This window comes from Streptomyces abyssomicinicus (assembly GCF_008974245.1).
Lineage (GTDB): Bacteria > Actinomycetota > Actinomycetes > Streptomycetales > Streptomycetaceae > Streptomyces > Streptomyces abyssomicinicus.
The window spans coordinates 792,906-849,031 of sequence record NZ_BBZI01000007.1 but is presented as its reverse complement, the minus strand read 5'-3'; the positions used below and the strand labels follow the sequence as shown (position 1 = coordinate 849,031).

The following is a 56,126-nucleotide window of genomic DNA, read 5'->3' as shown; positions in this document are numbered from 1 at the left end:
GCGGGGGCTCGAGGGAGACGGAGGCGAAGGAGTTGGCGGCCAGTCCGGTGGGCCGGGTGCCGTCCGGTTCGTACGCGGTGACCGCGACGACGCCGGTGGCGAAGCGCCCGAGGACGTCCCGGAGGACGGCCGTGTCGAGGTGGTTCGTCGAGGGCGGCGGAGGCATCTGTCGGTACCTTTCGTGCGGCTCCGGCGAACCGGAGTGGATCCAGCCTCGCCCGGCGGCCTAACGACCGGCTTTCCGCGTTCTAAAGCTGGTCGTCGGCCGGTCGGCGCGGCGGGCGGGCGGGCGGGCGGGTCACCGTGCCGTGGGCCCGGCGGAGGCGGGCAGCACCCGGCGCAGGAGGGCGAGGACGGTGTCCTGCGCATCGCGGATGAAGAGGTGGCCGCCGGGGACGACGTGCACGGCGAACGTCCCGGCGGTGTGCCGGGCCCATTCGGCCGCCTGCCCGGGGGTGAGCAGCGGGTCGTCGGTGCCGGCGAGGACGTGGACGGGGCAGGGGAGTTCCGTCGTGGTGGCGTCGCGGTGACCGTGGCAGATCTTCAGGTCGTCGCGGATGAGCTCGAGTGCCGCCGTCCGCCATTCCGGATACGCGAGCAGCATCGGTGACATGCCTCCGATGTCGACGAGCAGATGGGTCAGGTCCTCGTCGGACATGCCGCGTACGGCGGCGAGCGGCGCGGGCAGGTGCGGGGCCTGGTACGCGCCGACGACCAGGGCCTCGGGGAGCCGGCGGTTCTCGCGGAGCCGGCGCAGGGTGAGTCCGTACGCGACGAGGGCGCCCATGCTGTGCCCGTACAGGGCGTAGGGGGCGTCCTGGTGGGGTCCGAGGTGTTCGTCGAGGGCGTCGAGGAGCGGTTCGAGGGAGGTGATGCGGGGTTCTCGTACGCGGCGCTCCCGGCCCGGCAGTTGCACGGGCACGACGCTGATGCCGGCCGGACGGAGGGCGCGGTCCCAGCCCTTGTAGACGGAGGCGGTGCCGCCGGCGTGGTGGAAGCAGAAGAGCCGGACGGCGGCCGCCGGGTCGGGCGGGCTGACGAGGTATCCGGCGGGTGGTGGGCCCGTGGCGTGGCCGGGGGGTGTGCGCGTCCGGTTCACCGGGTGGCCTCCGGGGCGGGGCCGGGGGTGGCGGCCGCGGGGCCGGTCGTGGCGAGGGTGGGCCCGCCGGTGCCGCCCGAGCCGCCCGAGCCGCCCGAGCCGCCAGCGTCGCCGGTGCCTCCGGTGTCGCCCGTGCCGGTGGTGACGGTGGTGTCCGCTGTCGGGGGGAGGGCGCGGAGCCGGGCGCGTTCCCGCCGGAGTGCCTCGTGCAGCCGGGCGCGGTGCTCGCCGCCCTCGCCGCGCATCCGCTGGACCGTGAGGAAGGTCCACAGGCGGGTCTCGTCGAGGTGGCGGGGCGAGCCGTGCACGTCGTCGTGCGCGATCAGCCGCAGGCTCGGCACGTGGCGCCGCAGCAGCTCCAGGTCCTCGCGGGGGATGATCTCGTCGCGGAGGCTGGCGACCATGCCCACCTGGGCGGTGAGGGCGCCCAGTTGGATGTCGGTGAGGGCCCAGTCGGACAGCAGCCGGGGCAGCTCGTCGGCGGGGGTGCGCGTGAGGTGGGCGAGGGTGTCCACGGTGACCCGTGGAACGCGCCGCTGCCAGGCGCTGTCCGTGAAGAACGCGCGGACGGGCACACCGGCGCCGACGATGCCCTGGAGGCGGCTGTCCTCCAGGGCCGCGCGGAGCGCCAGGTGGCCGCTGAAGCTGAGGGCGACGGCGTAGGCGTGCTCGGTGTCGGCGCTCCCGGAGACGGCGTCGAGGAGTTGGGGGATCATGGACCAGCTCTTGGCGTGGTACGGCAGCGTGTTCTCGCCGACGCCGGGCATCTCCGTGACGAGGCCGGCCATGCCGAGGTCGCGTATCTGGCCCAGGAGCGGAGCCCACTGCTCCTTGACGCTGACGATCCCGCCGAGGAACAGCAGCAGGGGGCGGGGGTTGTCGGGGTCGAGTCCGCTGGTCCAGCACCGGACCTCTCCCTCGGGGAGCCGGACGGTCAGCGGCGTGATGTCGAGGGGGACGGTCCGGCGCCAGCAGTCGAAGGTGGCCACGCACCGCTCCTGCGCGGTACGGCGGCCGGCGGAGTCGACGTACGGGAAGCGCGCCATCGTGTACTGCCGGCAGGCCTCCAGGAGTCTGCCGTGCTCGGCCAGGTGGTCGCCGGCGCGGGTCAGCTCGCCGGACCACGATCCGGGTGTGCCGTCGTCGTCGGTGCGGATCCGGTCGAGGAGGCCCTGGTACTGCTCGGCGGGGATGTTCTGCGCGCGGGCGTGTGCGGCCACGTACTGCTTGAGTTCGGCGATGTCGTTCACGGCGTGTCCGGGACGGCGGCCGGGGCCCGGAGCGCGTCGTGGGCGGCGGCCGGCGTCTCGTCCTCCTCACGGGATTCGGGAAGGTCGGGAAGGTCGGTGCGGAACGTCTCCAGGCCGTCCTTGATGTCGGCGAGGATGTCGGCGGCCTCGGCGCCGTCGATGACGCGGTGGTCGAAGGAGAGGTTGAGCCGCATGACGGGGGCCACGACGACGTGTCCTTCGCGGGCCACCGGCCGGTCCACGACCCGGCCGACGCCGAGGGTGACGGTGGTGCCGCCCACCGAGTGGAATCCGTCGACGGGGCGGTGGCCGAGCGACGTCACCGCGAACGTGCCGGTGATGAAGGGACGGGCGGCGAGGTCGCGGGCGGCGCGGCGGAAGCGCACGAGCCCGGTGAGCCAGGGCGCGCGGTGCAGGGCGCGCACGGGCGCGAACTCCGGCATGGTCTCGGCGTCGCCGTCGCGGTAGTGGTCCAGCCGGTCCTGGATCGTGTCGAGGCCGGCGGTGTCGAGGCCGGGCAGGACGGCGGCGAGGACGACGCGCCGGCCGCCGAGGACCCGGTCCAGCGTGACCTTGCCGACGGCGGTCGGGTAGCGGGTGACGCGGGGGCGGAGCCGTCCGGTAACGGCGGCGTTGGCCTCCGGGTGGGCGACGAGGACACGGGCCGCCGTGTGCAGCACGTAGCTGACGTGGGAGTAGCGCCGGCCGCGGGCGGCGGCGCGGGCGCGGTGTTCCAGCAGGGTCGTCATGTCGACCTCGGTGTCGAGGTGGACGGGGGCGAACGCCCTGACCTGGTCGAGGAAGTGCAGGGTGTGGCGTCGCTCGGGCGCGATCGGCTCGCCCCTGCGAAGGGCGCGGTTCGCGCTCACCGGCCCACCGCCACGGCGTACAGGTGCTCCAGGCTGGGCGCCTCGAGGGCGTCGGGGAGCGAGATACGGCGGCCGGTGGCGTGTTCCAGGGCGGTGAGCAGGTGGAGCAGGTGCACCGAATCCCATCCCTCCACCTGGTCGAAGCTGCGGCCGATGTCCTCCGCGCCGAGGGGGAGGCCCAGCTCGTCGCGGAGGAGGGTGACGAAGTCGTCGATCGTGTTCATCACGCGGATCCTTCGGAGGGGTCGGAGGGGTCGGAGGGGCCGGGGGACGCGGTGGCGTCGGGGCCGGCGGCGAGGTCGAGGGAGGTGTCGAGACGGACGTGACGGGGCTGCGGCAGGATGTCGGCGAGGTCGTGGCGGAACACGCGTGCGCCGGTGGTGCCGTTCCGGTCCGCGGCCTGCGCGTCGGCCCGTCCGGTGGCCGCTCCGGAATCCGGCCGGGGGTCCGCCCCGGCGTCAGGCGCGGGCGCGAAGCCGTGCCGGGTGTAGAACTCGGCGACCTTCGCGTTCTTGGGCGAGGGCCGGTACGAGCCGTACACGGTGTCCGCCCCGGTGGCGGCGGCGTGCCGCAGCAGCGCGGACAGGCAGGTCTGTTCGATGCCGCGGGCGAAGACACGGCAGCTCAGCAGGAAGTTGTCGATGGTGAGGGCGGTGCCGTCACGGTGCGCGAAGACGGCGCCGACCACGCCGTTGTCCCCGAACCGGTCGGCGCTGCGCACGGCGAGGACGAGCGCGCCGGGGTCGTCGAGGAGGGCCTGCACGTCGGCGGGCTGGAGGCGCCGCGTCGTGAGGTTGAACTGGTTGGTGCGCAGGGTGATCTGGGACAGCCGGGGCACGTCGGCCGCCCGGGCGGGCTCCAGGCTGACGCCGACGCCCAGCTCGTCGAGGTAGTCCTGGATCGAGTCGAAGCCGTGCTGGAAGTCCTTGCGCACCAGCTCGTCGCGGTAGCGCAGGGGGCGGGCGACGTCCTCGGCGGTGAGGTCGCGGGTGTCGAACCAGCCGTCGCGCAGCAGCTTCTCGATGTGCAGGGCGGGCTCGTCGTCGAGGGCGACGACGGCGACCTCCGGCAGGTCGTGGCGGACGAGTCCGCACTCGTACGGGCTGTCGTCCGCGAGGACGAAGCCGTCGACGCCGATGTTCAGGTCGGCCGCGAGGTCGGTGAGGTTGCGCGGCTTGGGCTGCCAGTTCGCGGTGATCCGCACGAAGTCGTCGGGGCGCAGCACCATGCCGGGGTGCTCACCGATCACGGCCGCGACGGGCTCCGGGTCGTTCTTGCTGACGGCCGCCAGGAGCACGCCCTGCGAGCCGATCTGCCGGGCGACGCGCTGGAACGCGGCGAACGCCTCTCCCTTGAGTCCCTCGCCGACCTCGACGCCCTCGGCGCCGTCGTCGCCGAGGATGCCGCCCCACAGGGTGCCGTCCAGGTCGAGGGCGAGGGCCTTCTTGGTGCGGCCGACGAGCCCGCGGGCCAGGTGTCCGGCCTCGCGGGCGTACCGGGCGAGGAGCGCGGGCGACAGGTGGGCCTTGGCGTAGGCGCTGAGGCGGGGGTCGTGGGCGGGGACCTCGGCGACGAGCGGGTCGGTGTCGAGGACGACGGCGGCCGCGTGGCGCTCGGCCAGGCCCAGCAGGCGGGCGTTGGCCTCGCGCCACAGCACGCCGAGCCGGGACCGGGAGCGCAGGTCGAGCAGCTGGGCGGTGAGGACGCGCAGCAGCGGCAGGGTGTTGAGGACGAGGGTGCCGTCGCCGTGCGCGGTGAACTGTTCGGCGGCCTTCTCGACGAGGGCCAGCTTGGCGTCCAGTGCGCGCCCGACGTCGTCGACGCCCCACGGCGAGGGCAGTTCGTCGAGGACGGTCATCGGGTCCAGGACGCACAGCACCAGGTCGGGGCGCGCGGCGTGGAGGTCGCTGCCGGGGTCGGTGAGGTCGGTGAGCCACGTGCCGTACGAGGACGGCACCGTGCGGAGCACGATGCCGTGCCGGGCGCCTTCGGCGGCCAGGGCGGGGAGGAGCGGGGCGAGGGTGCCGCTGCCGGTGACGGCGACGGTCAGGGACGGCGCACCGGGGTGCGCGCGCAGTACCTCGCCGGGGTCGAGGCGGGCCAGGATCCGCCCGGCACGGGCCAGTTCGTCGTCGTCCGCCTCGGCGAGCAGGGGGCCGAGGCGGGGGTACTCGACGGCGAGCGTCCCGGCCTGCTGGAGGGTGCGCAGTCGCTGTGCGACGGTCGCGTCGGAGGTCTGCGGCATGGGTCAGTCCCTTTCCAGCGCGAAGCCGGACTTGATCCACTTGCTGGACTCGATGGCGATGCCGATGGCGCGCCCGCCGGGGCCGAGCTTCGCCAGGGCACGTTCGAGCTGGAAGAAGCTGAGGCCGTTGCCGTTGTTGCCGGTCTCGTCGACGCAGCTGACCTCGGCGGCACCGGGCAGGTTCAGATGGCGCACGATGCGCTGGGTCATGCGGCCGGACAGCTGCGGGGGCAGCAGGTGGTCCACCTGCTCCCGCTCCCAGCCGAGTTCGTCGAGCAGCGTGTCGACGACCTCCGCGGCCAGGACGGGCACGTGCTGCTCGATGGCCTTGTAGTCCTCGGCGGCGGGCGCGCGCTCGGAGTGGCGGTCGACGGGGCCGAACCATTCGAGGACGGCGCCCGGTTCGCGTCCGAGGCCGACGAGCCTGGTGTGGACGGCGCGCAGCCGGACGGCGTCGGGGGCGGGGGCGGTGGTCAGCACCGCCGCTCCGGCGCCGTCGCCGAACAGCACGTAGTTGACGAGCTGGGAAGGCGGCAGGGAGGCGAGGCGCGCTCGCAGGTCGTAGAAGCGGGCGACGACGTCGCCGCCGAGGACGAGGGCGGTGCGGTGTCGGCCGGTGAGGAGCATCTGACGGGCCACGTCGAGTGCCTGGACGGCTCCGGAGCAGCCGGACTGGAGCTGGAAACTGGGGACTTGGTCGATGCCGAGGCGGTCGGCCACGACGTTGACGGTGGCCGGCATGAGCTGGTCGGGGGTGGAGGTGCCCATGACGACGAGGTCGATGTCGGCGGGCGCGACGCCCGCCGACTCCAGCGCCGAACGGCCGGCCTGCTCGGCCAGGTCCGCCAGGGAGCACCGGATCCTCCCGGTGTCGATGTCGACGGCGAGGTGGCGTGTGCGGGTGCCGATGAAGGCGTCGACCCACTGCTCCCACAGCGGGTCCATGCCGAACCGCCTCGCCAGCGCGGCATTGTCGACGGCGGGCCCGGGAAGCGCGGTCCCGACCGAGAGGATGCGAGTGTCCAAGGGGTCCGAGGGATCCATGTGGTCATCCTCGAGGGACCGCCTAAAGCGGCTCTAATCCGCTCCTAACCGCGCGTCCGGCCGCGCCCCGGCGGGCACGTCGGCCACGGCGGAGGTGTTCGCCACGGCGGGGCGTGCGCCCGGCGGGGGTGTTCGCCCGGCGGCGGGGCAGGTGTGCGCCCCGGTGCCGGTCCGTGCGTCCGGGGGCACCCGTGCCGGTGCCGGCGGGCTCACGGCCGAGGTACCCGGGCAGAGGAAGACCGCCACCGGTCCGGCGGGGGAGGGCGGACCGATGGCGGTGTCACGGGGTGGGAGGCCCCGGCCGGCGGACCGGGTCGGCCGGCCGGGGCTTCCCGTTCGGTTCAGGCGTGACCGGTGACCGGCTCGTTCGCGTCGGGGCGCGTCGTCTGCGCCGCGGGCTGCGGCTGGGGCCTGCCCGGCAGCAGCAGCCCGGCCAGGAGTACGACGCCCGCCGCGCCGACGACCCACCAGAACGCGTGGTGGAAGCCGGTGACGAGGTCGCTCGCCAGGGTCTGGCTCGCGAGGGCCCAGGCGACCAGGGCGACCGTCATGGAGCCGCCGATCTGGTTGAGGATCATCAGGGCGCTGGAGGCGCCGGCCGCGGAGCTGGGCGGCACGGTGCGGTAGACGGAGGCGAGGGCCGGCGCGCCGACCATGCCGAGGCCGAAGCCGGAGATCACGGAGCACACGGCGAGCAGGACGAGGTTGCTGTCGGCGCCGGCCTGCGTGTATCCGATGGTGCCCAGGCCCACGAGGGCCGCGCCGCCGGGGACGAGGAGCCTCGCGCCGAGCCTGTCGCTGAGCCGTCCGGCCAGCGGCATGCCGACGAGCGCTCCGATGCCCTGCGGGGCGAGGAGGAGGCCGGCGGCCAGCACGCCGTTGCCCCGGACCTGCTGGTAGTAGAGCGGGACGAGGAACAGCAGCGAGTAGAGCATGCCGCCGACGAGGAACATCGCCGCGACGCTCGCGGAGAAGCCCGAGCTGGAGAAGAGCCGCATGTCGATGAGCGGGGCGATCCTGGTACGGAGGGCGTGGACGACGTACCCGACGATCAGCGCCGCGCCGACGACGAGGCCGACGACGACCCTGGTCCGGCCGAATCCGGCGCCGCCGGCGGCCTGCGAGAACGCGAACATCAGGGCGGCGAAGCCGGGGCACAGCAGCAGCACGCCGAGCACGTCGAGGGGCTGGCCCTGGCTCTGGCCCTTCTCCGCGCCGGGCACCACCTTCAGCGCGAGCAGGACGGCGAGGACGCCGATCGGCACCTTGAAGAAGAACAGCCACTGCCAGTTCAGCCACTCGAGGACGACGCCTCCGATGACGGGGCCGATGACCGGGCCGAGCATCAGCGGCAGCGACATCAGGCCCATCACGCGCCCGGTCCGGGCGGGTCCGGCGGCGCGCGCCAGCAGCGTCAGCATGGTCGGTTCGAGCACACCGCCGCCGAAGCCGGTGAGGACCCGGAAGGCGATGAGCGACTCGGTGTTCCACGAGAAGCCCGTGAGCAGGGAGCCGACGAGGAACAGGCCGAGGCCGCTCAGCCAGACGGCGCGCCCGCCGAAGCGGTCGATCGCCCATCCGGCGACCGGGACCATCACGGCCACCGCCAGCAGGTAGCCGGTGGCGACCCACTGGACGGTCGACAGCGGCGAGTCGAACTCCTTGCCCAGGGAGTCGATGCCGACGTTGACGACCGTCGCGTCGAGCAGCGCCAGGACCGCACCCAGCACCAGGACCCAGAGCAGCCGCAGGAGCGCCGGATCGAGCCGGGCCTCCTGGGTTTCACTCATGACACCCTCCTCGTTCGATGAACTCGTCCAGCAGATTAGTTGAACCGACTAGTTCAATTCAATGGAATGGACCGTAGCATGCGCGCCCTCGGAGCCACCAGTCCCACCGGACCGCAGATCCTCGAGCGCGCCCTTGAGCAGCTCGTAGGAGCGCACCCGTTCGGAGTGGCCGCTGATCATCGACAGGGCCATGACCTCGTCCGCGCCGGTCTCCTCGACGAGCGCGGCCAGCCGCCGGCGCACGGTGTCCGGCCCGCCGACCAGCTGCGGATCGAGCCGCTCACGGACGAACGTCTCTTCGGCGGGCCCGTACCGGTGCCGGGCGGCCTCCTCGGCGGTGGGCAGCAGCGTGAACCAGTCGGAGGTCCGCATCACGATCTGCCCCAGCACGAAGGCGCGGCCGAGGTACTCGGCGCGTTCGTCGTCCTCGGCCGCCACGACGGTGGCCGCTATCGCGGCGTAGGGGCGGTCCAGCTGCACGGACGGGCGGAACGCCGCGCGGTACGCCTCCAGGGACGCGGCTCCCGCGCCGGGCCTGATCTGGTGCGCGTACACGTACGGCAGTCCGCGGGCGCCGGCGAACGCGGCGCTCTGCGGACTGGAACCGACCAGCCAGAACGGGGGCCGGCCCTCGGGCGTCGGCACGGCACGCACCGCGGCCTTCTCCCGCCCGGGGCCGAAGTAGCCCTCCAGCTCGGCGAGTCGCGAGGAGAAGTCGTCGCCGGCCGCGGCGCCGTACCCGCGCAACCGCTCCGCGGCGCTCGCGTCGGCGCCCGAGGCGCGCCCGATGCCGATGTCGACGCGCCCCGGGTACAGCGACTCGAGGACGCCGAACTGCTCGGCCACCACCAGCGGGGCGTGATTGGGCAGCAGCACGGCACCCGAGCCGACCCGGATGGTGCTCGTGACCGCCGCGATCTGTCCCGCCAGGACGGCGGGCGCGGACGTGGCGAGACTCGGGGTGTTGTGGTGCTCGGCGACCCAGTACCGCAGGTAGCCGAGGCGTTCGGCGTGCCGGGCGAGGTCGAGGGCGTTGCGCAGCGAGTCGGCCGCGGACGACCCGCGCCAGACGGGAACGGTGTCGAGGACGGACAGGTGGACGCGCGAGAAGTCGGCCATGGAAGAGCAACTCCGTTTCCTGCTTGACACCCCCGCTTGACGCGGGTGTCCAAAGGATTGAACTCGTCAGTTCAACTCGATGGGTCGGACGGTAGCATGGGGCCATGACGCCAGGCGACACGAACAGCGCACCCGACCGCCCGACCGGCCGCGGCCGGATCGACAAGCGCCGCGCGATCCTCGACGCGGCCATCCGCGTCTTCGCGCGGGAGGGGTACGTCCAGGCCGGCCTCGACGCCATCGCCGCGGAGGCGGGCGTCGCGAAGCCGACGATCTACAACCACTTCGGCGGCAAGGAGAACCTCTTCCGCGAGGCCGTGCTGGAGGCCACGCAGCGCTCCAGCGCCAAGACCCTGGCCGCGCTGGAGGGCTTCCCCACCCCCCAGCCCGACGACCTGCGCACCGAGCTCGAAGGCGTCGCCACGCGCCTGGTGGAGTGTTTCCGCGACGAGAACTCCTGGGCGCTCCAGCGTCTCCTGTACGCCGAGACCGTGCGGTTCCCCGCCGTCTTCGACGACTGGAGGGCGACCGGCCCCGCCAAGGTGTCCGACGCCCTCGCCGGCCGGCTCGCCCGGCTGGCCAACTCCGGCCGGCTCAGCATCGCAGAGCCGGACCGCGCCGCGGGCCAGTTCCTCGCACTCATCGCCGACGGCATGCCCATGCTGTCGGCCCTCGGCACCCGCCCCATCGACGACGAGGCCCTGCACGAAGCGGTGACGTCGGGCGTGGAGACCTTCCTGAAGGCCTTCTCCCCGCGCGACGCGGAGGACCAGGAGGAGCAGGAGAAGCAGGACGAGGCCTCCGGCAGGAGCGCGGGCGCCGGCCGCAGGCCCCGCTCCCGCTCCGCCGCGTCCCCCCGTCACTGAGGAGTTCGCCCTCCCGCACAGCACCGGCCAGTCACCGAAGGCCGCCCGCGGGGCGCGCCCGGGAGGCGCGCCGCCCGCGCCGCCCGCCCCGCGTTGAAGCCGGTCTAAAGCCGCTGCAAAGCGGCTCTGAGAGCTGTTTGTCGGCGCCGCGGCAGGTCACTTAGCGTCATCGGCGGACACAGTGCATCGCGCTGTCCGCCCTCGTCGACCGCTGAGGATGCTGACCATGCCCACCGCCCCACCCGGCTCACCCTCGCTCCTCGCCTTCCCGCAGCCACGAACCTGCCCGCACCAGCCCCCGCCCGGCTACGACGCGCTGCGCGGGCAGGGCCCCCTGGCGAAGGTGGCCCTGTACGACGGCCGGGACGTCTGGCTGGTCACCGGTTACGCGGAGGCACGCGCCCTGCTCTCCGACCCCCGGCTGTCGTCCGACCGGACACGGCCCGGATTCCCGGTGCTGGCCCCGCGGTTCCGCGCCTCCGTGGCCCGCAAGCTGCCGCTCATCGCGCAGGACCCGCCGGTCCACGACGTGCACCGGCGGCTGCTCAACCCCGAGTTCAGCCTGAAGCACGTGCGGGCGATGCGCCCCCAGGTGCAGGAGATCGTCGACCGCTTCATCGACCGGATGCTGGAGAAGGGCCCGCCGAGCGACCTCGTCGCCGACTTCGCGGTACCCGTCACCTCACTGGTCGTCTCCCGCCTGCTCGGCGTGCCGGTCGAGGACCAGTCGTTCTTCCAGGACGCCACCAGCCGGCTCATGCGGGCCACCGAGGCGGGCCCGTCGCAGCAGGCGGGCGGTGAACTCGCCGCGTACCTGGACCGTCTGGTCACCCGGCTGCGCACCGAGCCGGGCGACGGCGTCCTCGGCCGGCTGGCCTCCCAGGAGGTCGAGGAGGGTCGGCTCCCCCATGACGAGCTCGTCCAGATCGCCCTGGTGCTGCTGGTCGCCGGCCACGAGACGACCGCCTCGATGATCGCCCTGGGCACCATCGCCCTCCTGGAACACCCCGAGCGGCTGGCCGAGCTGCGCGCCGACCCGGACGTGCTCCCCGGGGTCGTCGAGGAGCTGCTGCGCCTGCTCGCGGTCACCGACCTCGCCGGCTCGCGCGTGGCGGTCGAGGACATCGCGATCGCCGGACACACCATCCGCGCCGGCGACGGCGTGCTCGTCTCCGGCACGCTCGCCAACCGCGACCCCGACGTGCACGCCGACCCCGACGTTTTCGACCCGAAACGCGCCGGCCGCAGCCACCTCACCTTCGGATACGGCATCCACCAGTGCCTGGGCCAGAACCTCGCCCGCCTCGAACTGGAGCTGGCCTTCCGGTCCCTGTTCACCCGTATCCCCACGCTCCGGCTCACCGTGCCCGCCGCCGAGCTGCCCGTACGCGGCACCGACACCGGGACCATCCAGAGCGCCGACCACCTTCCCGTCACCTGGTGAGGGAACGACCGATGCCGCGCGTCACCGCCGACCGCGAGCGCTGTCTGGGCGCCGGTCAGTGCGCCTACAGCGCACCCGACGTGTTCGACCAGGACGACGACGGACTCGTCACCGTCCTCGACCCCGCCCCGCCGCGCCATCGCCTGGCGTCCCTGCGGCAGGCCGCCGACCTGTGCCCCTCGGGCGCCGTGCGGCTCGAGGAAGCCGCCGAGACCCCGTAGCCCCAGCCGGTCAGGCCGCGCCCCGGCCCGGCTCCACCCCGGGCCGGTCCGCCGCGAGGACGAGCGGCCCGCCCGCCCCGGCCGGTCCGCCGCGAGACGACCGGCCCGATCCCGACACGACCGGTCGCGCCGCCCCGGCCCGCCCGTCCCCCTCTGGAGGCCCAGTGTGATTCCGATCCCCCGCAAGACACTCGGTGCGCTCACCGTCGGCGCCCAGGGCCTCGGCTGTCTCGGCATGAGCGAGTTCTACGGCCCCACCGACGAGGCGGAGGCGATCGCGACCGTGCACCGGGCCCTGGAGCTGGGCGTCACCGTGCTGGACACGGCCGACGTCTACGGCCTGGGCGCGAACGAGGAACTGCTCGGACGCGCCCTGTCCGGGGCACGCCGGGACCAGGCCGTGATCGTCACCAAGGGCGGGGTCGTGCGCCCCGACGGACGGGTCGGCCGCGGCGTGCGGGGCGACGCCCCGTACCTGCGGGCCGCCTGCGAGGCGTCCCTGCGGCGGCTCGGCACCGACCGCATCGACCTGTACCTGCTGGCGCGGGTCGATCCGGCCGTTCCCGTCGAGGACTCCGTCGGCGCGCTGGCGGACCTGGTCGCGGAAGGCAAGGTCCGTCACATCGGCCTGTCCGAGGCCGCCGCCGGCACGATCCGGCGCGCCCACGCCGTGCACCCGCTCACCGCCGTCGAGATGGAATGGTCGCTGTTCTCGCGCGAGGTGGAGGAGAAGGTCCTTCCGCTCTGCCGGGCCGAGGGCATCGGCGTCCTCGCGTACGCGCCGCTCGCCCGGGGGCTGATGACCGGGCAGCTGCGCTCGCTGGCCCAGTTCGACGCGCGGGACTTCCGGCGGATCGCCCAGCCCCGGTTCGCCGACGGCAACCTCACGCGCAACCTCGTCCTCGTCGACGCGCTGGCCGACCTGGCCAGGGTGTCCGGACTCACCCCGGCGCAGCTCGCCCTCGCGTGGCTGCACCACCGCGGCCCGGACGTGGTGCCGATCCCCGGCACCAGGCACCGCGCCCACCTGACGGAGAACGCGGCCGCGACCGCACTCGCCCTCTCCCCCGAGGAACTGGCCGCCGTCGAGAGGGCCGTCCCCGCGGGCGCGGCCGCCGGCGAACGGTACGTGCCCACGAGCATGGCGATGGTGGGCCTGTGATCCTCCGTCGACACCGGGGCGGCGGGACGCCTCCCCGCCCCGCCCGGCGCCCGCACCGCCTCCCCATGGCGCTGCTCGCCCTCCTCCTCACCGCCACGACGTCCGGCTGCGCCGGCGCCCTCGACACGCCGCGCTCCCGCGGCAACGTCCTGACCTACGGCATCGACCAGCAGCCCGACTGCCTCGACCCCCAGGTCAGCCCCCTGGACGTGACCGCGCTCGTCGACCGCAACCTCTTCGACTCGCTCGTCGAGATGGCCCCGGACGGGCACTTCCGCCCCTGGCTCGCCGAGCGGTGGAGCGTCTCCGCCGACGGCCGTACCTACACCTTCCGCGTCCGCGACGGCGTCACCTTCCACGACGGCACGCCGTTCACCGCGCACGCCGTCAAGGCCACCCTCGACCACGCCGTGGACCCGCGCACCAAGTCCCAGTACGCGGCGTCCCTGATCAGCTCCTACCGGTCCTCCCGGGTGGTGGACGCCTCGACGGTCGTGGTGCGGCTCAGCCGCCCGGACTCCGCGTTCCTCCAGGCGCTGAGCACCGCGTACCTGGGCATCCAGTCGCCCACGTCGCTGCGGGAGAACACCGGGAACCTGTGCACCGAGCCGGTGGGCAGCGGACCGTTCCGGCTGACCGGCTGGGCCCGCAACCGCAGTCTGGAGATGGAGCGGAATCCGGACTACCGCTGGGCGCCGCCCGGCGCGCGGCACTCCGGCCCCGCCCATCTCGACGGCCTGGTCGTCCAGTTCATCACCGAGGGCACGGCCCGGTTCGGCGCGCTCGCGACCGGCCAGGTCGACGCCATCGGCAACGTGCCGCCCGCGAAGATCGGTGCGCTGAAGGCGTCGGGCCAGCTGCGGCACCTGCGCGCCGAGTCGCCGGGCGTGCCCAACACCGTCTTTTTGAACACCCGTTCCGGCCCGCTCGCCGACGAGCGGGTACGCAAGGCCCTGCTGCGCAGCGTCGACCTCGACCAGCTCGTCGACACCCTGTACTTCGGCCGCTACTCCCGCGCGTGGGGCGCGCTCACGCCCACCACCCCGTACTACTCCGCGTCGGTGGAGGGCAGGGCGCCCTACGACCCGGACGAGGCCGCCCGGCTGCTCGACGCGGCCGGCTGGACCGGCCGGGACAGTCGCGGCATCCGCGTGAAGGACGGCCGTCCGCTGGCGCTCAGGTGGCCCTACATCCAGGAGGTGCACGGCAAGATGAGCGCCCTCGCCCAAGGCATGCAGGCACAGGCCAAACAAGTGGGGATCGACCTGCGCTGGACGAGCGTGGACGCCGGGGCGTTCATCCAGAAGACCGACTCCGGGCGTGGCCTGGAGATGTTCAGCGCGAGCTTCGTCCGGGCCGAGCCCGACATCCTGCGCTACTGGTTCGGCTCGCGGATGACCATCGCGAACGGCGGCGGGAACGTCTTCCACCTCGACGACCCGGTGCTGGACCGTGCCCTGGCCGACGGCGCCGCGGCGTCCGACCCGCAGGCCAGGGCGGCGGCGTACGCCCGGGCACAGCAGCGTCTGGTCGACCGCGCCCTGGCCCTGCCCACCTACGTGCCTGTCTCGCTGGTCGGCACCTCGGACCGGGTCCACGGGCTGCGCTTCGAACCCAACGCCTATCCGCTCTTCTACGATGTGCGACTGGGGGACCCACGATGACGACCGCCTCCCCCGTCCGCTGGCTGGCGCGCCGCCTGCTGCTCGCGGTGCTGGTCGTGTTCGGCTCGGCCACCGCCGCGTTCCTCGCCATGGAGCTGACACCGGGCGACCCCGTGCGCACCCTGCTCGGCACGACGCCGCAGACCGCCGAGGCCACCGAGCGGATACGCCACGACCTCGGCTTCGACCGTCCCCTGCTGGTGCGGTACGGGCTGTTCCTCGGCCGGCTGGTCACGGGCGACCTCGGTACGTCGTACCAACTGCAGGAGCCGGTCCGGTCGCTGGTCACCGGTCAGCTGTGGTCGACGGTCACGCTCGCCCTGGCCGCCTTCACCCTCGCCCTCGCGGGCGCCCTCGTGCTGGCCGTCCTCACGGCGGGCGGCCGGAGGCTGCCGCGCCGGATCGCCGGGTTCTTCGACCTGCTCACCATCTCGGCGCCCGCCTTCTGGATCGGGGTGCTGCTGCTGACCGTCTTCTCGTTCCGGCTGCGGCTCTTCCCGGCCGCCGGGGGCACCGGGCTGTCCGGGCTCGTGCTGCCCGCCGTCACCCTGGCGCTCAGCATGGTGGGCACCCTCTCCCAGGTGCTGCGGGAGGCGATGGAGCGGTCCCTCGAGGAGCCGTTCGCGCTGAGCGCCAAGGCGCGCGGGACCGGGCTTCTCGGTCTGCGGCTGCGCCACGCCCTGCGGCACGGACTGATTCCGCTCGTCACGCTGTCCGGGTGGACGCTCGGCGCGCTGCTCAGCGGCGCCGTGGTCATCGAGACGGTGTTCAGCCGCCCCGGCCTCGGCCGGGTCCTGGCCACCGCCATCACCAGCCGCGACCTGCCCGTCGTCACCGGAGTCGTGGTCGTGTCCGCCGCCGCGTTCGCGCTGATCACGGTGGCCGTCGACGCGCTCTACCGGATCATCGACCCCCGGCTGCGGGAGGTGGGCACATGACCGACCGCCTCCCCGTCCCCATCGGCTCACGCGGAGAAGGGCCTGCGATGACCGCTGCGAAGAGCGAGACCGCCGTGCAGGACGCGGCGACGGGTGCGCGGGAGCGGACCGGCGCGGTGAGCCCGGACCGGCGTGCCCCTTCCCGTGGCGGTACCCGCCCGGCGGCCCGGCGGGCCGTTCCGCGGCTGCCCGGGGCCGGCACCGTGATCGCGTCGCTGGTGCTGGCCGTCGTGGCCGTCGCCGCCGTGTGGCCCGAGCTGCTCGCCCTGCGTGCGCCGGACCAGGTGGACCCGGTCCACGCGCTCCAGGGCCCCGACGGCGCCCACCCCTTCGGCACCGACCAACTCGGGCGGGACGTGTTCAGCCGCGTGGTGCACGGTGCCCGGCTCACGATCACCCTCGGACTGGGCTCGGTCGTCGTCGCGGTCGTCGCCGGCACGCTGCTGGGACTGCTCGCCGTGGCCGGCGGGCGGGTCCTCGACGAGGTGGTCATGCGGGTCACCGACGTGCTGATGGCCTTCCCCGGGCTGCTGCTCGCCCTGCTCGTGGTGGCCGTGCTCGGCCCCGGCACCACCAACGCGATGATCGCGATCGGCGCCGCGTCGGCTCCCGGATTCGCCCGGCTGGTCCGCGGTCAGGCCCTGGTGGTACGCGAGTCGGGCTATGTGCAGGCGGCGGTGGTGCTCGGACTTCCCCGGTTCTCGGTGTTCCTCCGGCACGTCGTGCCCAACTCACTGCCGCCGGTACTGGTCTTCGCGACCGTGCACACCGGTTCGGCGATCATCGCCGGGTCGTCGCTCAGCTTCCTGGGCCTCGGTCCGCAGGCACCGGCCCCCGAGTGGGGCGCGATGCTCTCCGAAGGGCGCGACTACGTCGACCTGTCCTGGGGCCTGGGCGTGTTCCCCGGCCTCGCGGTCACCGCCACCGTCGTCGCGATCAACGTCGTCGGCACAAGGCTCAGGCGCCGTTTCGAGGGAAGGACCACCCATGGCGAACACTGACGCGACCGCGAGGCGACGGCTGCTCACGGTCGAGGACCTGCGGGTGGCCTTCCCCACCCGGCACGGCACGACGGACGCGGTGCGCGGCGTGAGCCTCACCGTGGACGCCGGTGAGTGCCTGGCCGTGGTCGGCGAGTCCGGCTCCGGCAAGAGCGTCACCGCGCGTGCGCTGCTGGGGCTCGCCGGTCCGGGAGCACGTGTCCGGGCCGGGCGGATGAGCCTGCACGACCCGGACCTGGACCTGACGGAGGTCCGCGGCCGCGGGTGGCGCGACGTACGTGGCCGCCGGATCGGCCTGGTGCTGCAGGACGCCCTGACCTCGCTCGACCCGCTGCGCACCGTGGGCGCCGAAGTCGCCGAGGCGCTGCGCAACCACCGGGTCGTCCCGCGCTCCCGCCTCGCCGAACGCTCCCTGTCCCTGCTGGAGGAGGCCCGCGTACCCGAACCCGGGCTGCGCGCCCGCCAGTACCCGCACCAGCTGTCCGGCGGACTGCGCCAGCGGGCGCTGATCGCGACCGCGCTGGCCGCCGCCCCGCCGCTGCTGATCGCCGACGAGCCCACGACGGCCCTCGACGTCACGGTCCAGGCCCGCATCCTGGACCTGCTGGCGGCCCGGAAGGAGGCCGGCACGGGTGTACTGCTGATCAGTCACGACCTGTCGGTGGTCGCCCGGCTCGCCGACCGGATCGCGGTGATGCGGCACGGCGAGATCGTCGAGGAGGGACCGGCCGCCCGGCTGCTGCACGCCCCCTCCCACCCGTACACCCGCCGGCTGCTGGAGGCCGCCGCGCGGCACACCGGTCACACCTCCGCGTCCGGCGGCCGCGACCTCGCGGCGGCCGCCGACGAGGCCGGCGCCGGTGCCGCCGAGCGGCCGGTGCTCGAGGTGAGCGGCGTCGGCAAGTCGTTCACGGGCCCGGACGGGCGTGCGCGACCGGCCGTCCGCGACGTGTCGTTCACCCTGCACGCGGGCGAGACCCTCGGCATCGTCGGCGAGTCCGGTTCCGGCAAGACCACCAGCGCCCAGCTCGCCCTGGGGCTGCTGGCGCCGGACACCGGCAGCGTGCGGCTGCTCGGCCAGCCGTGGTCACAGCGCCCGGAACGGGAACGCCGGCCCCTGCGGCGCCGCATCCAGCTCGTCCAGCAGGACCCGCTCGGCTCGTTCGACCCCCGCTACACCGTCGAACGGATCATCGGCGAGGCCCTGCCGCCGTCGGGCGGCGCGCCCGGCCGCGGATCGGCACGCGAACGGCGCGCGCGACTCGTCGAGCTGCTCACGCTGGTCGGGCTCGAGGAGGAGATGCTGGACCGGCGGCCCCGTCAGATGTCCGGCGGCCAGCGTCAGCGCGTCGCCGTCGCCCGCGCCCTCGCGCCCGGACCCGACGTGATCGTGTGCGACGAGCCGGTCTCCGCGCTCGACGTGTCCGTGCAGGCGCAGATCCTGGACCTCTTCGCGGACCTGCGGCGACGCCTGGGGGTGGCGCTGCTGTTCATCTCGCACGACCTGGGCGTGGTGCACCACATCAGCGACCGCGTGCTGGTGATGCGCGACGGTGAGGTCGTCGAGAGCGGAGCCGTCGGGGACGTGTTCCGGCGGCCCGCGCACCCGTACACCAGGGAGCTGCTCGCCGCGCTGCCCCGCAGCTCTCCGCCCCCCGCGGAAGCCCTCGCGGCGGCCGGGACAACGGCAGGGCCTACCGCGCACGCGGGCGAGACCGCCGCGCCGGTGGCACGCACCGCGCACGCGGTGGGTCCTGCCACCGCCCTGGTGGCACCCGCCGCGCGGGCCGGGGACGGCCCCGCGGACGCGGCCGGAAGCACCGCGGACGTCGCCGAAGGCCCCGCGTCAGCGGTCGACCGCCCGGCGGCCACGCCGTGAGCGCACGCCGGGGCGAGCTGCTCGCGGTGAGCGACCTGCACGTGGCGCACGCCGAGAACCGCCGTGTACTGGACCGGCTCCGCCCCCGTTCCGACGACGACTGGCTCATCGTCGCGGGAGACGTCGGCGAGCTGTTCGCGGATGTCGAACGAACGCTGAGGCAGCTCGCCGGCACGTTCTCCCGGGTGATCTGGACGCCCGGCAACCACGAACTGTGGACCCACCCCAAGGACCCGGTGCAGCTGCGGGGCGAGCGCCGCTACCGGCGGCTGGTCGAGGTGTGCCGCACCCTCGGCGTGGTCACGCCCGAGGACCCTTTCCCGGTGTGGGAAGGGACAGGCGGCCCGCTCACCGTGGCACCGCTGTTCCTGCTGTACGACTACTCGTTCCGGCGCGGACGCGCGGCGGGTGCGGCCACCAGGGAGGAGGCGCTGGCGTCCGCCCGGGAGGCCGGCATCGTCTGCAACGACGAGTTTTTCCTGCACCCGGACCCGTACCCGACACGGGACGCCTGGTGTCGCGAGCGGCTCGCGTACACCGAGCGCCGCCTCGCGCAGCGCGATCCCCTGCTGCCGACCGTGCTGGTCAGCCACTTCCCCCTGACGGAAGGGCCGCTTCTGCCGCTGCGCCATCCGGAGTTCGCCCTGTGGTGCGGCACCGAGCGGACCGCGGACTGGCACCGCCGGTACCGCGCGGCCGCCGTGGTCTACGGGCACCTGCACATTCCCCGGGTCCAGGAGGAGGACGGAGTGCTGTTCACCGAGGTCTCGATCGGTTACCCGCGCGAATGGCGGCGGCACGGGCTGCCCGCCGACCCGCTGCGTCGCGTGCTGCCCGTGGGGGTCCGGTGATCGAGGGACTGCTGCCGCCCGGCGCCGTCGCCGCGGAGGCGTTCGACGACGACGCGGACGGCCGGCTGCCGGCCGAGGAGGCGCGCGTCGTCGCGGGCGCGGTGGCCGGACGCCACCGCGAGTTCACCACCGGGAGGCTGTGCGCCCGCCGGGCCCTGGCGCGCGCCGGTCTGCCTCCGGTGGCGGTGCCGACCGGTCGCGCCGGGGAGCCCTGCTGGCCCGAGGGGGTGATCGGCAGCATCACGCACTGTGCCGGTTACCGCGCCGCCGCCGTGGCCCGCGCCTGCGACGTGACGGTCCTCGGCATCGACGCCGAGCCCGACCTTCCGCTGCCCGACGACACCCTGGAGGCCATCACGCTGCCCGACGAACGCCGCCGGCTGCGGCTGCTGGAGCGGGCGGCCCCCGGCCGGGCCCACTGGGGGCGGCTGCTGTTCAGCGCCAAGGAGAGCGCGTACAAGGCGTGGTTCCCCCTCGGCCGCCGGCTGCTGGACTTCTCGGACGCCGAGGCCGACATCCGGCCCGACGGCTCCTTCGAGGTGACGCTGCGCGTGCCGGGCCCGCAGGTGGACGGCGGGCGGCTCACCGGCTTCGGCGGCCGCTGGACGGCCTACGGCGGCCTGCTGCTCACAGCGGTCGGCACGGTCGTCACCACGCCCCGGCAGGTGCTCGTGGGAACGCCCACGAATTAGCCCGGCTTTAGGCGGCTTGCCTAGGTTGGTCACCGACGGCCGGTCGGTCACCGACGGCCACGGACCCGACGGACCCGACGTTCGTCCCGCCCTTTCCCCCGCCGCGCCCGCGCGGCATCCTTCGAACGGGAGCTCCATGAACACCACGTTCGCCCTGCCCGGCCACTCCCCCGCCATCGCGGCACTCGCGGCCTCGTTCGTCGACCTCGCCCAGAGCGCGGCGTCGGCCGAACCGCCCGCCGACGGGCCGGACCTCGTCCTGTGGGAGGACCTCACCGAGCACGTCGACCTGGACTACCGCTTCGCCAACCCCCCGGTCCACGGCCCCGGTGACTGGGACACGTACGACAGCACGTTCGTGACCGCGGACGGGGAGCGCGTCGGCAGTCTGAAGGGCACCGGCCGCATCCTGTACGAACGTTCCGCCGACGCCCACCTGATGATGTACTACCGCGAGGAGATCACCTTCCCCGACGGGACGGCGCAGACCGCGGGCTGGGTCGACGGGACGGCGATCCTCGGCGGTGCCTGGCAGCGGTTCCCGATCGTGGGGACCGGCGGGCGGTACGAGGGCATGATCGGCCTGCGGTCCTTCCAGCCGTCCAAGGAAGCCCCGCACAGCCGCTACCACTCCCACCTCGTGCTGCGGGAGGTCCACGGAGGCTTCCGGCCGTCCACCACCGAGGAACTCGACAGGGTGCTGTCCCTGCTCGGCGCGCTCGTCGGCCCCGCGGTCAACCCGCCCACGGCCAGCGGCCGCCTCGAACCGCCGGTCGGCGCGGCACCCGCCGCCTGATCGCCCGCGTTCCCGCCCCGCGGACACCTCTTCGGCGAAAGGCTCTCCTCCAACTCCCCGGGATCTTGGCCACTTTGGTCTGTACCACCTCATTGACGCTCGGCACCGCCAGTGATTCACTCCCTGGCTGAGAGCGCTCTCAACGTGGTTGAGGACCAGCCACATTCCGTCTTGCCCCACCACATGCAGGGAGAGCCGTGTCCAAGATTTCCTCTCGTCGTGCCATGCTCCGCGGTGCGGCGGCCGCCGCCGCGGCGGTGCCGTTGGGCGGCACCGCCGCGGGATCCGCCTTCGCGTCCTCGTCCTCTCCCGCCACCGCCGTCTCCGGCTCCTCCGACTCCGGCGTCGGCGCCGGGGACCGGGGCACCGCCGGCCACGGAGCGGCCGTTCTCGGGCGGAACGTCCTCGTCTTCGACCCCTCGATGGGCGACGCGGCCATCCAGGAGCGGATCGACGCCGTCTTCGCGGTCCAGGAGGCCAACCAGTTCGGCACCGAGCGGTTCGCCCTGGCGTTCAAGCCCGGCACCTACGACGTCGAGATCAACCTCGGCTTCTACACCCACGTGCTCGGGCTCGGCGACAGCCCCGAGGACGTCGTGATCAACGGTCATGTGACCGCCGACGCCCAGTGGTTCGACGGCAACGCCACCCAGAACTTCTGGCGGGCCTGCGAGAACGTGACCATCGTGCCGCCGGACGGCCTGGACCGCTGGGCGGTCTCCCAGGCGGCGCCGATGCGCCGGTGCCACGTCAAGGGCGACATGATCCTGATGCCCAGCCCGCCCGGCAACGGGTGGTCCAGCGGCGGGTTCCTTGCCGACAGCGTCGTGGACGGCCGGATCAACGCGGGCTCGCAGCAGCAGTGGCTGTCCCGCAACGACACCATCGGCAGCTGGGAGGGCGCCAACTGGAACATGGTCTTCCTCGGCGTCGAGGGCGCGCCGGCCACCTCCTTCCCGTCCCCGCCCATCACGACGATCGACCGCACCCCGGTGATCCGGGAGAAGCCGTTCCTGACCGTCGACCGCAAGGGCGCCTACCACGTCTTCGTGCCCGCGCTGCGGCGCAACGGCAGCGGCACCACCTGGGAGAACGGGCCTGCGGCCGGTCACCGCGTCCCCCTGGCCAAGTTCCACGTCGCACGGCCCGGCGACTCCGCCGCGCGGATGAACGCGGCACTCGCCGCCGGGAAGCACCTGCTGATCACTCCCGGCATCTATCCGCTGTCCGAGCCGCTGCGGGTCACCCGGCCGGGCACCGTCGTCCTCGGCCTCGGGCTGGCCACGCTCCAGGCCGTCGACCGCAACTCGCTCGTCGAGGTCGCCGACGTCGACGACGTCACCGTGGCCGGCGTGATGCTCGAAGCGGCCTCCGCCCACTCCCCCGTGCTGATGCGGGTCGGTGACGGCCGCAGCCGGAGGAACCACGCGCACCGGCCCACCGCGCTCTTCGACGTCTTCCCGCGCATCGGTGGCGCCGTGGCCGGCGGCACGAAGATCGGCATCCAGATCGACAGCAACGACGTGATCGCCGACCACATCTGGGCCTGGCGCGGCGACCACGGCCTCGACGGCACGATCGGCTGGTCGGTCAACCCGGCCGGCGTCGGCTTCATCGTCAACGGCGACCGGGTCACCGCCTACGGCCTCTTCGTCGAGCACTGGCAGGACCACGAGGTCATCTGGAACGGCGAGCAGGGGCGCACCTACTTCTTCCAGAACGAGCACCCGTACGACGTCCCGACCCAGTCGGCGTGGAGGCACGGCTCCACCAACGGCTACGCCGCCTACAAGGTCGGCGACCACGTCAGGGACCACAAGGCCTGGGGCCTGGGCAGCTACGCCTACTTCAACCTCAACGCGGACATCTACACCGACCGCGCCTACGAGGTCCCCGACACCCCGGGGGTCGTCCTCACCTCGCTGGTGACGGCCTGCCTCAACGGCCCGGGCGGCGGCGGCATCCTGCACACCGTCAACAAGGCGGGCGACCCCGTCACCAACGGGTTCGCGCTCCACTTCATGAAGTCGTACACGAACGGCGTCGGCACGGTCTGACCCGCCGGTTCGGGCCGGTGACGACCGACGGGGGTGGCGGGACGGGCGAACGGCTCTCCCGCCACCCCCGCCCCGGCGACCGCTCCGCCGCCCCCGTTGCCGCGCCGCCTGCCGGGCCTGCCGACCACCGGCACGGCGGCGGGTCACGGACGCTCTGCCTCGACGCCCTTCGGGCCTCGACGGTTCGGGCATCGGCGCTTCGGGCATCGGCGCTTCGGGCATCGGCGTTTCGGCCACCCGCGGTTCGCCCAGGACTCCCGTGCCGCAAGGGTCCGTGCACCCCACACCTGCGCCGACCCGCTCCGGTCCGCGGTGCGCGATCCGTCCGAAAGACATGTGTTCGACATCCGAGGCTCCGTCGTTGAACCGGACGCACCGCCCGTTCACTCCTGGAGGAGGCACGTTGGCATCGTCCGGAGCATCCGAGGACCCGGCCGAACGCGGGCCGGGGGCAGCGGCGGCCGAGAGCGCGGTCTCGGCCGCCGAGCGCGGGCCGTTCCGCCTCCTCGGCCAGGGACGCGTCGTCGAGGACGGCACCCACCAGCGGCTCATGGCCGCCGAAGGCGTCCTCTGCCAGGGCGTGGCCGGGGCGCTCGCGCTGCGTTACCGGATCACTGCCACGGCTGTCGGCGAAGGGCCGGCCGGAACCGCCACGCGCAACCACCTGGTCGAGGATTCCGAGGGTCGGCGCTGGTTCGTGAAGGTGTATCCGGACGGTACCGATCTCGCCGCGGAGGAACAGGCCCTGGCCCTGGCCGAGTACGCCCGGCACGCGGACGTCCCCGTGCCGGCGGTCTTGCGGACGGCCGACGATGCCGGTCTCGTCGCGACGGCCGAGGGCCTGTCCCTTTCCGTGTCGGCCTGGGTCGAGGACGCCGAGACGGCCGAGGGAGGGCTCTTCGGCGACCGGTGGACCGCGGTCGGGGAGACCATGGGCCGCCTGCACCACGCCCTCGCACGCCATCCCGCCGGACCACCCCGCCCCGTCCCGGCCCGCCAGGTGTGCGACGTCGCGCGGGCGGAGCGCCGGCTGCGACGGCTCCTCCGCCGCTGGGCGCCCGCACCGGCGGAGAGCGAGTTCACCCGGTGGGCCCGGCGGACGGCGGCCCGCCGACTCGACGCCCTGCCCGAGGTGGCGGCCCTGTTGGAGCCGCTGCCGCACGAGCTGACCGCCCAGGTGGTGCACGGCGACCTGGCCTCCCCCAACCTGCTGATGCGCCAGCAGGAGGTCGCGGCGGTCATCGACTTCCGGCCGCCCGGCCACCGGAGCGCCGCGTGGGAACTCGGCCGGATCCTCCTGGACCCGCGCACCGTGCTGGCCCGTCCCAACGAATGGATCACGGGCCTGGCCACCGCACTCTCCGCCTACCGGGCGGCCAACCCCGCACTCCCCCTCGACGATCTGCTCGCCGTGCCACGCGTCGCCGCGGGGAATCTGGCCTGCTCGGTCTACCCGCTGTCCGAGCCGCTGGACCGCCCGGGCGCGGTCACACCGTCGCTCGAGGCGTACGGGCGAGCCCGCCACCAGGCCGCCACGGTGCTGCGTGAGCGCCTCGACGAAGCCGAGGAGACACTCCACGCACTCCTGACCCCCGGCGACGGCTCCGGTCGGCGGCCGACCGGCCCGCGCGGCCATCCGGCCCGGCGGCTCCCCCGTCCCACCGGTACCGACGGAGGCTCCGGGTGACCCGCCCGCACCAGCCGCCGTCTCCCGCCGCCGTCTCCGACGAGGCACTGTTCGGGAAGGAGAGCGCGTCCTACGCCCGCCACCGGCCCGGGCTGCCGGACGCGGCCGTCCGCCTCCTGGCCGCCGCCCAGCACGGCGTCGCGCCCCCCGTCCTGCTCGACCTGGGCACGGGCACCGGGCAGGTACCCCTCGCGCTGCTGCCCGTGCTGCGGCGCCTGACCCTCATCCACCTGGTGGACGTGAACCGGCGGATGCTGGAGCACGCCCTCGGGGCGCTCGCGCCGGTCCGCGGCACGTGCACGGTCACCGGCTTCACCGGCGCGGCCCACAGGGGGACGGCAGCCTGTGGACCTGCGACGCCGACTGGACGGCCGCGCTGCGCGACCTGATCCGGTCCCGTCTCGGCACCGCCCGGCGGGCGGGCGCCCACGGCACGTACACCGAGCCGGGCCGCTCCTTCCGGGACGAACTCGCCGCCTCCGCGTTCAGCGAGGTCACCCGGCACGCCTTCCCCGTCGTCCGGAACCGGACGCCCGAGGACGTCATGGGGTACCTGCGCACCACCGGCTTCGCCCGCCCCGCCCTCTTCTCCGGCCGCCACCAGGAGTTCGAGACCGAGGCCCTGAGCCTGCTCCACGCCCACGCGCACGGTGGCGTGCTGCGCGAGGACGCGGTGTTCGAAGTCCTGCTCGCCCGCCGCCCCGCGGGTGCCGTGTGAGCGCCGACGAGCGGCACACCGAGCCGCTGGACGTCCACCTGATCGCCCTCCGCGACGGCGCGGCGGGACCCGAGGTGCTGCTCTCGCGCCGGGCGGGCGACGTGTACGCGGCAGGCTGCTGGCACCTGCCGTCCGGGCACCTCGACGGTCCGCACGAGGACGTCGTCACCGCCCTCGTCCGTGAGGCCCGTGAGGAAACCGGTGTGACCATCGACCCGGCCGACGTGCGCTCTGCCGTCACCGTGCACCACCGCGCCCCCGGAGGCAGGGCCCGCGTCGGCTTCTTCTTCGAGGTCCGGCGCTGGCAGGGCACCCCGCGCGTGCGGGAGCCGGAGGTCTGCGACGGCATGGGCTGGTTCCCCCTCGGCTCCCTGCCCGGGCCGATGGTCGCCTACTGCCGGGCCGGACTCGACGCCTACCGGGCCGGCGCGCGGATGGCCGTCCACTTCCAGGAACCCGGCGACCCGATCGCCTACGCCCCGGACTCCGACCGGCTGCGCCCGGTCCCCGGCCCCGGCGGCACCCCGGGCGACAGCCTTCCCCCGGCCCCCGTACGGGACTTCGCCGAGCGTGCGGTCGGCCGGATCGCCGCGTGGGCGGACGCCTCCTGGCACCGGGAGAACAGCCGCGTATGGCAGGCGCGCGGCACCACAGGCGGCACCTGGTATGTCAAGGTCCACCAGAACGACCGCTTCCACCAGCGCGAGGTGACCGCTCTGCGCGGCTGGGCCGTCGGCCTCGGCGACGCCGCGCCCCGGCTGGTCGCCGCCGACCCGGTGCTGCGCGCCGTGGTCCTCACGGCGGTGCGCGGCCGGCCCCTGCACGCGGCGGGCCATCCGCCCGAGCGGCAGCGGCGGATCTTCCGCCGCGTCGGGCAGCTCGCCGCCGCCATCCATCGGCACGCCCCGCCGCACCCCGCCGGCCGCGCCGTCCCCACCGGGAAGCTGGACCGGCACCTCGCCGGGGCACGCGCCCACCTGGCGCCGGGCGACGAGGAGTTCGTCCGCTCCACCGTCGAACGGGCCGCTGACCTGCCCGCCGTCGACACGGTGTGCACGCACGGCGATTTCCAGCCGCGCAACCTGCTCTGGGACGAAGCCGCCGACACCCTGCACGTGATCGATTTCGAGCGCAGCGAACCCGGTCCGGCCGTACGGGACCTGGCCCGCCTGTCCGACGCCTGGGCCGGCCGCCCCGACCTGCGCGAGGCCTTTCTCACCGGTTACGGCCGGACCCTGACCGCGCCGGAGCGGGAACGGCTGATCGTCGACACGGTCCTCGACTCCGTGTCCGGGATCGCCTACGGCGTGGCCCACGGTGACCCGGAACTCGTCGAACGTGGCCGGCGAACCCTGGCCACCCTCCGTGCCGAGCCCCAGCGGCGCGACTCCCCACCAGGAGACTGATCAACTACCCGACCGAGTGGTGGCACTGGAGCTTCGGCGACCGCTACTGGGCCCTGCGGACCGGGCAGCCGACCGCCCTCTACGGCCCCGTCGATCTGCCGTGAGGCCATGCCGCGACATTTCCACGCGGCAGGCCCGACAATCCGTCGATGACCGCCGAGAAGCGTCGCCTCACCCTCCATGTTGTCGTTCCTGATCTTCCGCGGAGAGGCGCAAGCGTGGAGGTCCGACCGCTGGTCGACGGTGAGGACATCTTGGCCGAGGTGTTCACAGAAGGGCCGGGCGAAGATCCCCGGTACCTCTTGCTGCCGGACGGCCCTCTCACGGCTGGCCCTGAACCGCACGAGGTTCGGCTGGCCGAGGCAACGTGCACCGAAGAGTGCTGCGGCGCTCTCTACGTGACCATCCGGCGCGACGGCGACCACGTGATCTGGAGCGAGTGGCGCAACCCCGACGAGGACAACGTCGACCTGCCTGAGCTCTGGTTCGACGCGCGGGACTACACGACAGAGGTGGAGCGAGCCGTTGCGGACCACAGCTGGGAGTGGCCGGCACGCACCGTCGCCCGGCTGTTGGAACTGGACCTCGGAGAGCGCACCGACTGGCTTGCACGATGGGAATGTGAACCAGGCGGTGTGTCCGCCTGGCTGTGGGAGCCCGACCGGATCAACCTTTTCCTCTTCCATCCGGGCCGCTCGGCCATCGGGGAAGATCGCCCATGGCTGCAGTTCCGGATGGTGCTTGACGTCTCCGATGACGACCCTGGAAGTCAGGCCGAAAGGCTTGCTGACCAACTTGCGGCGGCGGGTGACCCACGTCGGGCATCGGAGGTCTGCGGCGGATCTCCGGAGCACGCCAGAGCGCTTGGTTATGCGTGGCCGCAGCGGCGGAGGCCCTGAACGCACGATCGTGCCGACGCACGCTTCGGCTGTGGCGCCGTGTGGCACACGTGATGCCATGTGGTGCCACTTGGCGCCAAGCGGTGCCACCAAAAGTCGGATGGCGTCGTCGTGACTCAACGCGGCACCACCCATAACCGCAGGTCAGAGCTGCACGCCCGAGTGATGGCGAGAGAAGACCCGACACCTGCTTGCGCATGGCGCCATGATGGTGCCATTATGGCGTCATGGACCTCACCCCGTATGTCGACACACTCCGCCGCGAACTCGCGGTGGCCGCCGAAGCCGGCGGCGAGCAAGCCCGTGAACTGGCCGAGAGGCTCACCGCTCCGCTGGAGTCGGCGACCCGCCTGGTCATGCTCAACGTGCTCTCCGCCGCGATGAGCGAGATCACCCGCGAACTCGCCCCGGGGTCGGTCGACGTACGACTGAGGGGGCTGGACCCCGACTTCGTGGTGACGCCGCCGCCCGCCGACGCCGGCGCGCCGGCGGAGCCGGCCGGGCCCGGCGAGCACCTCAAGGCTCCGGCCCCCGTCGAGGGCGACGAGGGAGGCACGGCCCGCGTCAATCTGCGTCTGCCGGCACATCTCAAGGCGCGCGCCGAGGAGGCCGCGAGCCAGGAGGGACTGTCGGTCAACGCCTGGCTCGTGCGGGCCGTCTCGGCCGCGGTCGACGGCAGCGGCCGGCCGCGCACCACGGAGCGGACCCGCAACGTCGGCCAGAGCTTCACCGGCTGGGTCCGCTAGCCGGCCGAACCGGCCCGCACCGCCGCACCCGCACCACCCAAGCGCACCGCTCATCCCGCACCACTTCCACTTCCACCCACACCGCGTCCCACCTGCGGGGACGTCACGAAGACCCACGAGGACGGGACAGCCATGCCTTCTTTCGACACCCCCTCGCCCATCTCGGTCACCGCGACCGTGGAGGCCGGTTCCATCCAGTTCACCGCCAGCGACCGCTCCGACACCGTCGTCGAGGTGCGCCCCCGCGACCCCCAGCGGGACCTGGACACCCGGGCGGCCGACCAGACCGAGGTCCGTTACGCGAACGGCGCGCTGACGGTCAGGACGCCCAAGTCCGGCCGCCTGCTCGGCCGTACCGGCGTCGTCGACGTCACCGTCGAACTGCCCACGGGCTCGCACCTCGACGTGACCGGCTCCTGGACCCAGGTGCTCGGCGAGGGCCGGCTCGGCGAGGTCAGCGCCAAGACCTCCGCCGGCGACGCGCGGTTCGACACCACCGGCCCGCTGAAGCTGACCGCTTCGCACGGCTCGATCACCGTGGACCGCGTCGAGGGATCGGCGGAGATCACCACGAGCTCCGGCAGCCTGCGCGTGGGCGTGATCGACGGCCCCGCGGTCCTGAAGAACTCGCACGGCAGCACGACCGTCGAGGCCGCGACCGGCGAACTGCGGGTCCGCGGCGCCAACGGCGACATCGACATCCGGCGCGTCGAGGACTCGGTCACCGCGATCACCGCGCACGGCACCCTGCGCGTGGGTGAAGTGGCCCGGGGGACAGCTCAGTTGGAGACGTCCTTCGGGGCAATCGAGGTCGGCGTCCGCGAGGGGACCGCCGCCTGGCTCGACGTCAGCTCCACCTCCGGCCAGGTCCGCAACAACCTCACCGCGTCCGACGCCCCCGAGCGGGCGGAGGACACCGTCAAGGTCCGCGCCCGCACCCGGCACGGCAACATCGACATCCGCCGCGCCCGCGCCTGACGTCCGCCGGCCGAGGGGTCCGTGCCCACGGACCCCTCGGGCATCCGCGCCCGCTCCTCCGCACACCCCACTCCTTCGAAACCCCGCGAAACGGAGGGCTTCATGCCTTCATCTGTCATGCCCACGTCCAATAGCAAGGCCGGTGTCCAGTCCCCCGCGGCCGTGTCCGCGGTGGGCCTGCGCAAGTCCTACGGCGACAAGACCGTCCTCGACGGCATCGACCTGCGCATCCCCGCCGGTTCCGTGTTCGCACTGCTCGGCCCGAACGGCGCCGGCAAGACCACCGTCGTGAAGATCCTCTCCACCCTGATAGCGGCCGACGGCGGACAGGCACGGGTCGCGGGCCACGACGTCGCCACGGCCGGGCAGGCCGTGCGGGCGGCGATCGGCGTCACCGGCCAGTTCTCCGCCGTGGACGGCCTGATCACCGGCGCGGAGAACATGCTCCTCATGGCCGACCTCCACCACCTCCCCAAGGCGGAGGGCCGCCGCGTCACCGCCGAACTGCTGGAGCGCTTCGACCTGCTCGACGCGGCCGACAAGCCCGCCTCCACCTACTCCGGAGGCATGAAGCGGCGCCTCGACATCGCCATGACCCTCGTCGGCAGCCCCCGCATCATCTTCCTCGACGAACCCACCACCGGCCTCGACCCCCGCTCCCGCCACACCATGTGGCAGATCATCAGGGAACTCGTCACCGGCGGCGTCACCGTCTTCCTCACCACCCAGTACCTCGAGGAGGCCGACCAGCTCGCCGACCGCATCGCCGTCCTCCACAACGGCACCATCGCGGCCGAGGGCACCGCCGAGGAACTCAAGCGCATCATCCCCGGCGGCCACGTCCAGCTCCGCTTCACCGACCCCACCACCCACCAACGGGCCGCCACCCTCCTCACCGACGCCACCACCGACACCGACGCCCTCACTCTCCGCGTCCCCAACGACGGCAGCCAACGCGCCCTGCGCACCCTCCTCGACCACCTCGACACCGCCGGCATCGAAGCCACCGAACTCACCGTCCACACCCCCGACCTCGACGACGTCTTCTTCGCCCTCACCGACGACACCACCACCGACAAGGAGACCGCGCGATGAGCACCCTCTCCCTCGCCCTGCGCGACAGCACCACCATGCTGCGCCGCAACCTCCTGCACGCCCGCCGCTACCCGTCGCTCACCCTCAACCTGCTGCTCACGCCGATCATGCTGCTCCTGCTCTTCGTCTACATCTTCGGCGAGACCATGAGCGCCGGCGTGGGCGGCGACGGCGGCCGGGCGGCGTACATCGCCTACATCGTCCCGGGTCTGCTCCTGATGACCATCGGCTCCACCACCATCGGCACCGCCGTGTCCGTCGCCACCGACATGTCGGAGGGGATCATCGCCCGGTTCCGCACCATGGCCATCCACCGGGGCTCGGTCATCGTCGGGCACGTCATCGGCAGCGTCCTGCAGTCCGTGGCGAGCGTCCTCCTGGTCGGCGCGGTCGCCGTCGCCATCGGGTTCCGGTCCACCGACGCCACCGTCCTGGAATGGCTCGCCGCGCTCGGCCTGCTCGTCCTCTTCGCCACCGCGCTCACCTGGATCGCCGTCGGCATGGGCCTCATCAGCCCCAACGCCGAGGCGGCCAGCAACACCGCGATGCCGCTGATCCTGCTCCCGCTCCTGTCCAGCGCCTTCGTCCCGGTCGAGACCATGCCGGGCTGGTTCCAGCCGATCGCCGAGTACCAGCCCTTCACCCCGGCCATCGAGACCCTGCGCGGGCTGCTCCTCGGCACGGAGATCGGCCACAACGGCTGGCTCGCCCTCGCCTGGTGCGCCGGCCTCGCCGTCCTCGGCTACTTCTGGTCCACCGCCAAGTTCAACCAGGAGCCGAAGTAGGGTCCCGGAGCCGCGGCAGGACCCCGGCGGCTCGGCCGGCTCCCCGGGCGGCGCACCCCGACACCAGGTCGGGGTGCGCCGCCCTCGTTGTGGCACCGTGTGCGGGGGGGCGCCGAACCGAGGGCGGCGCACGGCACGGGACGAAAGCGACGACGGACCCATGGCGAATTCACCTTCCGGCGAGGCGGTCACCGAACGGATCGTCCGCGTCCTGGAGACGTTCGACACCGACCGCACGGTGCAGACGGCTTCGGAGATCGGGCGGCGCGCGGAGCTGCCCTCGTCCACCGCCCACCGCATCGTGGCCGACCTCGTGGAGTGCGGGCTGCTGGAACGCGACGAGGAGCACCGGGTGCGCCTGGGTATGCGGCTGTGGGAGCTGGCCCTGCGCGGTTCGCACGCCCTGCGTCTGCGCCAGGCGGCTCTGCCGTTCATGGAGCGGGTGCAGGCACGGGTGCGGGAGCACACGCAGCTCGCCGTGCTGGAGAACGACGAGACCCTCTTCGTCGAGCGGCTGTCCCATCCGCAGGCGGGCGCGAACATCACCCGGGTCGCCGGCCGGCTTCCGCTGCACGCCTCGTCGTCGGGGCTGGTCCTGCTCGCTCACGGCCCGCGGGAGTTGCAGGACCGCGTCCTCGCGGGCCCTCTGGCGGCGGCGTCGCCGGAGACCGTGACCGACCCGGTTCGGCTGCGCCGGATCCTGGCCGGCATCCGTCGTGAGGGTGTCGTCGTCGCACCGGGCACGGTCGAGGCCGTGTCGACCGGGGTGGCCGTGCCGGTACGGGAAGGGCGCGGGCGGGTGATCGCCGCGCTGTCGGTCGTCCTCCCCCGCGAGGCTCCCACCCGCGTGGCCGTGGACGAGCTTCGGACCGCGGCCGCGGGCATCTCCGCGGCGGTCGGCGCGCACCGTCCGTAGACCCCGCGCACCGCTCGTGGACGCCGTCGCACGCGCCGGACGTCCGGACAGCCAACGGCGGACGGCGGACGGCGGACGGCGGACGGCGGAACAGGGACGAGGAACGGGGGGAATGGCGGACGAGGTAACGAGGAACGGCGCGGCGTCCGCAGGGGTGCGGGACGGGCCGCGGGACCGGGGGCGGTCGAAGATCGCTTCCCGTTGAACGGGAAGCCCGGTCGTCAACGGGCCCGCCGCGCGCCAGACTCCTGCCATCCCCGACCCCGAAGGAGACGAGATGCCCGTCCGTACCCGTGTCGCCGTCATCGGCGCAGGCCCCGCCGGTCTGCTGCTGTCCCACCTGCTCGGCCGGCACGGCATCGAGTCGGTCGTCGTCGACTCCCGCAGCCGCGCGGAGATCGAGACCACCATCCGGGCCGGCATCCTCGAACAGGGCACGGTGGAGGTCCTCGACCGCACCGGGGCGTCGGACCGCGTCCTGACCGTCGGGCAGAAGCACGAGGGCATCGAGCTCCGGTTCGACGGCGAGGGCCACCGGATCGACTTCGCGGAGACCGTCGGCCGCGCGGTGTGGCTCTACCCCCAGCACGAGGTGCTGAAGGATCTGGTCGCCGCGCGCCTGGCGGCCGGGCAGGACCTGCGGTTCCAGGTGACCGCCGAACGCGTGGAGGACGCCGGGACGGACCGGCCCCGGGTGATCGCCCGGGACGCCGAGGGCAACCGGGTGGAGATCGAGGCCGATGTCGTGGTGGGCGCGGACGGCTCACGGAGCGTCGCGCGGGAAGCGGTCAGCGGCTCGCGCGGGGGCCACTTCCGGGAGTACCCCTTCGCCTGGTTCGGCATCCTTTGCGAGGCGCCGCCCAGCGCTGAGGAACTGATTTACAGCAACTCCCCCGACGGTTTCGCCCTGATCAGCCGGCGCAGCCCCGGTGTGCAGCGCATGTACTTCCAGTGCGACCCGCTGACGGACCCCGAGGCGTACACCGAGGAGCGGCTGTGGGAGATCCTGCAGTCGCGGGTCCCCGGCACCACGCTGACGGAGGGCCGCGTCTTCCAGCGGGACGTGCTGCGTTTCCGCAGCTTCGTCGCGCACGAGTCGCGCCGCGGCCGGGTGGTTCTGGTGGGCGACGCGGCGCACACCGTGCCCCCGACCGGCGCCAAGGGCATGAACCTCGCCGTCGCCGACGTCGTCCTGCTCACCGACGCCCTGCGCGCACTGCTGCTCGACCGGGACGAGGGTCCCCTCGACGCGTTCCCGGAGACCGCCCGGCGACGGGTCTGGAAGGCGCAGCACTTCTCGTGGTGGATGACGAGCATGCTGCATCTGCTGCCCGGATCGGACGACTTCGACCGCATGCGGCAGATCGGCGAACTGCGCACGGTCGTCGAGTCGGAGGCCGGCCGCGCCTACCTCGCCGAGGCGTACACCGGCTGGCCGCTCCCCTCGACCGCGCTGGACGTGTGACGGTGGTCGGTGCACGGCGGTGAAGCGGGCACACCCTGTTCGCCCGCCCGCCGCCCGAGGCGTTCCGGCACGTCCGCCGGAGGGCCGACCCCGACCGCACTCCGGGGCGACGGCACGGTGGCGCTAACGTGTTCGGCGCACCAGGCACCAGCGCCTTCCCCGTGGCCCGTCCGCTGTCGTCGGCGGGCCGGGGGAAGTCTCGAAAGCACGTTCCCCACGGAGGCCCGGAGATGAACACCTCGCCCGTCCACCCCTTCGATCTCGTCGCCGTCGACGGACTGCTCAGCGACGAGGAGCGTGAGATCCAGCGGACCGTACGGGCGCTGGGTGAGCGGGAGTTGCGGCCGTACGTCGCCGAATGGTTCGAGGAGGGCGCGATCCCCGCCCGTGAACTGGCCCGCGCCCTGGGCAAGCTCGGTGTGCTGGGCATGCACCTGGAGGGCTACGGCTGCGCCGGTACCAGCGCCGTCTCCTACGGTCTGGCCTGTCTGGAGCTGGAGGCCGTCGACTCGGGGCTGCGGAGCCTGGTGTCGGTGCAGGGGTCGCTGGCGATGTACGCGATCTGGAAGTACGGCTCGCAGGAGCAGAAGCAGCAGTGGCTTCCCGGCATGGCGGCCGGCGAGAAGATCGGCTGCTTCGGTCTCACCGAGCCCGACGCCGGTTCGGACCCGGGCGCCATGCGCACCACCGCCCGGCGGGACGGCTCGGACTGGATCCTCGACGGCACCAAGATGTGGATCACCAACGCCTCGGTCGCCGACGTCGCCGTGGTCTGGGCCCGCACCGAGGAAGGTGTCCGGGGCTTCGTCGTCCCCACGGACACCCCGGGTTTCTCCGCTCCCGAGATCAAGCGGAAGCTCTCGCTGCGCGCCAGCGTCACCGGTGAACTGGTCCTGGAGGGCGTCCGGCTGCCCGCCGAGGCGATGCTCCCGCAGGCGCGGGGCCTGTCGGGTCCGCTCGGCTGCCTCAACGAGGCCCGTTTCGGCATCGTCTTCGGTGCCGTCGGCGCCGCCCGCGACTGTCTGGAGGCCGCCCTCTCCTACGTCCGTGAGCGCACCGTCTTCGGCCGCTCCCTCGCCTCCTACCAGCTGACCCAGCAGAAGCTGGCCGACATGGCGCTGGAGCTCGACAAGGGCATGCTGCTCGCGCTGCGCCTCGGCCGGCTGAAGGACGAGGGACGGCTGCGCCCCGAGCAGGTCAGCGTCGGCAAGCTGAACAACGTCCGTGAGGCCATCGCCATCGCCCGTGAGTGCCGCACCCTTCTCGGCGCCAACGGGGTCACCCTGGAGTACCCGGTGCTCCGGCACGCCAACAACCTGGAGTCGGTGCTGACCTACGAGGGCACCAGCGAGGTCCATTCCCTGGTCATCGGCAAGGCCCTCACCGGTGAGTCCGCCTTCCGCTGAGGCCCGCGCCGCGCGTGCCGTGCTCCGTGCGAGGATCGCGCCGTGAAGGATCTCCAGTTCCGTGCCGCGGCCGACGGTGACCTCGCCGGGCTCGTCCGGCTGCGTGACGACGCCGCCCGCTGGATGCTCTCCCGGGACATCACCGGCCAGTGGCGGCCGGGCGAGCTCGACGAGGAGCATTTCCGCCGGGTGACGGCGCGTGGCGGCGAGGTGTGGCTCGCCGCCGCCGGCGACCGGCTGGTGGGGGCGTGGGAGCTGTGGTGGAAGGACGAGGAGGCGTGGGGGCCGCAGCCGCCGGTGGCCGGCTACGTGCACCGGCTGATGGTCGACCGCCGCGCCGCCCCGCCGGGGACGGGGCGGCTCCTGCTCCGGGCCGCGGAGCGGCGGGTGGCCGCAGTCGGACGGGACCTGGTGCGCCTGGACTGCCTGGTCGGCAACGCCCGCCTCACCTCGTACTACCTCGGCCACGGGTACCGGGTCGTCGGCCGCAAGGACGGCAAGCCCCAGCCCGGCGGTCCCCCGAAGTCGTTCACCCTCCTGGAGAAGTCACTGCCGGCGGGCGACGACGGCTGAGCCCGAACGGACCCGCACGGACGCGCGCCCCCGGAGCGACGAGCAGAACGCACGCCCTGCGGCGTTCGTCGAGCCGGTCCTGGCGTTCGGCCTTGCCGGCCGAAGTGAGGGCGGGACCGCGGTGATTCGCGTTCATCTGTCCCTGGAGGCGGCACCCCCGTGGCAGCAGGGTGACGACGGCCCCGGCATCCACCAGTACGTGGTGGAGGTCGGGACGGACACCGCGGCGCTGCTCCACGCGGCCGCCCGGTGGGACCTCGCGCTGACTTCCTTCCCGCCCCGCTGATCACCGTGCGCGTACGTGCGACGACCCGCATGGCCCGCCCCCGGACCGTCACCCCGCGCCCAGTGACGTGGCTGTCCGGATGCCCCGCCCGCACCGGCTCGGCGGCGGAGCCGTCCCCTAGACTCGCGCCCGTGGGCAACTTCTCCTGAGCGGGCCGCGACGGTCCCGACAGATATCCGCCCGGCGGGTGCCGGGCCCCGTCGGCGTGTCCGCACGCCCATCTCAGGAGACATGACCACACCATGCCCGTCCACTCCCCCCGCTCCCACCGCTCCGCCCTGGACGACCGCATCGCACGCCTGCGGCAGCTCGCCCACGCCGACACCCGGCTGGAGGGCGTACTGCTCTACGGCTCGTGGACGGTGGGCGAGGCCGACGCCCACTCCGACATCGAGGCGTACCTCTACATCAAGGACGACCTTCTCGCCGACTTCGACGGCCCCGGCTTCCTGGCACAGCTCGCACCGCTCGAGCTCGCCTACACCAACATGTACGGCATCCTCGCCGTCGTCTTCGACGACCTGATGCGCGGCGAGTTCCACCTCACCCCGGCCGGTCCCGGCATCGACGAAGTCCCCACCTGGCGAGGGATGGTGCACCTGCCCCGCCCCGACGACGCCGTCCTGCTCGACCGCACGGGCCGGCTCACGAAGGCCGCCCGGGAGCTGGCCGGCTTCCGGCCGCCCGAGCCGGTGACCACCGCCCAGCGGCTCACCGACGAGCTGACCAACTGGACGCTCATGCTCGCCCACGTCCTGGCCCGCGGCGAGATCGCCCGCGCCCACAACCTGTTGCACGCCGTCGTCGCGCCCCAGCAGCTCCAGCTCTGCCGCCTGCTGCGCGACAGCACGGCCCATTGGCTCACCCCCAGCCGTGCGCTCGAACAGGACCTGCCGGACACCGACCGCCGTCGCTACGTCTCCACCACGGCTGCCGCCCGCGAGGAGGACGTGCGCACGGCGGCACGCGACAGCTGGCGCTGGAGCCGCGACCTGGCCGCCGAGGCCGCCGGGCGCTGGAGCGTCCACGTGCCCCGCGCACTCCACGAACGGATCGCCGGCCTCCTGGACGATCCTCGCTGAGCCGCGTCCGGCCGGGGCCACCGGACGAGTCCGGTGACCCCGGCCGGACGGGCCGAAGGCGGTACGGGCGGGGTGTTCAGCCCGCGGTGCCGACGAGCGGTTCGGGGGCCGCGTCGGGGCCGGGGCCGTCGTCGTCCGATCCGACCGCCCTGGTGATCTCGTCGGCGGCGGCGCTGGGCTCCGGGAAGAGGAAGCCGATGCCGACGAAGAGGACCAGGGAGGTGAGGAGCGGGGTGGCGACTGTCGCGGTCTGGTCGGTGCTCTCGATGACGTACTTGACGATGAAGTACCCGGCGAGTCCGCAGGCCCAGGAGATCAGGGCGGCCTTGGCCCCGCAACGGCGGAAGGCGGGAAGGAGCCCGAGGAGCATGGGGATGGAGATGGGTCCCATGACGGCGGCGACCAGCGCGACGATGATGCCGAGCGGCCCGCCGAGCGCCTCGGCCTGGAGGGCGACGACCATGCTCGCGCCGATGAAGACGACCGTGCAGATGCGGCCGGCGAGCAGACCCGTCCGTGGGTCGAAGGCGCGGGCGCGCCTGCTCACGGCGGGCAGGATGTCACGGACCACCACGGAGGAGATGGCGTTGGCGTCGGAGGAGGCCATGGCCATCGTGTGGGAGAACATGCCGGCCACGGTGAGGCCGACGAGGCCGACCGGCAGCAGGTCCTGGGCCATCAGCGCGTAGACCTGCTCCGGCTTCTCCAGGCCGGGCATGATCACGGGGCCGAGGACGGACGGGAAGAGGATGATCGCCGGCCAGATGAGGTAGAGCGCGGCGGAGAGCAGCGCCGAACGCTTGGCGGCCCGCGGGGAGTCGGTGGCCATGTAGCGCTGGGCCAGGTTCCACATGCCGCCGTTGTACTCGAAGAGCTTGATGACGACGTAGGCGGTGAGGAAGCCGGCGGTGTAGGGGCCGACCAGCGGCTCGGTGTGGCCGTCGGGCAGCTTCTCCAGCGTGGCGCCGAGCCGACCGAGCCCGCCGACCTGGTCGATGACGACCCAGAGCATGGTGAGCGCGGCGATGCCCTGGATGACGAACTGGCCGAAGTCGGTGAGGGCGTCCGCCCACAGGCCGCCGACGGTGCAGTAGACCAGGGTCACCAGGCCGGTGACGAGAATGCCGACGGGCATGGCGAGGCCGGTGAAGACGTTCAGCAGGATGGCCGCCGAGGCCCACTTGGCCGCCACGTCGAAGACCTTGAGCAGGGCCCCGCTCCAGGCGAGGGCCTGCTGGGTGGGCACGTTGTAACGGCGGGCCAGGTACTCCAGCGGAGAGGCCACGTCGTACTTGATGCGCAGCCGGTTCCAGCGGGGCGCGAAGACGAAGGCCCCGACGGCGGTGGCGAACGCCAGGGGCACGAACGCCCATATGTAGATGGTGATGCCGTAGCTGTAGGCGACCGCGGCGTAGGCGACGAACACCGCGGCGCTGTAGCCCGACATGTGGTGCGAGATGCCGGACAGCCACCAGGGCATGCGGCCGCCGCTGGTGAAGAAGTCGCTGACGGAGGTGATCCGCCGGTGCGACCAGAAGCCGATGAGCAGCATCACCAGGAAATAGCCGCCCAGAGCGACCCAGTCCGGCCAAGCCATACGAACTCCTCGATGTCGGCGAACGTCACGTTCCGTGCGATCGCGAGCGGGTGATGTGGCGATGAGCGGGAAGGAAGTGGAGAAAAATCAGTCCACGTATGTAGACTGCGTCTTCATTCTTGCCTTGAATTCGCGTGCAGGTTAGTGCTGCGCATTTGGGCGGTCAATCGTCCGGTCGATGTTTCGGAGGGTTTCGTTGGCGCGGGAGGAAGAGGCCGGGCGGGGCCCGGTGAAGTCGGCGGAGCGGACCGTGCGGATCATGGAGGCGCTGGCCTCCTCCGCGGAACGGCTCACCCTGGGCCGGCTGCAGGAGTTGACGGGGTATCCGCGCTCCAGCCTGTACGCGTTGCTGCGCACGCTGTCGGGGCTGAAGTGGATCGAGTCGGAGGACGGCGGGGAGTCGGCGGCCTACGGGATCGGGCCGCGGGCCCTGCTGTGCGGGACGGCGTACCTGGACCGCGACCCGGCGCTGCCGCACGCGGTGCGGCAGATCGAGCGGCTGCGGGCGGACGTGGGGTACACCACCCACTACGCGCGGCTCGACGAGGCCCGGGTGATCTACCTGGCGACCCGTGAGGCCACCGACTCACGCCGCCTGACCTCCCGGGTCGGACGGCAACTGCCGGCCCACGCCACGGCGTTGGGCAAGGCGCTGATGGCCGAACTGACCGCGCGGGAGGTCGACGCGCTGCTGTCGGAGCCGCTGGAGGCGCTGACCTCGCACACCGTGACCGGACGGCCCGAACTGGCGGACGAGCTGGACGGCGTGCGGGCCCGCGGCTGGTCGCTGGAGAGCGAGCAGAACACGCCGGGGCTGTGCTGTGTCGCGGCGGCGGTGCCCTACCGCATTCCCGCGACGGACGCGATCAGCTGCTCGATACCGCTGGACCACGCCTCGGATCAGGAGATCGAGCGGGTCTCCCGAGCGGTGCTGCACCACCGGGAGGAGCTGGCGCAGACGTTGCGGCGCGAGGGCATCCGCTGAGTTTCCGGGGCGGGCGGGCGGGCGGGTGTGCGGGCGGGCGGGCCCGGCACGGTTCGCCCGCCCGGTCGCCCGCCGGACCCCGAAGCCACGCACCCGCTGACCCGCTGACCCACCGGGTCCACCGGGTCCACCGGGTCCACCGGGTCCACCGGGTCCACCGGGTCCACCGGGTCCACCGGCACGGTAAGCGGGCGTGACCGGCCGCGCCCAGGCGCCAGGGCCCGTCCCTGCCGCCTGGGCGCAACCCGCCACAGCGCGGCCCGCTGCAGCGAGGCCCGCCGGGCGCGGATCGCCGGGCGCGGATCGCCGCGGCGCCTGAGGTCCGCGCCCACGGGCCTCAGGCGCCGGCGACGGCGGGCCCGTTCACCAGCGCGGCACCTTCTTCTCGTAGGCGGGGTCGACGGACCGCATGTACCCGGTGTCGTCACGGTCGCGCAGGCCGCAGGTGAGGTACTGCTCGTGCAGGCGGGCCAGCGCGTCCCGGTCGAGCTCGACGCCGAGCCCCGGGCGGGTCGGCACGGCCACCGCGCCGTCGCGGAACTCGAGGACCCCGGGAGCGATCACGTCCTCCGTCTTCCACGGCCAGTGGGTGTCACAGGCGTAGGTCAGGTTGGGGGTCGCGGCGGCCAGGTGGGTCATGGCGGCCAGGCTGATGCCCAGGTGGGAGTTGGAGTGCATCGACAGGCCCAGGCCGAAGGTGTCGCAGATCCCGGCGAGCAGACCCGAGCGCCGCAGGCCGCCCCAGTAGTGGTGGTCGGAGAGCACGACCTGGACGGCGTCCCGGGAGACCGCGGGGGCCACCTCCTCGAAGGAGACCACGCACATGTTGGTGGCGAGCGGCATCGACGCCTCCCGGGCGACGGCGGCCATGCCGTCCTGTCCGGGGGTGGGGTCCTCCAGGTACTCGAGGACCCCGTCGAGTTCACGGGCGACGTGCAGCGACGTCTCCACGCTCCAGGCGCAGTTGGGGTCGATCCTCAGCGGGAGCGCGGGGAAGGCCTCGCGCAGCGCGTGGACGGTGTCGATCTCCTGGTCCGGCGGGAGGACTCCGCCCTTGAGCTTGAGGGCGGTGAAACCGTAGGTGTCGACCATGCGGCGGGCCTGGGCGACGATGCCGTCGGCGTCCAGGGCCTCGCCCCAGTCGTCGTCCGCCGCGCCGGGGTGGGCGGCCCACTTGTAGAAGAGGTAGGCGCTGAAGGGCACTTGGTCGCGGACCGTCCCGCCCAGCAGGTCACTGACCGGGCGTCCCGCCGCCTGGCCCTGGATGTCGAGACAGGCGACCTCGAAGGGCGAGAAGACACGGTCCACGGTGCTGCTGGTGGTGATCATCCCGGTGAGTCCGTGGCCGTCGCTGCCGGTGTCGCCGTCGAGCACCCGGGCGACGGCGGCCCTGATGCGGCCGAGGTGATGGACGTCCAGGCCGGTCAGGGCGTCGGCCGCGGCGCGGAGACGGCGCAGATGGCCGGTGTCGGCGTAGGTCTCGCCGAGGCCCAGGATCCCCTGGTCGGTGTGCACCTCGAGGACGGCCCGCAGGGCGTACGGCTCGTGCACGCCGACGGCGTTGAGCAGCGGCGGGTCCTGGAAGGCGACGGGGGTGACGGTGACCGAGGTGATCCGTATCGCGTCGCTCATCGGCCGGCCTCCTTGCCGGTCCGCTCGACGATCTCGAGTCCGGCGTCGATGATGCGGCGCAGCCGCTCGAGGTGCTGGGGCGCCGGGTCGGTCAGCGGTGGCCGGACGCCTCCGACGTCGTGCCCGCGCAGCGCGATGCCGGCCTTGATCAGGGAGACGGCGTAGCCGGGGACCTTGTCACGCAGGGACACCAGCGGGTGGAAGAACTCCCGCAGCAGGAGGTCGGTGGTGTCCTGGTCGCCGGTGGTGACGGCGCGGTGGAAGGCGTGCGAGATCTCCGGGGCGAAGCAGAACACCGCGGAGGAGTACAGCTCGACGCCGATGCCGCGGTAGGCGGGAACGGTCACCTCGGCGGTGGGCATGCCGTTGAAGAACTGGAACGGCTTGCCGCTCCCGGCCAGCGCGGAGCGCACCGCCAGCACGGTGCGGGAGAGCCGGTCGAGGTCGCCCACTCCGTCCTTGAAGCCGACGACCCTGTCCATCCGCGCCACCTCGGCCGCCGCGTCGGGGGTGAAGCGGGCGTTGGAGCGGTTGTAGACGATCACCGGCAGGTCGCTCGCGGCCGCGACCTGCCGGGTGTAGGCGACCAGTCCGGCGGCGGGCGACTCGACCAGGTAGGGCGGGAGCAGCAGCAGGCCGTCCGCCCCCGCCTCCTGCGCGATGCGGGAGAAGCGCCGGGCCAGCGGCAACGGGCCGCCGGTTCCGGCGAAGACGGGAACCCGGCCGGCCGCCGTCTCGACGGCGGTGGAGACGACCTCGCCGTACTCCTCGGGGTCCAGGGCGTGGAACTCGCCGGTGCCGCACGCGGCGAAGACGCCTCCGGGACCGGCGTCGAGTCCGCGCCCGACGTGTTCGGCGAGCGCCGCTCTGTCGATGGCTCCGGACGCGGTGAAGGGGGTCACCGGAAAGAACAGTACGCCGTCGAACATGGGCACCTCGGGGCTCTCGCGTCCACATATGTGGACGCCATCTTCATTTGCGAACCGACGCCCGCACTGTAGGACGCCGCCTGACAGCCGGTCAAGGCACCCTCCAACACCCCTCCACGGGACGGGGCGCGAGCCCGAAGAGCTCGGCAGCCACACCAAGCCCTGTGGCCCCACCGGCCCCACGAGCCCCAGGGATCCCAGAGGCCCCAGAGGCCCCGCAGACCCCAGAGACCCTCAACGGAATCAGGAGGACCAGAATTCACAGGTGCCACAGAAATCACCGGACATCCCGGAGAGCGATATCCGTCGCGGCGCGATTCGCAACACAGCGTCAAATCATTGCCCAACGCTTTTCCCGCACGCCTTCGCGTGTGGTGCATGCGACCCCTGTTCCGGGTGAAAGTGGTGCACCGGTTCCCTGGTTCGCCCCATGCCCCGGGCATAGTCTCCTGAACCCGCCCCCCTTGAGGCCCGGGCTGCTTTTGCGCAGCGCTCCCCTGCGGCCGCGGATCCGAAGGAAACGACGCATGCTCGAAGGGTTCAGCTTTCTCTCGATCACCGATGTGCCCTCCAAGGAAGTGAAGGAGGGGATCACGGCGAAGATCCTCAAGGAAGGCACGGCGGAGGACCCGTCGGTCTTCATGGAACTCACCTTCGCCCCGGGTGCGGCCTTCGGGAGGGACGAGCACTCCGAATTGGAGATCTTGCACGTCCTGGAAGGCGAGTTCAGTGACGGAGATGCCGTTCACGGCCCCGGCACCGTGATTATCGGGCATCCTGGTTCGGTGCATTTCCCGGCCTCCTCGTCGGGCTGCCGGGTACTCGCCTTCCATCCTCAGGGATGACATTCCGGCCGGGCCGACCGTCGAGGCGGGCGGCCGGCCGGATTCTCCCGGGCGGAGTGGGGAGCGCCCGGGGTGGCCGAACACGCTCCGGAGAAGTGATCGCCGGCGACTCGCCCGGCATTCCGTTCCCGCGGGCGACGACAACACCTTCCTGGTCGATTGGCGATAACGCGTGCTCGATTACACGGACTTGGTCATCGGAGCGTCGTCCGCGCTCGGTTCGGCGATCGTGGTGTGGTCGGCCTGCCTGCCGGGCAGGCGCCGTGCCGCACGGGAGCTGGCCGAGGCATTGGCGGCCGCCCGGGAGAAGGCGGAGGCCGCCGAACTCGCCCGGCAGGAGCAGGGCCGGCACTGGCAGTACGCCCAGCAGGTGATCAGCGAGCTGGAGTGCCTGGTGGAGCGGCGGCTCCCCCAGGTGGTGCAGGAGCTGGAGGGAGTGCGGGTCCCGGCCACGGCCGGACTCGCGCACCCCGCCGTCTTCGAGGGCACCGAGGTCGCCGGCTACCTCTCCGCCGCCGAGGGCCTGGTGCGCGGCGCGGGTGACGTGGTCCGGCGCGGCGTCGAGGAGTCGGCGCGAGGAGCGCTGCGCGGCATCGCCGAGGAGGTCCAGGCCGCGCTGACGCACGCCCAGGCCGACATCGACGACGGTCTCGACGACCTGGAGCTGACCGGTGGCGGCGTGTACGCCGGTGCCAAGGACCTGCGTTCGATCCTGACCAAGGTGGACCACAGCGTCACCATGGGCGTCCACAGCGTGCAGCGGCTGCGGATCCTCACCGACTCCTGGCCCGGGATCCAGCGCGCCAGCTGCACGGTCGCGGAGATCGTGGAGAGCGCCCGCGGCCGCATCCGGCACAGCAACGCCGTCGACTACGCCTACCACGTGGACACCGGCGAGATCGTCGTCGACGGTCTGATCGTCGAGCCCGCCATCGTGGCGCTGACCGAACTGCTGGCCAACGCGACGGCCTACTCCGGTGGCACGGTCTCCGTCCACGTGCAGCGGGTGTCCAACGGGATCCGGTTCTCGGTGGAGGACCAAGGACTCGGCATGGCCCCGCTCCAGCTCGAGGAGGCGGAACGCTCCCTGGCTGCGGGCGGGGCGTGGGTGACCGATCTGGCGGAGCCGGGCCGGCTCGGATTCCTGGTGGTGGGACGGCTGATGTCCGAGTACGGGCTGCGGGCGGGCCTCGCCCCGTCCGCCGCGGGCGGGATGCGCGCCGACCTCTTGGTCCCCGACGCCCACCTGCACGACGAGGCGCCGCAGGAGCCCGCCGCCGCGGGAAACCCGCGGCGCGCGCGGGAGCGTGAGGCACCGGGCCCCACGCCCGTCGTCCCCGGTCCCCGGGCGGCCATGGCGGCGCTCTCCCCGGCGGCCGCCGACACCTGGGCCGACAACCGGGCCGACACCTGGGGCGGTACCTGGGCCGGCACGCCACCGCCGCCCACCCCGGCACGCCTGGCTCCGGCCCGGCACGCCGGGGCGTACCAGGCACAGACCCCGCGGCTGCCTGACCCCGCCCAGGGCAACGGCCAGGCCGCCCCCACCGCGCCGGAGCTCCCCGTCCTCCCCAAACGACAGCCGCGGGCGCCCCGACGCCACGCCGCGCCGTCGCCCCAGGCCCCCGCGCCCCTTCCCGACCCCGAGACGTTCACCGCGGACCTGGGACGGGTGATGGACACCCTGATGGAGGGCTACGGCGACGGCACGAACGACTTAGGAGCCTGAGATGTCCGAGTACACGCACGTCACCGCCGACACCGTCGACATGACCCCGCAGCTCAACACCCTTCTCGGCGACGGCGTGACCGGCGCCGTGCTGTTCTCCAGCGACGGGATGATGCTCACCCACACCGACGGGATCCCCCGGGACACCGCCGAGAAGCTCAGCGCGGCCTTCAGCGGGCTGGCCTCGCTGCACACCTCGGTGTTCCTGGAGTTCTCCGGGAGCCGTCCCGAGCAGATGCGGATGAAGTACAACATCATCGACTTCACCGAGATGACGGTCGCCGTGCTGTCGGCCGGGCGGAACACCGGTCTGGCGGTGGCCGTGGAGGGCGACCGCTCGCCCAGGGTCCAGGCCGCGATCGGCAAGAGCCTCAAACTCATCAAAGGGCTGGGCTCCTACCTCGAGGCCCGGGAACGGCAGCTCGCGACCGGGCAATGAGCGGCGGACCGGCAGGCAACGGGCACACACGCCGTGGCGTGGTCCGCTCCCACACCGTCATCCCCCTCCCGCGGGACACGGTCCCCGGCGAGGCGGACGGTACCGGCGTGCCCGAGGCGCCGGAGCCCCCGAGGCTGCGCACCGACCACGCCACCCTCCTCTCGCTCGCCCCGTCCGCGCCGCGGGCCGGGCTGGGCGTGCAGGCCCGCCGGGTGCTGGCGCTCTGCGCACCGGGCGTGGTGTCGGTGGCCGAGGTCGCCGCGCATCTGGAGATGCCCGGGGGCGTGGTCCGCGCGCTGGTCGCCGACCTGGTGGCGCGGGGAAACCTGCTCGCGGCCGACCCGTTCGTCCCGCAGGCCCAGCCGCACGAGAAAGAATTCCTGGAACGGATACTCGATGGCCTTCAGAAGCTCTAGCCGCCCGCACTACCTGCCACCCGGATCCACCTCCGTGAAGATCGTGGTCCTCGGCGCCTTCGGGGTCGGCAAGACGACTCTCGTGGAGACGGTCTCCGAGATCCGGCCGCTGCGCACCGAGGAACGGCTGAGCCAGGCGGGACAGGTGATCGACGACCTGCCGACCGCCGCCAAGACGACCACCACGGTCGCCATGGACTTCGGGCGGCGCACGCTGGCCGGCGGCATCGTCGTCTACCTGTTCGGCGCGCCCGGCCAGCCCCGGTTCGCCGACATGATCCGCTCCCTGCTCAACGGCGCGCTGGGCGGCATCGTCCTCCTCGACACCCGGCACGTGGACGCCTGTTACGAGTCGATCGGCCTGCTCGAGGAGGCCGGGCTGCCGTACGTCATCGCCATCAACGACTTCCCGCAGGCGCCCGTGTACCCCGAACCGGTCCTGCGTGACGCGCTGAGCCTGCCCGACGACCGGCCACTGATCCGGATCGACGCGCGGGCCCGCGAATCCGCGAAGCAGTCCCTGATCGCCCTGGTCAAGGACGTCCTCCGGCCCAAGGAGATCCAGGTGCAATGACGACTTCCGCGCACGTCCCCCGACTTCACGGCACCGCCCTCGACGAACAGGACGTCTACGCCCATCTGCGGTCGCAGGGCCCGGTGGCCTGGACGGAGATCGCCGACGGCATCCACGCGCTGGTGGTGACGGGCTGGCAGGCGGCCCGGGAGGTGCTGACCGGTCCGGCCTTCCGCAAGGACCCGGGCCACTGGGAGGCGCTGAACCGCGGCGTGGTCCCCTCCCGTCTGACCTATCTGGCCACGCCAGGACTGCACCACAGCGACGGTGAGCGCCACGAACGGCTGCGCCGGGCGGTGGGCGACTGCCTGGCCTCCGTCAACCTGCACGCGGTGCGCGAGACGGTGCAGCGGCACGCCCGGGACCTGATCGAGGACGTCGCCGAACGCGGCCACGTCGACCTGATGGCCGAGTACGCGGACCGGGTGGTCGCCCGGACGATGACCCAGCTGGCCGGCCTGCCGCTCCGGGAGGCCGACCGGGTCCGCGCGGCGACCGACCGGCTCGCCGACGCGGAGCCGGACGCCACCACCGCGTGGTGGGACCTGTACGGCATGGTCCAGGAGGTGCTCGACGCCAAACGGGAACACCCGACACGGGACTTCACGTCCTGGCTGCTGGCGCATCCGGCGGGCCTCACCGACGACGAGGTGTGCCACCAGGTGATCGCGCTGATCATCCTGGGCGCGGCGCCCACGGCGGCGTGGATCGGCACCACCCTGCACGCGCTGGTCGCCGACCCGGCGTACGCGACCCGGCTGATCGGCGGTTCGGTCACCGTGCGCGCGGCGCTCACCGAGACGCTCTCCCGCCGCTGCCCGGCCGCCACCATGTCGGCCTACTACGCGGTGCGGCCCACCGTGCTGCACGGCGTGCAGGTCCCCACCGGCGTCCCCGTCCTGATCCACCACGCGGCCACCGGGGTCGACCCCGACCGTCCGGGCGACGGCGGCGCGCACGACCGCAGCCACCTCGCCTGGTCGGCGGGGGTCCACCAGTGCCCGGCGCCCGGCCTGGCCACCACCATCGCGGAGGCCGCGACCGAGACGGCCGTCGACATGCTCTGGGACCTCACCGCACCGATCACCGCGGTCGCCCGGCGGCCCAGCCCGTTCCGCGCCTGCCCCGCCCACGTCGGCGTGCTGTTCTCCACCACCCGCAAAGGCCGAAGAAACCTTTCGACGTGGCGTGACGGACGCGCAGCACGCCCCACCGATGAGGAGTGACAGGCACATGTTGACCGTCCGAGATCTACCGGCCTTCCCCGAGCTGGGCATCACCGCCTGCCAGGTCGGGGACGACCGCGAGGTGCACTGCGCGCAGGTCCTCTCCGACACCGACTGGATCCGCTCCAGCATCGGGCACGCGCTGATCGTCACCCACGGCCGCTATCTGGAGGACGCCGAACGCATCATGTACACGTTGTCGGCGGGCGGCGCGGCGGCGCTGGTCGTCTCCGGAGCGGCCCCCGACACGCTCGACCCCGCCCTGCGGGAGACGGCGGCCCAGCACCGCCTGCCGCTGCTCACCACGTCGCACTCGCTCAGCGACTGGAAGGCGCTGCTGACCCACCGGGTCGCCGAACTCAGTGTCGTCGCCGCCCGGCGCCACGCCGCGCGGCTGAGCACCCTGCTCGACCAGCTCGCCCATCCGCAGGCCGACACGGTCACCGGGATCGCCGAGTACCTCGCGGCCGAACTGCCCGGCAGCGTGGTCGTCCGCGACTCCGGCGGAGTGCGCGCCGCGGCCCCGCCCGCCGCTCCCGTGACCCTGGCGGCCGCGCTGGAACAGCCCGACCAGCCGCGGCAGATGGTCGACGGGCTGTACGTCTCCTCGGTGCCGCTGGGAGGACAGGGCGCCCTGGTCGTCGGCACGCCCCGTCCGCTGGGGCAGGCGGAGACCGAACTCACCACCTGCGCGGCCAAGGTGCTCTCGGTGGCCATGCCGGGACGGCGGCGCTCCGACGACCTGGTGGTCTCCGACGCCGTCCGCCAGGTGCGGCTGTCGGCGTTCCAGCTGCTGATGACCGGGCACGCGGTCGACGCCCAGCGGGTCACCGCGTCGATCATGCCGGGGCTGCTGGACCCCACCCACGCCCAGGTCTACGTCACCGACTGCGGCCGGGCGGGGCGGGCACTGGTGATGGCGCAGGCCGACCGGCTCTTCGCCGGTCAGGCGCTCTCGGTCGCCTGCCCTGCCTTCGACAACCACATCATCAGCGTGGTGCCGCTGGTCGAGGAGCAGGAGCACGAGCACACCGTGCGGCATCTGCTGGACGTGTTCCGCACGGCGGGGGTCCACATCGGCGGCAGCCAGCCGCATCCGCTCAAGCAGGTGGGCGACGCCTACGACGAGGCCCTCGCCGCGCTCACCCGGGCCTCGCACTACCCGGAGCGGATCGTCATCGCGTCGCCGCGTCCACCGGGCCTCGCCGACGTCCTGCCGGCCGGGCCCGCCCGGTCGTGGGCCTCCGCGCTGCTCCAGCCGATCCTCAGCACCGCCCGGATACGTCAGCTCGAACTCACCGCCATGGCACTGGAGTTCCGCACCACGGCGGCGTCCAAGGTGCTCGGCATGCACCGCAACACCCTTGCCCGGCGGGTCACCCAGACCTGCGAGGCGGTGGGCCTCGACCCCGAGCGCACCATGCACCGGATCGCGCTCTCCCTCGCCATCCAGGTGGTGCGGATGTACGGCACCGGGAGCGCCGGGGAGGCCGGCCCGCCGGCCACCCTGCACGACCTCCTGACCGGTCCGGAGGTCCGGGCGTGGGCCGACAAGACACTGCGGCCGCTCGCCACCGACCGGCGTGACCTGGTCCGCACCCTGCGGTCCTGGGTGACCTGCGAGTTCCACGTCGACCAGGCCGCGGTCCGGGTCGGCATCGCGCCGAAGACCGTGCGCGCCCACATCCAGGCCGCGGAGCACCTGCTGGAGCGGGACTTCATCACCGGCATCCCCCAGGACCTGATGGAGGACCACGGGGAGCACCGGCTCAGCGGCATCCGGCCGCTGACCTGCGCCATGTACGCGACCACTCCGGCGGGTGAGCCCTATCCGGCCCTGACGACGACGGCGACGGCGCCGCGTCCGGCGAACGGGTCCCCCTGGCCGCTGGAGGTGTCATGACGGGCGGACCGGGGAGCGAGTTGCGGATCAAGGAGCTGATGGAGCGGCTGCGCTGGCACGCCGAGCACGTGGCGGCGGCCTGCGCCGCGCGCGACCGGCTGATGCTCCAGGCCCGGTACGAGGGCGCCGGCGCCGAGGAGGTCCGGGAGGCCGCCGGTCTGAGCCCCGACCGGGCGCGGGCCCTCGCCCTGGCGTCCGTCGTGCCGTCGCGGCTGTGGCCCGGCGCGCATCTGCGCGTGCCCGCGCAGATGCTGGCCGAGGACGAGGTGCTCCGGTCGGCGCTGACCGGGCTGTACGCCCGGCTGGTGGGGGTCGTCCCGCCGGAGGAGTGGAGCAGGGAGGAACTCGAGGAGGAGCTCATGGTCGGCGTGGCGCCGCGGATGCCGGTGGGCCACCACTGGCGGCTCGGCGTCGACGACGTCAGCGGCTGCTTCGCGTACGGCGTCTGGCCCGGGACCGCGGGATGACAGGAGGGGCGGGCTGGGCGGGCCCGGTCACCGCGACCGGGCCCCCGCGGGACGTGCCCCGCCCCGGGCCGCGTACCGCCCCTCGTGCGCGAAGGACGGTACGCCGTCCGGGGCCGGACACCACGGTGCCAGGGCCCCTGCGGGGCCACGGCACCGCTCTCACACCGCGAGGAGCCCCCGCCCGGGCCCCTGCGGGACCGTGCGGGCCACGTGGGCGAGGCGGACGGACCACGAGCCCTTGCCCTCCCCCAGTGCCGTCTCGGCCAGCCGCAGGTACTGGACGTCGGACGTGCCGGCCGGGGCGAGGATGTGGAACGCGTCCCGCACGTGCCGTTCCACCCCGCGGTCGGTGAACAGTCCGGCCGCCGCGTGGATCTCCATCGCCTGCCGGGCCGAGGTGATGGCGTACTCCGCGTTGACCGCCTTGGCGCTCATCATCTCCTCGTCGCACGGCATCCCGTGGTCGAGCAGGCTCACCGCGTGGTAGAGGGCGGTCCGCGCGGTCATCAGACGCGACTGCATCTCGCCCAGCTTGATCTTGATGTTGGTCAGGTCCTTCAGCGGCCTGCCGTAACGGATCCGTTCCGCGCAGAAGGCCGCGGTCTCCTCGACCACGGCCTGGTGGATGCCGAGCGAGACGGCGGCGAGGTTCGGTCTGCCGTAGAGCGTCGAGGAGGAGTAGGCGACGTCCAGTCCCTGGCCCTCCTCGCCGAGGCGGTGCGCGGCCGGCACGCGGACGCCGTCGAGGACGATCTCCCCGAACGAGAAGCCGTGGAGTCCCATGGACTCCCGCTGCGGGACGAGACGGACTCCCGGCCGGTCCGCCTCGACCAGGAAGGCGGTAAGCCCACGCGACCCCCGCCCGGTGCGCACCACCACACCGTGGAGATCGCCCACATGGCTGTTGCCCACGTAGACCTTGCGTCCGTCGAGTACGTAGTCGCCGCCGTCGCGGACCGCGCTGCTGGTCATTCCGAGGACGTGTCCGCCGGAGCCCGGCTCGGTGACGGCGATGGTGGGCAGACAGGCGCCCCTGGCGATCCGTGGCAGCCAGGCCGCCCGCTGCGCCGCGTCCCCGAAATGGATGATCTTGGCGACGCCGAGAATACTCGCCTGGGCCATCGCGCCCATCGCCCCGCAGACCCGGGAAAGCTCCTCGATGATCACCGTCTTGCCGAGATGACCCACACCCATGCCCTGGTACTCGCGGGAAATCGTGGCGCCGATCCAGCCCTGTTCGGCGATCATGCGCGACAATTTCTGGCCGACCTCGGCGACGATCCTCTCCGCCTCCAGCTCACCGATGCGGGGTCGTATCTCGGCCTCGGCGAACTCCCGCACCCTGCCCCGTAACGCGTCGTGTGCGGCGGTACCGAAAAGATCCACGTGGAGACCCCCTGTTCCCGTTTTCCCCGCGCGCCCGGAGCGGCGCGGAAGCAACTTGTCGGCCAATTGACGCCCCATCCAACAGCCGACTCCCTCATGCTCCAACGTTCACACGCATCCGCCTAGACAGCCGTTCAGACTTGGCCGAAACGCATACGACGCCACCCGCCGGGGCATATGCCGTTCCATTCCATGATCGCGCCTTTGCACCCTTTCCGACCTGCACCGAAACCTCTTCCGCCATTCGTCGAAATGAAACGGAAGTGCCGTCATGGTCACGAAAACAGTTCGTCAAAACCATTCGGCGAGAAGCCGCCGGTGACGCTTTTCGATCGGTGCGCGAGAGTGTCTCTGGCAATTGCGCAAGACGCTACATCCCGCCAACCGTTTCACGCGCCTTTTGCGCCCCGGCGCGCGCCCGAACGAGACGGTCCATTCCCGGGCCATGCGGCGGATCCCCGGGAAAAGTGGGTCATTCACCGTTCAACCACCACCTCGGACCGCGCACGCCGGCGTGCGATCCGGTCACCCGGGAGGGCGCCGGACGGCCGGAGGCCCCCTTCGGTCGCCCGCGCCCGCACGGCGCGAACTCGCTCTTCGCGCGCGGGGAACCCCCGCCCCCGGAGCCGGAGGCATCCGCACGATCCCGGACATCCGGGACAGCCGGGGCAGCCGGCGGTTGTGGCGAGCGCGGACTGAGCGACGGGTGAGCATCCGCTGGTCTCGCGGGTGAGCAGGTGCCGCGGCCAGGGTGGACTCCGCCGGGCGGAGCGCCCGGCGTCCACCGCGCGGCACCGTGCCGGCCCCTGCCTCCTGGAGCGCTTCCATGTCCCCCGTGCAACGCACCGGTCCCGACGGCCGGTCCCGGCGAGACGACCCGGTCGACCTGTTGCTGACCTGCCACCTCGTGCTCAACCAGGAGGCCGCGGCACCCTTGCAGGTCCACCTCCGCTACGACCTGGCCGAGCCGTTGGGCGTGAGCCTGAGCTTCACCGCCGACGGGGACCGCCGGACCCGCTGGGTATTCGCCCGCGAGCTGCTCCAGGAGGGTCTGTACCAGCCCAGCGGCGACGGCGACGTCCGCGTCTGGCCGTCCGGGGGCTGCCGCTGCGGCTGCTCCGGCAGCACCCATGCCCGGATCCTGCTGCAGAGCGCCACCGGGTACGCGCTCCTGGACCTGCCGCGCGAGCCCGTGCAGCACTGGCTCGACAGGACCTGGAGCCTGGTCCCCGACGGCAGCGAGGAGTCACGGCTCGACTGGAGCGCCGTCGACCGCCTCACGCGGCCCGGGCCTCCGGGCTGACCGGCCCACGGGAACGGCCCGCCGTGCGCGCGTCGTGCGCGCGGCGGGCCGCTCGTTCACCGATGTGGGATCCGGCACCGATGCCGGGCCGGGGTCAGTGCTTGAAGGCGTCCTTGCCCTTCTCCTTCTTCTCCCGGCCGTGCCCGCGGGCCTCGAGGGCGCCGCCCTTGGCCGCCGTGGTGTCGTCACCGGCGGCGTGGGCTCCCTTGCGGACTGCCTTGCCCAGGATCTTCTCGGCCTTGGCCTTGGCCTTCTCTGCGGCACTCATGGCACTCCCTTCGTAGGCTGTCGTCAGTTCGCCTGCCCGCGAGCGGCCGCCGGAAACGGCATACGTCGTTCCGGTCGGCTACTCGGCGGTCGCCGCGACCGGCGGCGTGGGGGCGTCCGTCTCGCGCAGTTCGGCCAGGAGCTCGTTCCGTCCCGCCAGCAGCTCGGTCAGGATGCGGCGGGCCGCGCGCAGGAGTTCCGCCACGTCGCCGCCCGCCAGCGCGTAGCTGACGGTGGAACCCTCCCGGATGGACACGACGATGCCGGCACGGCGGAGGACGGCGAGTTGCTGCGACAGGCTGGAGGGCTCGATCTCGATGTCCGCGAGCAGATCCCGGACCGGGACCGGTCCGTGCTGGAGAAGTTCCAGGATCCTGATGCGGGCCGGGTGCCCCAGCATGCGAAAGAACTCTGCCTTGGCTTGATAGAGGGGCAGTTGCATGGCGCTCTTCCTGCCGGTCGGGGTGGCTGGCCCCATGGCGCGGCACTCCCAGGCCGCGCCATGGGCTTTTGTCCGCTCATCTTCCCGACCCGGCCGACCGACGTTCACGGATTGGAGTGATCTCCATGTGATGACTTGAAGAGTTCTTCAATTCACGGGCATGCGTCTGCCGGGTCGCGGAGCAGTTCAGACTTCCAGTTGCGCTTCCACCCGCTTGAGCACATGACGGGCCATGGCGAGGTTCGAGCGGTCCTTGTCGAGCACGAGGTAGAGGAACAGTCCGTTGCCGTTGCGGCCCGTCACCAGCCGGATGAGGTGGTACTGGGTGCCGAGCGTGATCAGGATGTCCTCGATCTGGCTCTTGAGGCCCAGGTGCTCCATGGTGCGGACCTTGGCACGGATGACGTCCGTGTTGCCGGCCGCGGCGACGGTCAGGTCCAGGTCCTTGCCGCCGCCCAGGCTGCCGAGGGCCATGCCACTGGTGTAGTCGACGACGGCCGCGCCCAGCGAGCCCTCGATCTCGGTCATCAGTTCCTTGAGTGCCACTTCCACGCCCGCCATTGGAGCCCTCCGTTGTTCGTCGACTGGAACGGGCTCCGATGACGAGCCCGCCTGCGACCGCAACGTACGCGGATCACATCGGCACGGAGAGAGGTTGATCAGCAATGACGCAAGATGATCGAACAGCCGCTTTTGTGCGACCGTCCGATGATAAGAAGCGATCAACCGCCTGCCCGTAGTCCGGCGAGTTCCGTGCGATCGCGATCGTGGGCACCGATCCGGCCGTGGCGACCGTCGAGCCCGGCCGCCAGGTCGCCGAGCGCGAGGAAGTCCTCCAGCCGTAGCCCGACGCGGGGGTCGACGTGGTGGAGCGCCGCGGGGGCGGGAGACCAGGCGGCGACGTACAGGTCGTCCAGGATGGTCGTCTCGTCGTCGACCCAGAGGAACGGGCGGCCCGCGGCGTGCTCGACGATCGCCGCGGTCTTCCAGTGGACGCCGTCGGCGCGCTCCCCGAACAGGTCGTCGCCGAAGTCCACGAACGGCAGCTCCGGGAGGCCGAGGACGGGGCCGATGTGCCGGTTCGCCTCGGACATCCAGGCGGTGGCCCAGCAGATGTCGAAGCCCTGGCGGAGCAGGGCGGGGCCGTGCGCCGGGTTGAGCCAGAGCCGCCAGGGACGGGCCGCGAGTGTGGTGGGGACGGGCCGCGCCCGGTACCCGGGCAGGGGCGCCGGTCGGGCGGCGGCGTACGGGTTGAGCGGCCCGTCGACGTCGAGAAAGAGCAGCGGCCGGCTCATGGGTCCCCCTCGTGTCGTCGTACGCGTCCAGCGTCGCGGAAGCGGCGGACCGGGTCATGAGTACGGGTACTCAGACTCCCTGGGCCGCGGCCGGCGACCAGGTCCACCGGGTGTCAGGAGCAGTCGAAGCGGTGGGCGGCCGGGCGTTCGGGACAGGCCCGGCACTCGAAGAGGTAGATCCCGCCCGCGTCGCCGAGCATCAGTCCCGCCGGTTCGCGCACGGACAGCGACCGCTCGTCGCGGAAGTCCTCCCGCCCGCCCTCGGCCGCGGACCGGTCCTCCAGGGGGATCCAGCTGCTCCACACGCCGTCGTACTCCCAGCTGGCGACGGTCAGCAGGTGGTCCATGGGACGCCCGCACGTGTCACAGCCGGGCCACTGGGGGGCCTGGGTCCAGCCGGGGTATCCGCCCAGCTTGACGCCGGGCGCCGAGGCGAGGTCGGACCCGTACTCCAGACCCGTCTCCCGCTCGAGCAGGTCGAGACGCTCGCGCAGGGCCCGCCGCAGGTCACCCGGCAGATCGGCGTCCGGGTACTCGGTGACCCGCTCGGGGTGGAGCACGCAGGGCGACGGGAGGTACTCCTCCATCGCGCCGGCCGGCGCGGGCGGAGCGGCCCGCACCTCGCCCACGGCCTCGGCCGCCCGTCGGCGCACCACCGGGCTGGGGCAGTACTGCGGGTCGTGGTCGAACGGGCACCACAGCACCTGCAACAGGTCGGTCCCGTCCGGGAACGGAACGCCGGGCGCGTCCGCCCGGTGGATCTGCAGGACGGGGACGAGCGGCGTCGCGGTCCCGTCGGGTGCTCCGTTCCCCAGGTCGACATGGGCGTCGGCGTCCGCGCACTCCGGCCACGCCTCCTCCGCCGGCCACAGCAGCGGCCCCCCGAACGAGCTCTCCCGGTGCGTCGGGTTCCCCGCCCGCGGATGGAGCCGGAGCGCCTCACGACGGAACGGGACGAGCTCCGGGAAGAGCGCCGCCACGTCGACGGGACGGGGTGGGGTGTGCCGGGTCATGACCGACCTCCGGGAAGGGTGCGCGTGACGGCAGGACCCTACGCGGCGCCTCGGACATCCGCCCCGCCCACCTCGGAGGGCCGCGGCCGTCACCGCCCCCTGCCGCGCGGGCGAGGGGGCGGTGACGCCGGGGTGGGGGCCTCTTGTCCAACCGTCCGGTGTCAGGCGCGGCCGGCCGTCGTCGTCCCGTGCGGCCCGCCCTGCCCGTCACGTGCGGCCGGCCGTCGCTCGGTTCAGCCGCCCGTCGTCGCGGTGCAGTCCGGGGCCGGCAGACCGGCCGCGGACCCGTTCGCCGTGTAGCCGAAGGTGACCGTGCCCCCGGCCGCGACCGTGCCGTTCCAGGCGGTGTTGCGCACGGTGGCCCGGCCGCCGCTGGTCGTCAGCGTGCCGTTCCACACGTTGGTGATCGTCCGGGCGCCGAGGTCCCAGCTCGCCGCCCAGCCGGTCAGCGGGGCGGTCCCGGTGTTGCGCACCGTGACGTCGGCCTGGTAGCCGCCGGACCAGGAGCTGGTCACCTTGGCGGTCACGGTGCAGATCCCGGTGCCCGGCGTCGGGGTGGGCGTGGGCTCGGGCTCGGGCTCGGGCTCGGTCACCGCGCCGTACGTCAGCCCGTGCCCGTAGGGGAACAGGGCGTCCTTGCCGTCACCCT

Annotated in this window: 55 protein-coding genes and 2 pseudogenes (2 of these 57 cut by a window edge); 38 read left to right on the top strand and 19 right to left on the bottom strand. The window is 73.0% G+C overall.

The window, feature by feature from the left end:
* From GBN72_RS17010 to GBN72_RS16970, 9 genes are all read right to left on the bottom strand, one after another.
* A protein-coding gene (locus GBN72_RS17010; RefSeq protein WP_151772625.1) for a flavin reductase family protein crosses the window boundary here: on the bottom strand, nt 1-166 show its 5' end (the start). It extends 371 nt beyond the left edge of the window; the window shows 166 of its 537 coding nt (coding positions 1-166); it begins with the start codon at nt 164-166; its stop codon lies off the left edge, out of view.
* A gap of 132 nt (nt 167-298) precedes the next feature.
* Nucleotides 299-1,099, bottom strand: coding sequence for a thioesterase II family protein (locus GBN72_RS17005; RefSeq protein WP_151772624.1), 801 nt, complete (start codon nt 1,097-1,099; stop codon nt 299-301).
* Nucleotides 1,096-2,349, bottom strand: a complete 1,254-nt coding sequence (locus GBN72_RS17000) for an alpha/beta hydrolase (protein WP_151772623.1) — start codon at nt 2,347-2,349, stop codon at nt 1,096-1,098. The genes GBN72_RS17005 and GBN72_RS17000 overlap by 4 nt, the downstream gene beginning before the upstream one ends.
* The gene (locus tag GBN72_RS16995; protein WP_246212569.1) at nt 2,346-3,218 is read right to left on the bottom strand and encodes a 2-oxo acid dehydrogenase subunit E2; all 873 of its coding nucleotides are present in this window, start codon (nt 3,216-3,218) and stop codon (nt 2,346-2,348) included. The genes GBN72_RS17000 and GBN72_RS16995 overlap by 4 nt, the downstream gene beginning before the upstream one ends.
* A complete protein-coding gene (locus tag GBN72_RS35355) occupies nt 3,215-3,442 on the bottom strand; it encodes an acyl carrier protein (protein WP_151772622.1) in 228 nt (75 codons plus the stop codon). Before GBN72_RS35355 ends, GBN72_RS16995 begins: the two co-directional genes overlap by 4 nt.
* A complete protein-coding gene (locus tag GBN72_RS16985) occupies nt 3,442-5,463 on the bottom strand; it encodes an HAD-IIIC family phosphatase (protein ID WP_151772621.1) in 2,022 nt (673 codons plus the stop codon). The genes GBN72_RS35355 and GBN72_RS16985 overlap by 1 nt, the downstream gene beginning before the upstream one ends.
* A gap of 3 nt (nt 5,464-5,466) precedes the next feature.
* On the bottom strand, nt 5,467-6,507 hold the full coding sequence (locus GBN72_RS16980) for a 3-oxoacyl-ACP synthase III family protein (protein ID WP_151772620.1): 1,041 nt from the start codon (nt 6,505-6,507) through the stop codon (nt 5,467-5,469).
* A gap of 341 nt (nt 6,508-6,848) precedes the next feature.
* Entirely contained in the window at nt 6,849-8,297 is a 1,449-nt protein-coding gene (locus GBN72_RS16975; protein WP_151772619.1) for a DHA2 family efflux MFS transporter permease subunit, read from the bottom strand.
* 48 nt (nt 8,298-8,345) lie between these two features.
* Nucleotides 8,346-9,416: an LLM class flavin-dependent oxidoreductase gene (locus tag GBN72_RS16970; protein WP_151772618.1), complete on the bottom strand. Its 1,071-nt coding sequence runs from the start codon at nt 9,414-9,416 to the stop codon at nt 8,346-8,348.
* A 104-nt stretch (nt 9,417-9,520) separates the two neighbouring features.
* Between GBN72_RS16970 and GBN72_RS16965 the strand changes: the two genes are divergently transcribed.
* The 28 genes and pseudogenes from GBN72_RS16965 to GBN72_RS16840 all read left to right on the top strand — a co-directional run bounded on the left by GBN72_RS16965 (nt 9,521) and on the right by GBN72_RS16840 (nt 37,029).
* Entirely contained in the window at nt 9,521-10,282 is a 762-nt protein-coding gene (locus tag GBN72_RS16965; RefSeq protein ID WP_151772617.1) for a TetR/AcrR family transcriptional regulator, read from the top strand.
* A gap of 226 nt (nt 10,283-10,508) precedes the next feature.
* Complete coding sequence (locus GBN72_RS16960) at nt 10,509-11,726, top strand: cytochrome P450 (RefSeq protein WP_151772616.1); 1,218 nt, start codon at nt 10,509-10,511, stop codon at nt 11,724-11,726.
* An 11-nt stretch (nt 11,727-11,737) separates the two neighbouring features.
* Nucleotides 11,738-11,947 (top strand): ferredoxin, encoded by a 210-nt coding sequence (locus GBN72_RS16955; protein WP_151772615.1) that lies wholly within the window; start codon nt 11,738-11,740, stop codon nt 11,945-11,947.
* 166 nt (nt 11,948-12,113) lie between these two features.
* Nucleotides 12,114-13,109, top strand: coding sequence for an aldo/keto reductase (locus GBN72_RS16950; protein ID WP_218042060.1), 996 nt, complete (start codon nt 12,114-12,116; stop codon nt 13,107-13,109).
* Nucleotides 13,110-13,174: 65 nt separating this feature from the next.
* Entirely contained in the window at nt 13,175-14,773 is a 1,599-nt protein-coding gene (locus GBN72_RS16945; RefSeq protein WP_151772614.1) for an ABC transporter substrate-binding protein, read from the top strand.
* Entirely contained in the window at nt 14,770-15,711 is a 942-nt protein-coding gene (locus GBN72_RS16940) for an ABC transporter permease (protein ID WP_151772613.1), read from the top strand. The genes GBN72_RS16945 and GBN72_RS16940 overlap by 4 nt, the downstream gene beginning before the upstream one ends.
* Before the next feature lie 47 nt (nt 15,712-15,758).
* Nucleotides 15,759-16,712, top strand: coding sequence for an ABC transporter permease (locus tag GBN72_RS16935; protein ID WP_151772612.1), 954 nt, complete (start codon nt 15,759-15,761; stop codon nt 16,710-16,712).
* Nucleotides 16,699-18,591, top strand: coding sequence for a dipeptide ABC transporter ATP-binding protein (locus tag GBN72_RS16930; RefSeq protein ID WP_151772611.1), 1,893 nt, complete (start codon nt 16,699-16,701; stop codon nt 18,589-18,591). The genes GBN72_RS16935 and GBN72_RS16930 overlap by 14 nt, the downstream gene beginning before the upstream one ends.
* On the top strand, nt 18,588-19,442 hold the full coding sequence (locus GBN72_RS16925; protein ID WP_151772610.1) for a metallophosphoesterase family protein: 855 nt from the start codon (nt 18,588-18,590) through the stop codon (nt 19,440-19,442). Before GBN72_RS16930 ends, GBN72_RS16925 begins: the two co-directional genes overlap by 4 nt.
* Nucleotides 19,439-20,134 (top strand): 4'-phosphopantetheinyl transferase family protein, encoded by a 696-nt coding sequence (locus GBN72_RS16920; protein WP_151772609.1) that lies wholly within the window; start codon nt 19,439-19,441, stop codon nt 20,132-20,134. Before GBN72_RS16925 ends, GBN72_RS16920 begins: the two co-directional genes overlap by 4 nt.
* Nucleotides 20,135-20,270: 136 nt before the next feature.
* Entirely contained in the window at nt 20,271-20,930 is a 660-nt protein-coding gene (locus tag GBN72_RS16915) for an allene oxide cyclase barrel-like domain-containing protein (protein WP_151772608.1), read from the top strand.
* Between the two features lie 224 nt (nt 20,931-21,154).
* Nucleotides 21,155-22,987 carry a pectate lyase-like domain-containing protein gene (locus GBN72_RS16910; RefSeq protein WP_151772697.1) on the top strand — a complete coding sequence of 611 codons (1,833 nt, stop codon included), beginning with the start codon at nt 21,155-21,157 and terminating at the stop codon, nt 22,985-22,987.
* A 403-nt stretch (nt 22,988-23,390) separates the two neighbouring features.
* A complete protein-coding gene (locus GBN72_RS16905; RefSeq protein ID WP_246212565.1) occupies nt 23,391-24,674 on the top strand; it encodes a phosphotransferase enzyme family protein in 1,284 nt (427 codons plus the stop codon).
* A complete protein-coding gene (locus tag GBN72_RS35350) occupies nt 24,671-25,063 on the top strand; it encodes a class I SAM-dependent methyltransferase (protein ID WP_246212563.1) in 393 nt (130 codons plus the stop codon). The genes GBN72_RS16905 and GBN72_RS35350 overlap by 4 nt, the downstream gene beginning before the upstream one ends.
* A complete protein-coding gene (locus tag GBN72_RS35345; protein WP_246212561.1) occupies nt 24,970-25,392 on the top strand; it encodes a hypothetical protein in 423 nt (140 codons plus the stop codon). The genes GBN72_RS35350 and GBN72_RS35345 overlap by 94 nt, the downstream gene beginning before the upstream one ends.
* Nucleotides 25,389-26,798 (top strand): phosphotransferase, encoded by a 1,410-nt coding sequence (locus GBN72_RS16895; protein ID WP_151772607.1) that lies wholly within the window; start codon nt 25,389-25,391, stop codon nt 26,796-26,798. The genes GBN72_RS35345 and GBN72_RS16895 overlap by 4 nt, the downstream gene beginning before the upstream one ends.
* Nucleotides 26,795-26,902: pseudogene (locus tag GBN72_RS36180) on the top strand (M15 family metallopeptidase); the annotation flags it as partial. The gene GBN72_RS16895 and the pseudogene GBN72_RS36180, both read left to right, overlap by 4 nt.
* 45 nt (nt 26,903-26,947) lie before the next feature.
* Nucleotides 26,948-27,697 (top strand): hypothetical protein, encoded by a 750-nt coding sequence (locus GBN72_RS16890; protein WP_151772606.1) that lies wholly within the window; start codon nt 26,948-26,950, stop codon nt 27,695-27,697.
* A 227-nt stretch (nt 27,698-27,924) separates the two neighbouring features.
* A complete protein-coding gene (locus tag GBN72_RS16885; RefSeq protein WP_151772605.1) occupies nt 27,925-28,443 on the top strand; it encodes a toxin-antitoxin system HicB family antitoxin in 519 nt (172 codons plus the stop codon).
* Between the two features lie 132 nt (nt 28,444-28,575).
* Nucleotides 28,576-29,421 carry a DUF4097 family beta strand repeat-containing protein gene (locus tag GBN72_RS16880; RefSeq protein WP_151772604.1) on the top strand — a complete coding sequence of 282 codons (846 nt, stop codon included), beginning with the start codon at nt 28,576-28,578 and terminating at the stop codon, nt 29,419-29,421.
* A gap of 117 nt (nt 29,422-29,538) precedes the next feature.
* Nucleotides 29,539-30,516, top strand: coding sequence for an ATP-binding cassette domain-containing protein (locus GBN72_RS16875; protein ID WP_151772603.1), 978 nt, complete (start codon nt 29,539-29,541; stop codon nt 30,514-30,516).
* Nucleotides 30,513-31,301: an ABC transporter permease gene (locus GBN72_RS16870; RefSeq protein ID WP_151772602.1), complete on the top strand. Its 789-nt coding sequence runs from the start codon at nt 30,513-30,515 to the stop codon at nt 31,299-31,301. The genes GBN72_RS16875 and GBN72_RS16870 overlap by 4 nt, the downstream gene beginning before the upstream one ends.
* Nucleotides 31,302-31,461: 160 nt before the next feature.
* Nucleotides 31,462-32,217 carry an IclR family transcriptional regulator gene (locus GBN72_RS16865; protein WP_151772601.1) on the top strand — a complete coding sequence of 252 codons (756 nt, stop codon included), beginning with the start codon at nt 31,462-31,464 and terminating at the stop codon, nt 32,215-32,217.
* 277 nt (nt 32,218-32,494) lie between these two features.
* Nucleotides 32,495-33,682: a 4-hydroxybenzoate 3-monooxygenase gene (locus GBN72_RS16860; protein WP_151772600.1), complete on the top strand. Its 1,188-nt coding sequence runs from the start codon at nt 32,495-32,497 to the stop codon at nt 33,680-33,682.
* Nucleotides 33,683-33,912: 230 nt separating this feature from the next.
* Entirely contained in the window at nt 33,913-35,088 is a 1,176-nt protein-coding gene (locus tag GBN72_RS16855; RefSeq protein WP_151772599.1) for an acyl-CoA dehydrogenase family protein, read from the top strand.
* 42 nt (nt 35,089-35,130) lie between these two features.
* Nucleotides 35,131-35,661 (top strand): GNAT family N-acetyltransferase, encoded by a 531-nt coding sequence (locus GBN72_RS16850; RefSeq protein WP_151772598.1) that lies wholly within the window; start codon nt 35,131-35,133, stop codon nt 35,659-35,661.
* Between the two features lie 70 nt (nt 35,662-35,731).
* Nucleotides 35,732-35,947: pseudogene (locus tag GBN72_RS16845) on the top strand (WapI family immunity protein); the annotation flags it as partial.
* 242 nt (nt 35,948-36,189) lie between these two features.
* Nucleotides 36,190-37,029, top strand: a complete 840-nt coding sequence (locus GBN72_RS16840; RefSeq protein WP_151772597.1) for a nucleotidyltransferase domain-containing protein — start codon at nt 36,190-36,192, stop codon at nt 37,027-37,029.
* 76 nt (nt 37,030-37,105) lie between these two features.
* Here the strand turns inward: GBN72_RS16840 and GBN72_RS16835 are convergent, their stop codons facing one another.
* Nucleotides 37,106-38,626, bottom strand: a complete 1,521-nt coding sequence (locus GBN72_RS16835) for a sodium:solute symporter family protein (protein WP_151772596.1) — start codon at nt 38,624-38,626, stop codon at nt 37,106-37,108.
* 196 nt (nt 38,627-38,822) lie between these two features.
* Here GBN72_RS16835 and GBN72_RS16830 point away from each other — a divergent pair, with 196 nt between their 5' ends.
* Nucleotides 38,823-39,611 carry an IclR family transcriptional regulator gene (locus GBN72_RS16830; RefSeq protein WP_218042059.1) on the top strand — a complete coding sequence of 263 codons (789 nt, stop codon included), beginning with the start codon at nt 38,823-38,825 and terminating at the stop codon, nt 39,609-39,611.
* 363 nt (nt 39,612-39,974) lie between these two features.
* Here the strand turns inward: GBN72_RS16830 and GBN72_RS16825 are convergent, their stop codons facing one another.
* Both GBN72_RS16825 and GBN72_RS16820 read right to left on the bottom strand, forming a co-directional pair.
* Entirely contained in the window at nt 39,975-41,243 is a 1,269-nt protein-coding gene (locus tag GBN72_RS16825) for a glucarate dehydratase family protein (protein WP_151772594.1), read from the bottom strand.
* Nucleotides 41,240-42,172, bottom strand: coding sequence for a 5-dehydro-4-deoxyglucarate dehydratase (locus GBN72_RS16820; protein ID WP_151772593.1), 933 nt, complete (start codon nt 42,170-42,172; stop codon nt 41,240-41,242). The genes GBN72_RS16825 and GBN72_RS16820 overlap by 4 nt, the downstream gene beginning before the upstream one ends.
* 527 nt (nt 42,173-42,699) lie before the next feature.
* Here GBN72_RS16820 and GBN72_RS16810 point away from each other — a divergent pair.
* From GBN72_RS16810 to GBN72_RS16775, 8 genes are all read left to right on the top strand, one after another.
* The gene (locus GBN72_RS16810) at nt 42,700-43,017 is read left to right on the top strand and encodes a cupin domain-containing protein (RefSeq protein ID WP_151772591.1); all 318 of its coding nucleotides are present in this window, start codon (nt 42,700-42,702) and stop codon (nt 43,015-43,017) included.
* Between the two features lie 172 nt (nt 43,018-43,189).
* Nucleotides 43,190-44,746: an ATP-binding protein gene (locus tag GBN72_RS16805; RefSeq protein ID WP_151772590.1), complete on the top strand. Its 1,557-nt coding sequence runs from the start codon at nt 43,190-43,192 to the stop codon at nt 44,744-44,746.
* A gap of 1 nt (nt 44,747) precedes the next feature.
* Nucleotides 44,748-45,185 (top strand): roadblock/LC7 domain-containing protein, encoded by a 438-nt coding sequence (locus GBN72_RS16800; protein WP_151772589.1) that lies wholly within the window; start codon nt 44,748-44,750, stop codon nt 45,183-45,185.
* Nucleotides 45,186-45,223: 38 nt separating this feature from the next.
* On the top strand, nt 45,224-45,601 hold the full coding sequence (locus tag GBN72_RS16795) for a DUF742 domain-containing protein (RefSeq protein ID WP_246212558.1): 378 nt from the start codon (nt 45,224-45,226) through the stop codon (nt 45,599-45,601).
* Nucleotides 45,582-46,175 (top strand): GTP-binding protein, encoded by a 594-nt coding sequence (locus GBN72_RS16790; protein WP_151772587.1) that lies wholly within the window; start codon nt 45,582-45,584, stop codon nt 46,173-46,175. The genes GBN72_RS16795 and GBN72_RS16790 overlap by 20 nt, the downstream gene beginning before the upstream one ends.
* Entirely contained in the window at nt 46,172-47,401 is a 1,230-nt protein-coding gene (locus tag GBN72_RS16785) for a cytochrome P450 family protein (RefSeq protein ID WP_151772586.1), read from the top strand. The genes GBN72_RS16790 and GBN72_RS16785 overlap by 4 nt, the downstream gene beginning before the upstream one ends.
* Before the next feature lie 7 nt (nt 47,402-47,408).
* The gene (locus GBN72_RS16780) at nt 47,409-49,304 is read left to right on the top strand and encodes a helix-turn-helix domain-containing protein (protein WP_151772585.1); all 1,896 of its coding nucleotides are present in this window, start codon (nt 47,409-47,411) and stop codon (nt 49,302-49,304) included.
* Nucleotides 49,301-49,771 carry a hypothetical protein gene (locus tag GBN72_RS16775; protein WP_151772584.1) on the top strand — a complete coding sequence of 157 codons (471 nt, stop codon included), beginning with the start codon at nt 49,301-49,303 and terminating at the stop codon, nt 49,769-49,771. The genes GBN72_RS16780 and GBN72_RS16775 overlap by 4 nt, the downstream gene beginning before the upstream one ends.
* A 159-nt stretch (nt 49,772-49,930) precedes the next feature.
* On the opposite strand, the gene GBN72_RS16770 is transcribed toward GBN72_RS16775, so the two are convergent.
* Nucleotides 49,931-51,157 (bottom strand): acyl-CoA dehydrogenase family protein, encoded by a 1,227-nt coding sequence (locus tag GBN72_RS16770; protein WP_246212556.1) that lies wholly within the window; start codon nt 51,155-51,157, stop codon nt 49,931-49,933.
* 826 nt (nt 51,158-51,983) lie between these two features.
* Here GBN72_RS16770 and GBN72_RS16765 point away from each other — a divergent pair.
* Nucleotides 51,984-52,460: an SsgA family sporulation/cell division regulator gene (locus GBN72_RS16765; protein ID WP_151772582.1), complete on the top strand. Its 477-nt coding sequence runs from the start codon at nt 51,984-51,986 to the stop codon at nt 52,458-52,460.
* Between the two features lie 94 nt (nt 52,461-52,554).
* Here the strand turns inward: GBN72_RS16765 and GBN72_RS34140 are convergent, their stop codons facing one another.
* The 6 genes from GBN72_RS34140 to GBN72_RS16740 form a co-directional block, all read right to left on the bottom strand.
* The gene (locus tag GBN72_RS34140; RefSeq protein ID WP_164540679.1) at nt 52,555-52,728 is read right to left on the bottom strand and encodes a hypothetical protein; all 174 of its coding nucleotides are present in this window, start codon (nt 52,726-52,728) and stop codon (nt 52,555-52,557) included.
* 78 nt (nt 52,729-52,806) lie between these two features.
* A complete protein-coding gene (locus GBN72_RS16760; protein WP_151772581.1) occupies nt 52,807-53,169 on the bottom strand; it encodes an ArsR/SmtB family transcription factor in 363 nt (120 codons plus the stop codon).
* A gap of 186 nt (nt 53,170-53,355) precedes the next feature.
* Nucleotides 53,356-53,730 (bottom strand): roadblock/LC7 domain-containing protein, encoded by a 375-nt coding sequence (locus tag GBN72_RS16755; protein WP_151772580.1) that lies wholly within the window; start codon nt 53,728-53,730, stop codon nt 53,356-53,358.
* A gap of 161 nt (nt 53,731-53,891) precedes the next feature.
* Nucleotides 53,892-54,464 (bottom strand): HAD domain-containing protein, encoded by a 573-nt coding sequence (locus GBN72_RS16750; protein WP_246212554.1) that lies wholly within the window; start codon nt 54,462-54,464, stop codon nt 53,892-53,894.
* Between the two features lie 113 nt (nt 54,465-54,577).
* Nucleotides 54,578-55,477 carry a YwqG family protein gene (locus GBN72_RS16745; protein WP_151772579.1) on the bottom strand — a complete coding sequence of 300 codons (900 nt, stop codon included), beginning with the start codon at nt 55,475-55,477 and terminating at the stop codon, nt 54,578-54,580.
* 233 nt (nt 55,478-55,710) lie between these two features.
* On the bottom strand, nt 55,711-56,126 hold the final stretch of the coding sequence (locus GBN72_RS16740; protein WP_151772578.1) for a glycoside hydrolase family 3 N-terminal domain-containing protein. The gene runs 1,840 nt beyond the window's last position; only the last 416 of its 2,256 coding nucleotides appear in the window; its start codon lies off the right edge, out of view; it ends in the stop codon at nt 55,711-55,713.

Excerpts from the sequence above, each read along its gene's own strand:
- GBN72_RS16965 (WP_151772617.1), top strand. The coding sequence starts at position 9,521 with ATGACGCCAGGCGACACGAACAGCGCACCCGACCGCCCGACCGGCCGC.
- GBN72_RS16860 (WP_151772600.1), top strand. The coding sequence starts at position 32,495 with ATGCCCGTCCGTACCCGTGTCGCCGTCATCGGCGCAGGCCCCGCCGGT.
- GBN72_RS16745 (WP_151772579.1), bottom strand. The coding sequence starts at position 55,477 with ATGACCCGGCACACCCCACCCCGTCCCGTCGACGTGGCGGCGCTCTTC.
- GBN72_RS16890 (WP_151772606.1), top strand. The coding sequence starts at position 26,948 with ATGACCGCCGAGAAGCGTCGCCTCACCCTCCATGTTGTCGTTCCTGAT.
- GBN72_RS16835 (WP_151772596.1), bottom strand. The coding sequence starts at position 38,626 with ATGGCTTGGCCGGACTGGGTCGCTCTGGGCGGCTATTTCCTGGTGATG.
- GBN72_RS16930 (WP_151772611.1), top strand. The coding sequence starts at position 16,699 with ATGGCGAACACTGACGCGACCGCGAGGCGACGGCTGCTCACGGTCGAG.
- GBN72_RS16790 (WP_151772587.1), top strand. The coding sequence starts at position 45,582 with ATGGCCTTCAGAAGCTCTAGCCGCCCGCACTACCTGCCACCCGGATCC.
- GBN72_RS16780 (WP_151772585.1), top strand. The coding sequence starts at position 47,409 with ATGTTGACCGTCCGAGATCTACCGGCCTTCCCCGAGCTGGGCATCACC.
- GBN72_RS16865 (WP_151772601.1), top strand. The coding sequence starts at position 31,462 with ATGGCGAATTCACCTTCCGGCGAGGCGGTCACCGAACGGATCGTCCGC.
- GBN72_RS16765 (WP_151772582.1), top strand. The coding sequence starts at position 51,984 with ATGTCCCCCGTGCAACGCACCGGTCCCGACGGCCGGTCCCGGCGAGAC.
- GBN72_RS16785 (WP_151772586.1), top strand. The coding sequence starts at position 46,172 with ATGACGACTTCCGCGCACGTCCCCCGACTTCACGGCACCGCCCTCGAC.
- GBN72_RS16945 (WP_151772614.1), top strand. The coding sequence starts at position 13,175 with ATGGCGCTGCTCGCCCTCCTCCTCACCGCCACGACGTCCGGCTGCGCC.
- GBN72_RS16975 (WP_151772619.1), bottom strand. The coding sequence starts at position 8,297 with ATGAGTGAAACCCAGGAGGCCCGGCTCGATCCGGCGCTCCTGCGGCTG.
- GBN72_RS16760 (WP_151772581.1), bottom strand. The coding sequence starts at position 53,169 with ATGCAACTGCCCCTCTATCAAGCCAAGGCAGAGTTCTTTCGCATGCTG.
- GBN72_RS34140 (WP_164540679.1), bottom strand. The coding sequence starts at position 52,728 with ATGAGTGCCGCAGAGAAGGCCAAGGCCAAGGCCGAGAAGATCCTGGGC.
- GBN72_RS16755 (WP_151772580.1), bottom strand. The coding sequence starts at position 53,730 with ATGGCGGGCGTGGAAGTGGCACTCAAGGAACTGATGACCGAGATCGAG.
- GBN72_RS16940 (WP_151772613.1), top strand. The coding sequence starts at position 14,770 with ATGACGACCGCCTCCCCCGTCCGCTGGCTGGCGCGCCGCCTGCTGCTC.
- GBN72_RS16885 (WP_151772605.1), top strand. The coding sequence starts at position 27,925 with ATGGACCTCACCCCGTATGTCGACACACTCCGCCGCGAACTCGCGGTG.
- GBN72_RS16985 (WP_151772621.1), bottom strand. The coding sequence starts at position 5,463 with ATGCCGCAGACCTCCGACGCGACCGTCGCACAGCGACTGCGCACCCTC.
- GBN72_RS16810 (WP_151772591.1), top strand. The coding sequence starts at position 42,700 with ATGCTCGAAGGGTTCAGCTTTCTCTCGATCACCGATGTGCCCTCCAAG.
- GBN72_RS16775 (WP_151772584.1), top strand. The coding sequence starts at position 49,301 with ATGACGGGCGGACCGGGGAGCGAGTTGCGGATCAAGGAGCTGATGGAG.
- GBN72_RS16750 (WP_246212554.1), bottom strand. The coding sequence starts at position 54,464 with ATGAGCCGGCCGCTGCTCTTTCTCGACGTCGACGGGCCGCTCAACCCG.
- GBN72_RS16955 (WP_151772615.1), top strand. The coding sequence starts at position 11,738 with ATGCCGCGCGTCACCGCCGACCGCGAGCGCTGTCTGGGCGCCGGTCAG.
- GBN72_RS16960 (WP_151772616.1), top strand. The coding sequence starts at position 10,509 with ATGCCCACCGCCCCACCCGGCTCACCCTCGCTCCTCGCCTTCCCGCAG.
- GBN72_RS16800 (WP_151772589.1), top strand. The coding sequence starts at position 44,748 with ATGTCCGAGTACACGCACGTCACCGCCGACACCGTCGACATGACCCCG.
- GBN72_RS16910 (WP_151772697.1), top strand. The coding sequence starts at position 21,155 with ATGCTCCGCGGTGCGGCGGCCGCCGCCGCGGCGGTGCCGTTGGGCGGC.
- GBN72_RS35355 (WP_151772622.1), bottom strand. The coding sequence starts at position 3,442 with ATGAACACGATCGACGACTTCGTCACCCTCCTCCGCGACGAGCTGGGC.
- GBN72_RS16980 (WP_151772620.1), bottom strand. The coding sequence starts at position 6,507 with ATGGATCCCTCGGACCCCTTGGACACTCGCATCCTCTCGGTCGGGACC.
- GBN72_RS16915 (WP_151772608.1), top strand. The coding sequence starts at position 20,271 with ATGAACACCACGTTCGCCCTGCCCGGCCACTCCCCCGCCATCGCGGCA.
- GBN72_RS16855 (WP_151772599.1), top strand. The coding sequence starts at position 33,913 with ATGAACACCTCGCCCGTCCACCCCTTCGATCTCGTCGCCGTCGACGGA.
- GBN72_RS16970 (WP_151772618.1), bottom strand. The coding sequence starts at position 9,416 with ATGGCCGACTTCTCGCGCGTCCACCTGTCCGTCCTCGACACCGTTCCC.
- GBN72_RS16935 (WP_151772612.1), top strand. The coding sequence starts at position 15,759 with ATGACCGCTGCGAAGAGCGAGACCGCCGTGCAGGACGCGGCGACGGGT.
- GBN72_RS16840 (WP_151772597.1), top strand. The coding sequence starts at position 36,190 with ATGCCCGTCCACTCCCCCCGCTCCCACCGCTCCGCCCTGGACGACCGC.
- GBN72_RS16870 (WP_151772602.1), top strand. The coding sequence starts at position 30,513 with ATGAGCACCCTCTCCCTCGCCCTGCGCGACAGCACCACCATGCTGCGC.
- GBN72_RS16875 (WP_151772603.1), top strand. The coding sequence starts at position 29,539 with ATGCCCACGTCCAATAGCAAGGCCGGTGTCCAGTCCCCCGCGGCCGTG.
- GBN72_RS16825 (WP_151772594.1), bottom strand. The coding sequence starts at position 41,243 with ATGAGCGACGCGATACGGATCACCTCGGTCACCGTCACCCCCGTCGCC.
- GBN72_RS16820 (WP_151772593.1), bottom strand. The coding sequence starts at position 42,172 with ATGTTCGACGGCGTACTGTTCTTTCCGGTGACCCCCTTCACCGCGTCC.
- GBN72_RS16880 (WP_151772604.1), top strand. The coding sequence starts at position 28,576 with ATGCCTTCTTTCGACACCCCCTCGCCCATCTCGGTCACCGCGACCGTG.